This is a genomic window from Rhizobium sp. BR 362, from assembly GCF_036528765.1.
Taxonomy (GTDB): domain Bacteria; phylum Pseudomonadota; class Alphaproteobacteria; order Rhizobiales; family Rhizobiaceae; genus Rhizobium.
This window is the reverse complement of sequence record NZ_JARWGH010000009.1, coordinates 55,747-112,924: the sequence shown is the minus strand read 5'-3', so window position 1 is coordinate 112,924 and position 57,178 is coordinate 55,747. Positions and strand designations below refer to the sequence as shown.

Sequence of the window (57,178 nt, the reverse complement as noted above, 5' to 3'; positions counted from 1 at the left end):
GCTGCACCGACACAGGGCAATAAGGCGGCCGGGCCAGGAAATGGAGTGTGATCAGTGAAAGCGAACACGGCAATAGCGATCAGGACTATGCCGAGCGTGGCGAGCCCCTCCCGCACCAAGGGCCGTGCGGGCTTCGGTATCACATTGAAAGCCAGAAAGGCGCCGAGCAGCAATTCCCAGGCGCGGAACTGCAGCAGGTAGAATGCCACCGCAGGCTCACGAAAGACCGTCCAGGCACTCGCCGCGAAGGAGGCGATCAGCAGCGCCAGCAGAATATGCACCGTATGGCGCCGCGCAAACCGGGTGACCACCAATAGCAGCAGCGGAAACAGGATGTAGAACTGCTCTTCGACCGCGAGCGACCAGGTGTGCAGCAGCGGCTTCAACTGCGCGCCAATGTCGAAATAGCCGCTTTCCTTCTCGAATTGGATGTTCGAGGTGAACAATGCAGCCGCCTTCAGGCTGCGGGCGAAATATTCCAGCTCGACCGGCATCAGAAGCAACCAGGCCGCCACGGAGGAGGCCGCGAGAACGGCAAAGAGCGCCGGGAAAATGCGCCGTATTCGCCTCTCGTAAAAACGCAGGATGCTGAAATCGCCCCGCGCGATTTCCCCTGAGATCAGCGAGGCCATCAGGAACCCGGAGATGACGAAGAAAACATCGACGCCGACGAAACCGCCGCTGAATCCCGGAATGCCGGCGTGATAAAGCACGACCGGTAGGATCGCCAATGCGCGAAGTCCATCGATATCGGCGCGATATTTCAAATGGCCTGGAGTAGGCTGGCGCACGAACTCGGGAAGAGGAGAATCACGCAGTACTAAATTCAAACTTATTCTCCGAAGGCCGCGAGGGTTCTGGCGCTGACCGCCCAGGCGGTTATAGCGGTGAGCTGACGTTAAACTGAAAACTCACCGCAGCGACTTAGGTTCAGCCCTATTCGTCTTGTTCAGTCGCGTTGCTGAGGCTTGGCGGATTTCAGCGAGTTGCAAGGGAGACCTGATAGGTTTTTGATAAGCAGGTCGGCGAGGAGGGCGCAAATCGAGCATGACGGGCATTACCCTTCGCAACGTGGTCAAACGTGTGGCGCTCCTGAACCTCGGCTATTTCTGTGTCGAGTTTGTGGTCGCTCTGTCCATCGGTTCGGTATCGCTCTTTGCCGACAGCGTCGATTTGCTGGAAGACGCTTCGCTGAACCTGTTGATCCTGACGGCGCTTGGCTGGAGCGTCCGCAACCGCGCCCGCCTCGGCATGGCTCTTGCCGTGGTCCTGCTCGTTCCCGGACTGGCGACCATCTGGACCGCGTGGCAGAAATTCATGGCACCCGTTGCGCCGGAACCACTGCCGCTATCCCTGGCGGGGCTCGGCGCGCTTGCCGTCAATCTCTCCTGCGCCATGATGCTGGTGCGCTTTCGCGAGCATAGCGGCAGCCTCACCCGCGCCGCATTTCTCTCCGCCCGCAACGACGTGCTCGCCAATATAGCGATCATCGCGGCGGGTCTTGTTACCGCATTTCTCTGGACTTCTGCATGGCCGGACCTGATCGTCGGCATCGCCATCGCCGCAGTGAACGCCGACGCGGCGCACGAGGTCTGGACGGCGGCGAGAAGCGAGCATAGCGCGGCCGCTTGAGATTCTCGGCTTATGCCGCGCCGCTGGGATGCCGACTTTAGACGCCCAACGCGCGGACGATATTCGGCTGCGATGTCAATTGCGCGGCCAAGTCAGCGGTTCGATCCAGGACTGTCATCGCCCGCGAGATCAGGCGATCAAGGCCATCGGCACTTTCACAAGCCTCAACTATCAGCGGCGCGCTCAGGCATATCCTCAAGGCACTTGCGGGCAGATCGCCGAAGTCGGCGCAGCGCACGGGTTGGCCGAGACGCACCGGTACAAGGCCGCTCTGCTCGACGGCTAGGTTCTTGTAGACCGCGGCAGTCTCCGTTGCCGTCAGGACGCGGCCTTGATGAGGATTACGCAGATAAAATGCAAAGATAGACGGTATTTCATCCCAGCCAGCAGCGTCCGATCCATTCCACAGACGCTTCCGGTCTATCGCGCGACTGTCCAGCAATTCGAAGGCACTGTCCTGCTGCAGCCGCTCTCCGACTGCCTTTGCGAAAGCAGAAAGCACGGCGATCACCTTTTCCTCAAGCACGCCGACGAAGCGCTCGAGTTCGAATAGCGCCGCCTTCCATCGCAGCAGCAGGCCGAAATTGGCTTGGTCCGGTAACACGTCCCGGGCAATCCAGCCCTCCGGCCAATCGGCTTTCGCGCAATAATCGGCAAGCGCAGAAGGCAATGGCCGCTGCTTCAGGCGTTCCGACATTCCAGGCGGACAGAGCAGCGCCCCACTGAAAATCGGACCGGCCAGGAATTTGGAGCCGGTGACGGCCACCAGGAAATCATGGGCCAGATAGGCGCGGATCGTTGCCGCGGAGACACGAAACTGGCAGGCATCAATCATGATGTCGAGCATGGCGCCGAAGCGCTCTTTCAGGCGAAACACCGTTTCAAGCCCCGGTGCCACCAGGCTGGTCTTGGAAACATCCGTGACGACCAGAAGGCATCTGAGTTCAGCCGCACGGGCAAGTTCGATCAGCCCTTTCAATTCTAATTCGATCTCTTCGTCGCTCCGCAACGTGCCATCCGCATTGCGCACCGCGACCGTCGTATTTCGCGTCGCGTGTCCGGAGCTCAGTTCCTCGCCTTTCGCAACCGGGCGATGACCGCCGACGCGGGTCATGAAGTGGCGCCCGGACGCGGCGGTCATCACGCCGCTGCCGGTCTCATTGCCCATCAGCGTGATAGTCATCAAGGTCCGATCGTCCTGACGCGCCAGCAATGCCGCAGCGAAGAGATGGATGTCGGTGCCGGACGTCGCCATGATGGCATTTACCCGCGAAGGCTCTGATATCTGATCGAGCCCGAGCAGACGCAGCAATCTCGTGCGCATCCGCGCGATCTCCCGCGCGTAGATGTCGGCCGCAGGCCGTGTTTCCATTTCCTGCAAAAGCTCCGCATGATATGCGCCGACCGCTGCGAAAGCCTGTGCGGAAATGGTCGATGCGGTCGAGGAGCCGAAGGCCAAATCCTGCGGCCGGGGCGATGGCCCGTGCCCATACATGTTGACGCCGCTTCCCGGCTCGCATTCCAATCTCTCGTCTCCGCCGGAAATCAGGCAGTTGAGAAGTGCATCCTTGCCCTTGTCGGACGGCTTCGACGGCCCGCCTGCGATCTCAGCCATTTTGCCGCTCGGGGCAAGGCCGGGGGCGTAGTCGCCAAAAGTCTTCAGCATGCAAAAACATTCCTCTCACGGTCCTGAAATCGAGCACTTTAAGCGCCGCGATCTCCACTTTACCCGCAGATGGTTTCGGGCATGGAACATTAGGACAAACAAGATGGAGCGAAGCTGACTTGCCGATGAATGGCACCCGCAGTGCCGAGTTAGCATGCACAAAAGGTCCGTCTGGCGAGCGCAGCACTGGCGCTCCACCAGCGGGAACCCGCTGACATTTGACAATGGCGAGAATCGATCAGGCCGGCTCTTCTGGCCCTGCCTAAGCCCCAAACGAAAAAGCCTGCCGCGGGAGGAGGTGCGGCAGGCTTTCGTAAAGAACCGAACAGTAGCTGGGAGGAGGAATGCTACCGTTCCCGCAGACGACCTTGGGAGGAGGAGTAAGGACATCTGCATCACGAAGAGATGCGGGAGGAGGTGCATCGCTTCGATGGTTCCTATCATACCGTTGATTTGCTCAGTTCATAGGCATTTCTTTGCAGGGCAGGCATGCGTTATGCGAAAAGCAGGAAGCTGTGCCGGCATCCGTCGTCATTGGAATCCACGAAGAGGCTCATGGAAAGCATAAAACAAAAGCGCCCGCTCGCGAGGAAGCAGGCGCTGACAAAATGTCGAAGTCTGATGACGTCTTATGCCGTTAGCGAACGACCGCCCCACGGGCAATGTTGTGAATGTCGCCGCGGCCAATACCGAGGTCATTCAGTTCGCGCGTGGACATACGGCCCAGTTCGGCGACCGTTTGACGATACTTGCGCCAGTTGTTGAAAGAGCGTGCGATGTTCATGATGGTCCCCTTTCTTTGGGCATTCGAAGCTGAGCTGCCGTCCGTGGCGCTCCCTTCGCTTCGATGACTGCTATATAATATCGGACCTTCTGATATTGCAGCGCCAAGGCTACACTGCACCCATGCAAGAAGTGCATGGGTCGCTTAGCGGAACTTTAACTTCCTGGACTTCTCCGTCTCTGTTCATAGAGCCGCGACCGGCATAATCGACGAGCTCCAGCCGGTCCGATTTCTTAACTGCCTTTTTCCGCAGCCTGGCCCTTAGAAACATCTTTGGGGTTGACCTTCGTCAACGCATTACCATTCTTGGCCGCGAGCGAGCCGGGAATTGCAACTGTGCAGATTGTTCTCCGGCCGTCGGCGCGAAAATAATTCGCTGGACGTGTCGCATTCTCACGCAGCCGTTCGTCATACGAAAAAATCAAACGATTTATCGCCTTGGGCAATGCCGATTGCCCGTCTGAATCCAAAGTAAAGGCAGCAGCATGATGACCGATAACCAGACTTTTGCCGATGCGGAACAGGATGTACCCACCGTGGAAGACCATAGTGCCCGCAACAAACTCGTTATAGCCCTGCTGTTGGTGTCGGCTTTCGTCGTCATTCTCAACGAAACCATCATGGGTGTCGCGCTGCCCCATCTGATGGCTGATCTCGATATCACGGCAAGTGCGGCCCAGTGGCTGACCACGGCCTTCATGCTGACCATGGCCGTCGTCATCCCCGTCACTGGATATCTGCTGCAGCGCCTCAACACGCGTCCGGTCTTCATTCTTGCCATGTCGCTATTCAGCGCCGGCACGCTGATATCGGCGCTGGCGCCGGGGTTTGCCGTCATTGTCGTCGGCCGCATCGTGCAGGCTTCGGGGACAGCGATCATGATGCCGCTGCTGATGACGACGGTAATGACCTTGGTGCCTCCGGGATCCCGCGGCAGAACCATGGGCAATATCTCGGTCGTCATATCGGTAGCGCCAGCGATCGGGCCAACCATTTCCGGGCTCATTCTTTCCGCACTGGAATGGCGCTGGCTGTTCCTCCTGGTGCTGCCGATCGCCCTGTCTGCATTGGCGCTCGGCGCCTTGCGGATAAAGAACGTGACGGTTCCAACCACCGCGCCGATCGATATTCTTTCGATCTTCCTTTCCGCCATCGGCTTCGGCGGTTTCGTCTATGGTCTCAGCGGGCTCGGCGAAGCAGCACTTCACCCGCCGGTGATATCTCCCTGGATTCCGCTCCTGATCGGCGCTGTCGTCATCGCGGTTTTCATATTGCGCCAGTTGCAATTGCAAAAGCAGGAGAGAGCACTGCTCGATCTGCGCACCTTGACTACAAAGACATTCACGATCGCTGCGGCCATGATGGCCATTCTCATGATGTCGATGTTCGGCGTTTTCATTCTGCTGCCTATCTATTTGCAAAACGTGTTGGGATTATCGACGCTGCAAACTGGTCTATTGTTGCTGCCCGGCGGTCTGATCATGGGCCTTTGCGCGCCTACGGTCGGGCGCCTGTTCGACAAATACGGTCCGGCGCCATTGATCATTCCCGGAGCAATCATACTCAGCGTGGTGATGGGCGGACTGGTCTTCATTCAGCAGGATACGCCGTTTTGGATGCTGTTGATCGCCCATATCGTGCTCAGCATCGGTCTTGCGCTGATGTTTACACCGCTGTTCACCGTCAGCCTTGGATCGCTGCCGCCAAACCTCTATTCGCACGGCAGCGCCATGCTTGGCGCCACCCAACAGGTCGCTGGCGCCGCCGGCACCGCACTGTTCGTGGCGATCATGACCTTGCGGGCCACCAGCCTTTCGGCCGGCGGCGCCAACCTTCTTGTCGCAACGACCGGCGGCATCAAGGCGGCATTTCTCTGTGGGACGATCATCTCGCTCGGAGCGATCGTCGCTGCGCTGTTTATCAAGAAGCCTCAACACGGGCAGGATATGGGGCACCATCATTAGAACGATTTGCTAATGACAGGGCGGTCTTTCTCTGCGAAAAAGGCCCCGATGAGAGACAGGGGCGCCCGTCGCATGACGGGCTGAGAAGCACCCTTTGAACCTGAACCAGATAATGCTGGCGGAGGGAGTCGCTCGGGGTCTCGGCGTACTCTTATCGTCATCCCCCGCGTCTCGCCCCGCCCGAAAGGGGCGATATGCAAAACAAGACTCCTCCTGGCTCGCTGGCAGCCATGCGGACAAATCGGCCGCTGGTGCAATGCATCCCCAGCTTCGTCGCGATGGTACACGCCGAAGAGGAAGCCGGCGAATTCGCCGCCTGTATCAGAAGGGCGCTCCCATGATCCGAAACGTCCTCTCCATCGCGGGCTCCGATCCTTCCGGCGGCGCCGGTATTCAAGCCGACCTGAAGACATTTTCGGCACGCGGCGTCTATGGCATGGCGGCGCTGACCGCATTGACGGCCCAGAACACGCAGGGCGTTTCCGGCGTCCACCCCGTTCCCCCGCAATTCGTCGCCGAACAGATCAAGGCGATCTTTGCCGATGTTCGCGTCGACGCCATCAAAATCGGCATGATTGCCAATGCCGCAATTGCCGAAGCGGTTGCCGACGCGCTCGCTCCATATCGAAGCGTTCCGATCGTGCTCGACCCGGTGATGATTGCCAAGGGCGGTGCGGCGCTGCTTGCCGCGGATGCAGTCGACATCCTGACCGAGAGGCTTCTTCCTCTGGCCACGCTGCTGACGCCCAATCTGCCGGAGGCGGCCGCGCTTCTGCATGAGCCGGCTGCCGAAAATCGCGAGACGATGGCCCGGCAGGCGGAAGCACTTATCAAGCTTGGCCCGCGCGCCGTTCTGGTCAAGGGCGGACATCTTGCCGGCGATGAAAGCCCGGATGTGCTCGCAAGTCCGGAGGGTCTGACCTGGTTTGAGGCTGCCCGTGTTCCCACCATGAAAACGCATGGAACCGGCTGCACGCTATCCAGCGCTTTGGCAGCGGAGATCGCCAAGGGCTCGGCGCTGCCAGAAGCCGTCGCGATCGCCAAAGATTATCTCGCAGGCGCTGTTGCCTCAGCCGAAACGCTGTCGGTCGGAACCGGTCACGGACCGCTGCAACACTTTTATGCGCTATGGCCGGCATAGCCCATCAGTTTCGCGCGGCATTACGGCTTCAATTCCCGCTCGAATTCTTCGATCTGTCGGAGAACCCATGGATCATCGGCGGAATATTGAATGGTCTCCGGCTCCACCCACTTTCGGCGCCGATTTAGGATCCAGTCAATCAAAGCGAAAAGCAGCCGCATACGGATTATTCCTGCTCTTTGGGGACTTGAGAGCCCCGACCACCTGCCTCGTGAGCTGGATCGGTAGCCGAGCCTCGATCAACCGCAAGGCGTGCGGCGATTGTTTATTTGCATTTCGCTAAATGAACGGTAGCTGAACGAAGCGCAACTCACAGGCGAATAATTATACCGTCGCTGTTCGTTGGTCATGCCGCGCCTCTCGCTGTCGGATCTGGGTTCCACGCCCGATTTTTCTCCGAAACCTTATCTTACGACCGTCTTATTCTAACCCCGTTGATGGCTGCGCCGGCTTTGCTTTAGGTCGATGAACGTGTGCCAGAGAACCGTGGCAAGGATGATGGCGCCGCCGAAAAAGGTGGCGGCCGGCGGCCTTTCTGAAAAGAACAGCCAGACCCAGAAAGGCGTGAGCACGATCTCCATGGTCCCGATAAGAGCAGCTTCCGCGGGCGGCATGCGCTTCGCCCCGGCAAGAAACAGAACGAGCGCAAAGGAGAAATTGGTTGCCCCGAAGGCGGCAAGCACCAGCCAATTGTGCAGATCGAGCGAGCCGGGCGAGCCGAACGGCGCGAAGATGACAAGTGTCAGGAAGGCGCTGACGATGGTGGGCGGCAGGGTCGCCACGCTGCGGTCGATGCGCGGAATGACGATGATCAGGGCGAAAGATGCCGTCATGCCGAGCGCCAGGAGATCACCGAGGCCGGTGCCGCCCCCGATCGAGGCGGCAACGATGATCGCCACCCCGATCAGGCAGACGCCGCCGGCAACAAGCGTTCGCCTCGGTACGCGCTCCTTCAAGATGACCCAGCCGAGCAAGGCGGCGATGAAAGGCGCCGTCGCGTAGATCATGGTCACGTTCGCAACCGTGGTCATGTAGAGGGCGCCGAGGAAACAGGCTTGGCTGAAGGTCTGGCAGGCGATCATCGCGAGACCCGACGGGTGAAAGATCGAGCTCCACTGGCGGCGCGAGAATCCCCCTTCGAGAAAGAAGCTTGGGATCAGCAGGAACAATCCACCGAACAAAGATCGCCAAGCGATTGCCGTCCAAATGTCCGCGGTGAGCAGCCGCGTATAGATGCCGCTGGCGCTCCAGGCGAGCGTTGCCGCAACGACGAGAGCGACACCCTTTTCGTACTCATTGGCGGAGAAGAACCGGGCCGGGATCTGAATGGTCATGTGCGGTATCTCGGAACGATGCACCTGAACGGGTCATACCTGTGTGCGCCGATATTTGACATCAGACAAACGAATAGTAGAGATAAGTGCTATCGGAAATTTTTGTGGCTTCCCTATGCGTGAACCCATCGAAAGCGATTTGCTGCGGACGTTTCTCGTCATTAGCGAGACGTTGAATTTTTCCGTTGCCGCGCAACGCATCGGCCGCACGCAATCGGCCGTCAGCGCCCAGATCAAACGTCTGGAGGAAATTGTCGGCGAGGCGCTTTTCGAAAGAAGCGCACGCGGCGTCGTGCTGACCAGGTCCGGAAATCAGTTGCTTCCCTATGCTCGACGGATCATCGATCTGTTGAACGAGGCGGCCGCGACGATCCGCACCAAGCCGCTGAACGGGCCTGTCCGGATAGGAATTCCGGAAGAATACAGCCAGACCGTCCTGCCGGCCGCCCTTGCCGCCTTCGCTGTCCGGCACCCTGCCGTCGAAGTCACCGTTTCCTGCGACTACACGGCTCGAAATCTTGCCGCGCTGGAAAAGGACGAACTCGATCTTGCCGTGGTCTTCGACTGGAGCAAGCAGACCACGGGCGAGGTGCTCTGCATCGACCCGACAGTCTGGGTGACGTCTTTGGTGCACCGCCTGCACGACGCAACACCGCTACCCGTCGCGACATACCGGAATTCGACCTGGGCGCGTGATTTTGCACTGCGTTCCCTGGAGCAGCAGGCGCGGCCCTACCGCGTCGCCTTCATTGCCGATACCAGTTCCGGCCTGAAAAACGCCGTCTCAGCGGGCCTTGCCGTCACCACATTGTCCCGCAGCAACATCCCGCATGGTTGCCGGGAACTCACGAGCGATGACGGTTTTCCGCCGGTCGATTCCTCGCGCGTCGTGCTTCGCCGCAATCCCTATCATTCCAGCGAGGCGATCCAGGAGCTCGCGGAAATGGTGCGTGAAGCCTTCCAGCCTATGTCTGCTCTGCTGCAGCCATAGAGCGCCCGCGCAGCCGCCGCCGCGTGCCGGAAGGGCTTTCGGAAAAACTGGCGCGATAGCTGCGGGAAAATGCCGAAGCGGAGTTGAAACCGGTTGCTGCGGCAATCTCCGCGAAAGACTCCTTGGTCTCGATTACCTTGCGTCGCGCGGCGTTGAGCCGAAGAGCGAGATAATGCACATGCGGAGGCGCGCCGATGCTTTCCTGAAAGAGCGCCTGGAGATGACGGGCGCTGACGCCGATGCGTCGCGCAAGGCGCGTCAGCACCAGCGGTTGCTCGATGTTTTCTTCCATCAGCCGTATAGCCTGTGCAACACGCGGGTCGCGCATGCGCAAGCCGGCGGTGGACGGCGAAAGCTCTGCCACATTCTGCATATTGGCCGGCTCATAGATGAAAAGCCGGCTGACTTCGAGCGCAAGCGAATAGCCCTGCCGCCGCCTGATGATCTCCAGCATCAGGTCGACGGTGGGCAGTGAACCGGCTGTGGTAATGCGCTTGCCGTCGATCACGAAACGATCCTTGACGGCACGAACCTGCGGATAGGCCAGCTCGAAATCATCGAAATCCTCCCAATGGACAGCCGCCGAAACGTTGTCGAGAAGGCTCGCCTCGGCAAGCAGCCAACTGCCGGATTCGATGCCGGCGATCATCGAACGGTAGCGCGCGGTTTGCGACAGTTGCATTTTCAACGCCTGCGTCGCGCTGCGCCGCCAATTATAGCTGGCGAGCACGAAAAGCGGCGCCGTGTCCGAGCTCGGTCGAAAACTGCAGGATGCGGGTACGGGGATGTGGCTGGTCGTTTCGGCCGGTGAACCGTCCGGCGTGAAGAGGCGCCAGCGATAAAGCTCCGCTCCGGAAATGCGATTCGCCCCGCGCAGCGGTTCGATCACCGAAGCGATCAGGATGAGGTTCGTTTCCGGAAGCACCAGCAGATCGATGTCGAGCGGCGTGTCGGATGAAGTGAGCACAGGCATCCTCCAGTATTTCCGATAATGTATCGTCTATTTCCGATAATGCAAAGCATGAAGCCGCTGCTTGCCTCGTAATGTCCTCAATACGAGGGAGAACAAAAATGCCTCTTGCTATGAACCGCGATGTCTTCATCACCTGTGCCGTCACCGGCGCCGGCGATACGGTTTCGAAATCCAGCCACGTTCCGATCACTCCCAAGCAGATCGCTGAATCGGCGATCGATGCGGCCAAGGCTGGGGCGGCAGTAGTGCACTGCCATGTCCGCGATCCGGAAACCGGCGCCGCCAGCCGTCGCAACGATCTCTACAAGGAAGTCACGGATCGCATCCGTTCGGCCGATATCGACGTGGTGCTGAATTTGACCGCCGGCATGGGCGGCGACTTGATCTTCGGCGATGTTGAAAGGCCCCTGCCCCTCAACGAGCGGGGTACCGACATGGCCGGTGCGACGGAACGCGTCAGCCATGTCGCCGAATGCCTGCCGGAAATCTGCACGCTCGATTGCGGCACGATGAATTTCAGTCTCGGCGACTATGTGATGACCAATACGCCGGCCATGCTGCGGGCGATGGCGAAGAAGATGACCGACCTCGGCGTGCGTCCCGAGATCGAAGCCTTCGACACCGGCCATCTCTGGTTTGCCAAACAGCTTGCCGAGGAGGGTCTTATTGAGCATCCCGTCCTCATCCAGCTCTGCATGGGCATCCCCTGGGGGGCGCCCGACGACCTCAACACCTTCATGGCGATGGTCAACAACGTTCCCTCGAGCTGGAGCTTCTCTGCCTTTTCCATCGGCCGCAACGCCATGGCCTATCCGGCGGCAGCTGTCCTTGCCGGGGGCAATGTCCGCGTCGGCCTGGAGGACAATCTCTATGCCGGGAAGGGCATGCTCGCCACCAACGCCCAGCTCGTCGAAAAGGCGGTGCAGGTCGTCGAAGGCATGGGCGCGCGCATCATCGGCCCCGAGGATGTCCGCAAGAAATTGAAGCTGACGAAGCGCTGAGGCCCCGATGACCAGGATTAACAAGGCAGCCTGCATCGGCGGCGGCGTCATCGGCGGCGGATGGATCGCCCGTTTCCTGCTGGCCGGCATCGACGTCGATGTCTTCGACCCGCATCCGGAAGCCAGCCGCATCGTCGGCGAAGTGCTTGCGAACGCCGAAAAGGCCTATGCGATGCTGACCGGCGCACCGCTTCCGCCGCGCGGCAAGCTGACATTCAGGGACACGCTTGAAGCGGCCGTCGGCGATGCCGACTGGATCCAGGAAAGCGTGCCCGAACGGCTGGATCTCAAGCGTAAAGTCCTGACGCAGATCGATGCGGTGGCAAGGCCGGATGCCCTGATCGGCTCCTCCACTTCGGGGCTGCTGCCGACCGATCTGCAGCGCGATATGCATCACCCCGAACGCCTCTTCGTCGCCCATCCCTATAACCCCGTCTATCTGTTGCCGCTCGTCGAAATCGTCGGGGGCGAAAAGACCTCCAAGGCGATAATCGAGGCCGCCATGCAGCGGCTGCCGCCGATCGGCATGAAGGGCGTGCATATCGCCAAGGAAATCGAAGCTTTCGTCGGCGATCGCCTGCTGGAAGCTTTGTGGCGCGAGGCGCTCTGGCTGATCAAGGACGATATCTGCACCGTCGAGACGCTGGATGACGTCATTCGCTATTCCTTCGGCCTGCGCTGGGCGCAGATGGGCCTTTTCCAGACCTATCGCATTGCCGGCGGCGAAGCGGGCATGCGGCACTTCCTTGCGCAATTCGGCCCGGCCCTCAAATGGAACTGGACAAAGCTGATGGATGTCGTCGATCTCGATGATGCGCTTGTCGAAAAGATCGGCCAACAGTCGGACGAGCAGGCGGATGGCCTGTCGATCCGTGAGCTGGAGCGCATTCGCGACGAAAATCTCGTAGGCATCCTGCAGACGCTGAAGGGCAGCCATGGCGGCAAGGGCTGGGGTGCCGGCAAGCTGCTTAAAGATTTCGAGCAAGACCTCTGGGCGTCCGCCGGCAATGACAAGAAGCTGGCGGATATCGCACAGCCGCTGCGGCTGATCGAAACCAAGGTCAGCCCGGCATGGGTGGATTATAACGGCCATATGACCGAACACCGCTACCTGCAGGTGTTTGGCGACACATCCGACGCGCTGCTGCGCCTGATCGGCGTCGACTTCGCCTATGTCGAAGGCGGTCACAGCTATTACACCGTGGAGACGCATATTCGTCATCTCGGTGAAGCGAAGCTCGGCCAGGCCATCCATTCGACCGCGCAGATCCTCGGCTCCGACGAGAAGCGGCTGCATGTCTTCCACACGATCTACGACACGGCAAGCAGCGAAGCGATCGCCACCGCCGAACAGATGCTGCTGCATGTCGATGCCAAGGCCGGAAAAGCCGCTCCCGCACCGGAGGAGGTGCTGAGCAAGATAAGGCCGATTGCCGCGGCCCATGCGGAACTGCCGATGCCGGAAGGTGTCGGGCGTCATGTCGGACAAAAACGCTAGGAGGAAGCGGTCATGAATTTCGGGCTCGACGAAGAACAGGAGATGATCGTCAAGACGGTCCGCGATTTCGTCGAGACGGAGATCTATCCGCATGAGAACGAGGTCGAGCGCACCGGCATCGTGGCGCCGGAGCTTGGCCAAGAAATCCGGCGCAAATGCATCGACCTCGGCTTCTATGCCTGCAATTTTCCCGAGGAGATCGGCGGTGCCGGCCTCGACCACGTGACCTTCACGCTTGTCGAGCGTGAGCTCGGCCGCGGCTCGATGGGGCTCACCGTCTTCTTCGGCCGCCCTTCCGGAATTCTGATGGCCTGCGAAGGCGAGCAGCGCGAACGATATCTCCTGCCCGCGGTACGCGGCGAGAAGATCGATGCGCTCGCCATTACCGAACCCGATGCCGGCTCCGACATGCGCGGCATGAAATGCGCGGCGCGGCAGGATGGCGACGATTTCGTTCTGAACGGTACCAAGCATTTCATCTCCCATGCCGATATCGCCGATTTCGTCATCGTCTTTGCCGCGACCGGCGAAGAGGAAACGGCGAAGGGCACCAAGAAGAAGATCACGGCTTTTCTGGTCGATCGCGGCACGCCGGGGTTCGAAATCCTCAAAGGCTATGACTCGGTTTCCCATCGCGGTTATCACAACGTCATTCTGAGCTTCACGGATTGCCGTCTGCCCAAGTCCCAGGTGCTCGGCGAGGTGCATCGCGGCTTCGATATTGCCAATGAATGGCTCTACGGCACGCGTCTGACGGTCGCCGCGAGCTGTGTGGGGCGCGCTCGCCGCGTCTTCGACTTGGCCCTGCCCTATGCGGCGGAACGCAAGCAGTTTGGCCGGCCGATCGGCGCCAACCAGGGCGTGTCGTTCAAGCTCGCCGACATGATCACTGAGATCGACGCCGCCGATCTGCTGACCCTCTCCGCCGCCTGGCGGCTCGATGCCGGTCTTCCGGCCAATCGCGAAATCGCATCGGCCAAGCTCTACGCCTCGGAAATGCTTGCCCGCGTCACCGATGAGGCGATCCAGATTTTCGGCGGCATGGGATTGATGGACGATCTGCCGCTCGCCCGCTTCTGGCGCGATGCCCGCGTCGAACGCATCTGGGATGGAACCTCCGAAATCCAGCGGCACATCATCAGCCGCGATCTGCTGCGACCATTCGGAGCATGATCGGATGATGCAACGCCCGCTCGATCGCCTGATCAGACCGCAAACGATCGCCGTCTTCGGCGGCCGTGAGGCGCGCCGGGTCATCGAACAATGCGATCGCATGGGTTTTGCGGGAGATATCTGGCCCGTGCATCCGACGCTCGATACCGTGCTCGGGCGCCGCTGCTATCGATCGGTGGAAGACCTACCCTCAGCACCGGATGCCGCCTTCGTCGGCGTCAACCGGATGCTGACCATTGATATCGTGCGCGCACTCTCGGCCAGAGGCGCCGGCGGCGCCGTCTGCTACGCGTCCGGCTTCAGCGAAGCCGTCGCTGAACTGGCCGATGGCGTCGCGCTGCAGGAGGCTTTGGTCAATGCAGCCGGCGACATGCCGATCATCGGGCCGAATTGTTACGGGATAATCAACGGTTTGGATGGCGCCCTGCTCTGGCCAGACCAGCACGGCATGGTGCGGGTGGAACGTGGCGTTGCCATTCTCACCCAATCCTCCAACATCGCCATCAATCTTTCCATGCAAAGGCGCGGCCTGCCGATCAGCTATCTGATGACGGCAGGCAACCAGGCGCAGATCGGACTATCGGATCTCGCCCTCGCCGTCCTGGAAGATCCCCGCGTTACGGCAATCGGCCTGCATATCGAGGGGTTCGGCAATATTCAGACGCTGCAAAAGCTTGCGATGCGCGCGAGGGAACTGCGAAAACCCGTCGTTGCCCTGAAGGTCGGCAAATCCGAGCAGGCGCAGCGCGCCGCCGTTTCGCATACGGCATCCCTTTCCGGCAGCGACGCCGTTGCCGATGCGGTTCTCGCCCGTCTCGGTATCGGCCGGGTGGCGACGCTGCCGGAACTCATCGAAACGTTGAAACTACTGCACGTGACCGGCCCGCTTAAAAGCAATGCGATTTCTTCTATGAGCTGTTCCGGCGGCGAGGCTTCGCTGATGGCCGATGCCGCGATCGGTCGAGCGGTGGATTTCCGTGGCCTGAAAGCGGAGCAATTGCCCGCCTTGCGGCGCAGTCTCGGCGAAATGGTCACGCTCTCGAATCCTCTCGACTATCACACCTTCGTTTGGGGCGATCTTTCCCGCCAATCGGAGGCCTTCACCGCCATGTTCCAAGGCGACTACGCACTCAATCTGATCGTCCTCGATTTTCCCCGGGACGATCGGTGCGATGCGGCGGACTGGATGACGACGATTGCTGCGGTCGGAGCTGCGGCAAAGCTTACCGGCGCCCGTGCGGGCATCCTGGCGACGCTGTCTGAAAACATGCCGGAGGCGATTGCCTCGCAGCTCATCTCGGATGGCATCGTGCCGCTCTGCGGCATCAGCGAAACCATTGCCGCGGCGGAAGTTGCAAGCCGCATCGGTGCGGCCTGGCCTGCTCAGTCGCCACTGCCGTTGCTCGACATACCTGCGACCGCGGGCGAAATCGAAACCCTAAGCGAGGCGGTTGCTAAGGCGGAGTTGTCCGCGGCCGGTCTCACCGTTCCATTGGGGGCAACGGCATCCAGTCCGACCGACGCCGCCGAGCAGGCGCAACGCCTTGGCTTTCCCGTCGCGCTGAAGGCTTTGGGCGTCGAACACAAGTCCGAAGTTGGAGCCGTCGTACTCAACCTCTGGGATGTAGAGGCGGTACGAAACGCGGCGGAGCGGATGGCCTCCGCCGCCTCCGGATATTTGGTCGAACGCATGATCGAGCGCCCTGTCGCGGAGTTGATCGTGGGCGCCGTTCGCGATCCCGTCGTCGGATTGACATTGACGATCGGCGCGGGTGGAATTCTGGTGGAATTGCTTGAAGATTCTGTCATTTTACCTCTTCCGGCAACAAAGGAAGAGGTGCTGGAAGCCATTTCGCGGCTGAGAGTCAGGAAATTGATCGAAGGCTATCGCGGCGGAGCGAAGACCAGCCTCGAGACAGTTGCCGACCCCATCCTATCAGCGGCAGAATATGTCGTAAAAAATGCTGCGCGGCTTGAGGAACTGGACATTAATCCATTGATGGTTCTGCCTGAAAATCGTGGCGTCGTTGCCGCAGACGCCCTCATCCGGCTGAGGAGATAAGGGAAGTTGCAAAGCCCCATTCGCACCAGGCGTGATAACGGTATTTTGGAGGTCATCATCGACCGGCCGAAAGCAAACGCCATCGACCTTGCGACAAGCCGCGACATGGGCCTGATCTTCCGTAATTTCCGTGACGATCGCGATCTGCGCGTCGCGATCGTTTCAGGTGCCGGCGAGAAGTTTTTTTCGGCCGGTTGGGATTTGAAGGCGGCTGCCACCGGCGATGCGGTGGATGGCGACTATGGCGTCGGCGGTTTCGGCGGCCTGCAGGAACTTCGCGATCTCAACAAGCCGGTGATTTGTGCCGTCAACGGCATCTGTTGCGGCGGCGGCCTCGAGATTGCTCTTTCCGCCGATCTGATCATCGCCGCCGAGCATGCGACCTTCGCCCTTCCGGAGATCCGCTCTGGGACTGTCGCAGACGCCGCATCGATCAAATTGCCGAAGCGCATTCCCTATCATATTGCCATGGACATGCTCCTGACAGGCCGCTGGCTCGACGTCGCCGAGGCTCATCGTTGGGGTTTCGTCAATGAAGTCGTTGCTGCGGACCGATTGATGGACCGAGCATGGCAACTTGCCGAGCTTCTCGAAAGCGGCCCGCCGCTCGTCTACGCTGCCATCAAGGAAATTGTCCGCGAGGCAGAGGGGATGACGTTTCAAACTGCCATGAACAAGATCACCAAACGGCAGTTTGCGACCGTCGACGCCCTCTATTCGAGCGAGGATCAATTGGAAGGCGCAAGGGCATTTGCGGAGAAGCGAAGCCCAATCTGGAAAGGAAAGTGAGAAAGCGGCGACAACCGCATTATTTTCTTGCATGATTGCGGGCAAGCTTCCAGCGGAGAGGAAACCGCATCCGAAGCCTTGCCCAAAAGTTCTGTCAACGCACCAAGAAGAAGGAACAGGGGAATGAACGACTACACGAAGCATTTGGCAAGCCGTGTGACCTCGGGCGGTCTGAGCCGTCGCGAATTCATGGGACGCGCCATGGCGGCCGGCATGACATTGGCACTTGCCGACCAGCTTTTTACCGAAAGCGCGATGGCAGCGGAACCGAAACGCGGTGGGCATCTGAAACTCGGACTTGAAGGCGGTGCCGCCACCGACTCTAAGGACCCGGCAAAATTCCTGTCGCAGTTCATGTTCTGCGTCGGCCGTTGCTGGGGCGACATGCTAGTCGAATCCCATCCGCTGACCGGTGCTGCCGTGCCGGCGCTCGCCGAATCCTGGGAACCCTCGAAGGACGCCGTTACTTGGACCTTCAAGATCCGCAAAGGTGTCAAGTTCCACAACGGCAAGGATCTGACCATCGAAGACGTCGTTGCCACGCTAAAGCGGCACACGGACAGCAAGTCCGAATCTGGCGCGCTGGGCGTCATGAAATCGATCAAGGACATCAAGGCCGACGGCGACAACCTCATCTTGACCCTGACCGAAGGCAACGCCGACATGCCGTTGCTGCTCTCAGACTACCATCTCGTCATCCAGCCGAATGGCGGCAATGACGATCCCCTCGCCTCGATCGGTACCGGTCCCTATAAGCTCGTCAGTTTCGAGCCCGGCGTACGCGCGACGTTCGAGAAGAACAAGGACGATTGGCGTACCGATCGCGGTTACGTCGATACCGTCGAAATCATCGGCATGAACGATGCGACCGCGCGTATTGCTGCACTGTCGTCCGGCCAGGTGCACTATATCAACCGCGTCGACCCGAAGACCGTGGACCTGTTGAAGCGCGCACCCAATGTCGAAATCCTGTCGACCGCCGGCCGCGGGCACTACGTGTTCATCATGCATTGCGATAAGGCGCCGTTCGACAATAACGATCTTCGCCTGGCGCTGAAATATGCGATGGATCGTGAAACCATGGTGAAGAAGATCCTCGGCGGCTATGGCAAGGTCGGCAATGACTTCCCGATCAACAGCACCTATGCCCTCTTCCCCGAAGGCATCGAGCAGCGTACCTACGATCCCGACAAGGCTGCCTTCCACTACAAGAAGTCCGGCCATAGCGGCGCCGTACTGCTGCGCACCTCGGAAGTCGCCTTCCCCGGCGCCGTCGACGCCGCCGTTCTTTACCAGGAAAGCTGCAAGAAGGCCGGCATCAACATCGAGGTTAAGCGCGAGCCGGGCGACGGCTACTGGACCAACGTCTGGAATGTTCAGCCTTTCTCCACCTCCTACTGGGGCGGCCGGCCGACGCAGGATCAGATGTATTCCACCGCCTATCTCTCGACGGCCGATTGGAACGATACCCGCTTCAAGCGTCCGGACTTCGACAAGCTTCTCCTCGAAGCCCGCGCCGAACTCGACGAAGCCAAGCGCAAGGAGCTTTATCGCACCATGGCGATGATGGTCCGGGACGAGGGCGGTGTCATTCTCCCGATGTTCAACGACTTCGTGAACGCCTCCACCAAGCAGGTGAAGGGATATGTTCACGATATTGGCAACGACATGTCGAACGGCTACGTCGCGACCCGAGTCTGGCTGGAGAGCTGATGCCTGAAGCAGGGCGGAAACGCCCTCATCTCTAACGGAGCCGGGATCGCGGAAAATCTTCGCGGTCCTCCTGACGTTTCAGCGCGAGGCATCAGCCATGTCCAATATACAACCCAGCACAGTCCTGCCCGGATTGCGGTTCAAGCAGCGCTTTCCGCTGCTGTCCCTCATTATCGAGCGCTTCTTGCTCAGCCTCGTGCTGCTTTTCGCGGTCTCGGTCCTGATATTCGGCGGCCTCGAAGCCTTGCCGGGCGATTTCGCCACGACCTATCTCGGCCAGTCGGCAACACCGCAGGCCGTCGCCAATATCCGCACCGAACTCGGCCTCAATCGGCCTGTCACCACCCGTTACGTCGAATGGCTCGGCAACGCCGTTCGTGGGGATTTCGGTACATCCTGGGCCAGCAAAAATTCCGTCAGCGAGCAGATCGGCAAGCGTCTCGGTAACTCGCTTTTTCTTGCCGCCTGCGCCGCAGTGATCTCGGTGCCGCTCGCCGTCGGGCTCGGGATGCTAGCCGTGCATTTCCGAAACCGTCTGCCTGACAAGATCATCAACGTGATCTCGCTGGCGGCGATCTCGCTGCCGGAATTCTTCATCGGTTACCTGCTCATCCTGTTTTTCGCAGTGAAATTCGGGATCGCGACATTTCCAGCGACCGTCTATGACGGCATGGCCTTTGTCGACCGGCTGAAGGCCATCGCCCTGCCGACGGCAACGCTGGTGCTCGTCGTTCTAGCTCACATGATGCGCATGACGCGGGCCGCGATCCTGTCGGTAATGTCATCCGCCTATATGGAAACGGCGGAATTGAAGGGCCTTAGCGCCTTTCGCGCGATCGTCAAACATGCCGCCCCCAACGCGCTGGCGCCGATCATCAACGTCGTGGCGCTGAACCTCGCCTATCTTATCGTTGGCGTCGTCGTCGTCGAAGTGGTGTTCGTCTATCCCGGCATGGGCCAGTACATGGTCGACGCCGTTACCGTGCGCGACATGCCGGTGGTCCAAGCCTGCGGACTGATCTTCGCCGCCGTCTACATCCTGCTCAACATGGTTGCCGATATCCTGGCGATCGTCGCCAACCCGCGTCTGAGGCATCCGCGATGAGATTGAGAGACATCCCCATCACCGCCTGGGTCGGCATCATCGGCATATTGCTCGCCTTCGTCTGTGCGATCTTTGCGCCCCTGATCGCGCCCTACGGCGAAACCGACGTCGTCGGCAACGTCTGGCAGCCGGCCGACGCACAGTTCTTCTTCGGTCTCGACAATCTCGGCCGCGATATCCTTTCGCGGCTGATCTACGGCGCCCGCACCACGCTGTTCGTGGCGCTGGCGGCGACGATCATTTCGTTTTCGCTCGGCATCATCCTGAGCTTCACTGCCGCCGTCTCACGCGGATTGATCGACACGGCCTTCTCGCGCTTCAACGACCTGATGATGTCGATCCCGACCTTGATCTTCGCGCTCGTTGTATTGGCGGTGCTGCCACAGAATCTCGTCGTGCTCATCCTCGTCATGGCAATCCTTGATTCGACGCGCGTCTACCGCCTCGGCCGTGCCGTCGCGCTGGATGTGGCCGTCATGGAATTCGTGGAAGCCGCCAAACTGCGCGGCGAAGGCAAGGTCTGGATCATCTTCCGCGAAATCCTGCCGAACACGCTCTCGCCATTGCTGGCGGAGTTCGGCTTGCGTTTTGCCTTTTCGATCCTGTTTCTGTCGACGCTCTCCTTCCTCGGACTCGGCATCCAGCCGCCGTCCGCCGATTGGGGCGGCATGGTGAAGGACAATAAGGACGGCATCATCTTCGGCATTTCCGCCGCCCTCGTGCCGGGCTCCGCGATCGCGGCGCTCGCAGTCTGTGTCAATCTGGTGGTCGACTGGCTCTTGAAGCGCACCTCCAGCCTCAAGGGAGGACGTGGCGATGCCTGAGCTTCTTTCCGTTCGCGATCTCAAGATCGAAGCCACCAGCTATCCGCCCGGCGAGCCCCCGAAGCGGGTCACGATCGTCAACGGCGTGTCCTTCGATCTCAAAAAGGGCAAGGTGCTCGGCCTGATCGGCGAGTCCGGTGCCGGCAAGTCCACCATCGGTCTCTCGGCGCTGGCCTATGGCCGCGGCGGCGCGGAAATCACCGGCGGCACGGTGCTGCTCGATGGCGTCGATATTCTTCCGCTCGGAAAAGCCGGCATCCGCAGAATTCGCGGTGCGCGCGTCTGCTACGTCGCACAATCGGCTGCAGCGGCGTTCAATCCCGCCCATAAGCTCGGCGAGCAAGTGATCGAAGCTTCCGTCAAGCACGGCTTGATGACGAAGGACGAGGCGAAGAAGCGCGCGCTTTACCTCTTCCGGGTCCTTGGTCTGCCCAACCCCGAAACCTTCGGCGACCGCTTTCCGCACCAAGTCTCGGGCGGCCAGCTTCAGCGTGCGATGACGGCGATGGCGCTTTGCTCCAATCCTGAGCTGATCGTCTTCGACGAGCCGACCACCGCACTCGACGTGACGACGCAGATCGACGTCCTGGCGGCGATCAAGCATGCCATCGAGGAGACCCATACGGCAGCACTCTACATCACGCACGACCTTGCGGTCGTCGCGCAGATCTCCGACGACATCATGGTGCTGCGGCACGGCAAAAAGGTGGAATACGGCCCTGTGCAGCAGATCATCGAGGCGCCACGGGAAGACTATACCCGCGCGCTCGTCAATGTTCGCCAGACGGCACGGGAAGAAGCGGTGGATCAATCCAACACGCTTTTGAAAGTCGAGCACGTTAGCGCTGAATATTCGAATGGCTTCAAGGTCTTGCACGATGTTTCGCTACATGTTCCCAAAGGGCAGACTCTCGCGATCGTTGGCGAATCCGGCTCCGGCAAGTCGACGCTTGCGCGCGTCATCACCGGACTCTTGCCGCCCAGCGATGGCGGGATTTCTTTCGACAGCAAACCGCTGACCCCAGCACTTAGAAACCGCTCGCGCAACGAGCTGCGGCGCATTCAACTGATCTACCAGATGGCCGATACCGCCATGAACCCGCGCCAGACCGTGCGCGACATCATCGGCCGTCCTCTTACTTTCTATTACGGCCTGCGCGGGGCGGCAAAGACGACGCGGGTAAAAGAACTGCTCGAGCAAATCGAAATGGGCAATGGTTTCATCGACCGTTACCCGGCGGAGCTTTCCGGAGGCCAGAAGCAGCGTGTGGCGATTGCGCGTGCCCTTGCCGCCAAGCCGGAACTCATCCTCTGCGATGAGCCCACCTCGGCGCTCGATCCGCTCGTTGCGGAAGGCATTCTGAAACTGCTGATGCGGCTCCAGGAGGAATCTCAGCTCTCCTACATCTTCATCACGCATGATATCGCCATCGTGCGCGCCATCGCCGATAGCGTCGCGGTCATGCATCGCGGCAGGCTTGTGCGCTTCGGGCCGAAATCGAAGGTGCTTTCGCCGCCTTTCGACGACTACACGGACCTTCTGTTGAAATCAGTGCCGGAAATGGAGATCGGCTGGCTGGAGCGTGTGCTGACTACGAGAAAGATGGAGAGCGCCGGGAATTGAAGGCTCGAAATCTTCGGGTACTCATTTGGATCTGACGGCTTTGTCGCAAGATCGGTGCCGTCAATACTCTGCCGGCACCACGTACACTTCCGCGGATGGATCTGCGAGGAATGAGCGTACCGTCGGCGGCAGCTGGCGTGACGACAACGGCAACGGCCCGCAGCGCGAGAGAAGTTCACGCAAGTCGGGCTCGGCACCGACATGACGCCAGATCATCCGCGAAGCATAGGGAAGATTTTCCTTTCGCCACGAGACCCCCATTGTCGTGCCGCGCAAATAGACACGTTGATACTCGTCGAATGGTAGAAGGATCGTTTGCGACAACATTGAGCTCGGGCCGATGACGCGCTCGGTGATGAATACACGGTTCCGATAGAACGCCGCCAAACCCACATATTTTGAAAACTGCTGAATGCCATTTCCAGGGTCCCGCAGGCGCTCCATTGACTTGACGTGCACCAGCCCACCTTGCTCGACAAGGCGGCTGCAGGAGCATACGACCATTCCAGGCCAAGACGGCGAGCGATGGTAGGTCTGGTAATAGCCAATATGGCGTCTCAGGGCAGTCAGATTTCCCGGAAACGCCTTTAAAAGCTCCGAAGTTTCGCTGAAACCGAGGGTCGGTCGCCGAAGCCGTTCCCGAAAGAGCTTGGGGGTAAGAGCAAAGTCCGCGGCCTCAAGATCGAAATATTTGGCAATGCGCGCAAGGTTATGGGCCGACGGCCTCGTTTGACCGTTGATGTATCGATTGAATTGCTGCCGATTAATATCGATCGCGCGGCACAGATGCGAAATGGAACGCTGTGTGGCACAAGCAATCTTGAGGTTCTCGACCAGGTGAGTCATCGGTAGCTCCGTCTTGATGACGTTAGCGTAAACTCGCTTAAAGAAGCGTCAAGTCGCGAAATTGCGTGAGCCGGCCCGACCTCTAGGTTTCCCCCTTAGAGAACTGAAAAAAGGGAACTGCAATGACGCATCAAAAGGATCAATCTTCGCAGCTGAAAATCAGCCGCCGCCACTTCCTCGGCGGTGCCGTTGCCTTGGGCGCTTTGCCGAGCCTTACCGCGGGCTTCTTGATGCCGCGTGACGCCCGTGCTCAGGAAGCCAAACATGGCGGCCATTTGAAACTTGGCCTCAAGGGCGGCGCCACCAGCGATGCGCTCGATCCTGCAACATACAGCGCCTCCGTCCTGTTCGTCATTGGCCGCCTCTGGGGCGATACGCTTGTCGAATCCGACCCCAAGACGGGTGCTCCCTTACCGTCGCTGGCAACTTCCTGGACGCCATCAGCAGATGCATCCGTCTGGACCTTCAAGATCAGGAACGACGTGCAGTTTCACGACGGCGGCAAGATGACCGTCGCCGACATCGTCGCGACGCTGAAGCGACATGCTGACAAGAATTCGCAGTCCGGTGCTCTGGGGCTGATGGCCTCGGTCACCGGTATCGAAGACAAGGCGGGCGATCTTGTCCTGACGCTTTCGGAAGGCAATGCGGATTTGCCGCTCCTTCTCACCGACTACCACCTGATCATCCAACCGAAAGGTGGCGTCGAAAAGCCTGCGGCCGCCATCGGCACCGGCCCTTACATTCTGAAGAACTTTGAACCTGGCGTTCGTGCTTCCTTTGAGAAGAACCCCAGAGACTGGCGCGCCGATCGCGGCTTTGTCGACAGCGTGGAAATACTCGTCATGAACGACAACACCGCCCGCATCGCCGCCCTTGCCTCCGGTCAGGTCCATTTCGTCAACAATGTCGACCCCAAGACCGTCGCGATGCTGAAGCGCGCGCCGAATGTCGACATCGTCCGCAGTGCCGGCAAGGGCTTCTATAGTTTTCTGATGCATTGCGACACGGAACCTTTCGATAACAGCGACCTCCGGCTTGCGCTGAAATATGCCGTCGATCGCCAGTCGATCCTCGACAAGGTACTAGGCGGCTACGGAACGATCGGCAACGACTATCCGGTCAATTCCAATTACGCTCTCGCGCCAACCGATATCGAGCAGCGTCCATATGACCCCGATAAGGCCGCCTTCCATTTCAAGAAATCGGGTCTCGACCGTCCGATCCTGTTGCGTACATCCGACGCAGCCTTCCCGGGCGCCGTGGATGCGGCGATCCTGTTCCAGCAAAGCGCCCGCCAGGCCGGGATCACGATCGACGTCAAGCGCGAACCGGAAGATGGCTACTGGACCAATGTTTGGAACAAGCAGCCCTTCTGCGCCTCCTTCTGGGGCGGCCGCCCGACACAGGATTCGCGCTATTCCACCTCTTATCTGTCGACTGCCGAATGGAACGACACGCATTTCAAGCGGCCTGACTTCGACAAGATGGTGCTGCAGGCAAGGTCCGAGCTCGATGAGTCCAAGCGCAAGGAACTTTATCGCCATCTGGCCCTGATGGTGCGAGATGATGGTGGTCTCATCCTGCCCGTTTTCAACGACTATCTCATGGCCGCTTCGAAAACGTTGAAAGGATATGTCGACGACATCGGCAACGATATATCGAATGGCTACATCGGCAGCCGGGTGTGGTTCGATGCTTAGAAATCTTCGGGATATATGATCATGACCGACCGCAGCTTCACCACCATCGAAAACCACTGGATCACCCTTAAGGACGGCACGCGCCTTGCGGCGCGTATCTGGATGCCCGACGGCGCGGAAAGCAATCCGGTGCCGGCAGTATTCGAATTCCTGCCTTACCGCAAGCGCGACGGAACGAGCCCTCGCGATGAATCGACTTACCCGATATTTGCTGCCGCGGGCATCGCCGGTGTCCGTGTCGATATTCGTGGCTCGGGCGAGTCCGACGGCGTTATCGATGGCGAATATACCGAGCTTGAGCTTGCCAATGCCTGCGAGCTGACCGCCTGGATCGCGGCACAGCCTTGGTCGAACGGCTCCGTCGGCATGATGGGCATTTCCTGGGGCGGTTTCAACAGCTTGCAGGTCGCGGCGCTTCGCCCGCCCGCGCTTAAAGCGGTGATATCGATCGCTTCGACGGTCGACCGCTATAATGACGATATCCACTATAAGAATGGCTGCCATCTTTCGGCGCAGCTTTCCTGGGCCGCGACCATGCTCGGTTATCAATCCCGCTCGCCCGACCCAGAGATCGTCGGCGACCGCTGGCGGGACATGTGGCTGCAACGCCTGGAGAACGAACCCTTCTTCATGGAGGAATGGCTGCAGCATCAGCGCCGCGACGATTTCTGGCGGCATGGTTCGATCTGCGAAAATTTCGCCGATGTCGATATTCCCGCCCTTGTCATTGCTGGCTGGGCGGACGGCTATCGCAACACGCCGCTGATGGCTGTCGAAGGTCTCGGCGACAAGTCAAAAGCGCTGATCGGTCCGTGGGTTCACAAGTATCCGCATTTTGCCTGGCCGAAACCGCGCGCCGATTTTCACGGCGAGGCGATCGCCTGGTGGAACCGTTGGCTGCGCGGCGATAGGAACGCTGCAGAGAACTTACCGCAGGTGCGCGCCTATATTCTCGACGCAGTGCGGCCTGCGCCGCGCCGGGAATTCGATCCCGGCTTCTGGATCGCCAAGCAGGATTGGCAGAAGCCGGACATGCAGTGCTTCTATGTCGAGCAGTTCGGCACGCTAATGGAGGGCATGCCGATCCCGCACGCGCCGGAACACGCCGTACATCTACGCTCGCCCCTCGATACGGGTACGACCTCGGGCGAATATTTCACCTTGAAGCCCGATGCCGAAATGGCGATCGATCAGCGTCTCGACGATGCCGGTTCGCTGACCTTCCAGACCACACCACTATCAGCCGACCATGATTATCTCGGCCGTCCGGTCGTTACTCTCTGCCTGCGCTGCGATGCCGAAACGGCCAATCTTTGCGCCAGGCTTATCGATCTCCATCCCGACGGCACCGCGACGCGGGTCTCCTTCGGCGTGCTCAATCTCGCCCATCGTGAGGGCAATGCCGAGCCGAAGCCCCTGACGAAGGGCGAACGCACGACAATCAGGCTGACACTGGATGCCTGCGGCTATCGCTTCCGAAAAGGCCATCGTCTCGTTCTTTCGCTCTCGACGGCCTACTGGCCGATGATCCTGCCGCCGCCGGGAAATCCCGGGCTGACGATCGATATCGCCTCAATTGGCTTCGCTCTGCCGAAGCTCGGAACATATGAAACCATCGACATCAAGCAGCCGGACAATCCCGACCCGCTGCCGAAATATATCGAACACGCTCCGGCCGCGACCAAGCGTCAGGTCGTCCGCGATCTCTCCGCCAACAAGACCCATTATGAAATCCGCGAGGACACAGGCCTTTTTGAACATCCGGGTACCGGCCTTTCCACACGCCAGCTTCGCGAAGAAGTCTGGTCCATCGCGCCGGACGATCCGCTATCGATGAGTGGGACCTCTATCTGGACATGCGACATGCGGCGGCCGGGATGGTACGTCCGCACGGTGGCGATGGCGACGATTTCCTGCACGGCAACCGAATGGATCATCCGCGCGTCCGTCATCGCCTTCGAAGACAACACGCAAATTTTCGAAAAAATCTTCGAAGAGAAGCGTATCCCGCGCGATCTGATGTGATCAGTTCGATCCGGCAAAACGGCCGGCTGCTTCGCATATGGCGCGAAAACCAACGCGCGCGCCCTCGCTCATATGCCGCGCGCGCAACCAGGCATGCACCATCTGCGGCTCTTCGCGAAACCAGACCTCGACGCCCGCCTGGGCGAGCCTTGCCGCATAGTTGCGGCCGTCATCGCGCAGCGGATCGAAATGCGCGACAGTGATGAAGGCGGGCGGAAGGTTGGCAAACGATGATAAGGCAAGCGGTTCGGCGACGGGATCACCAGCCGGTGCTTGCAACATGGTGCGATAATAGCCGACGTCGGCGGTCGTCAGCCCCGGCGCATTCGCCATCTCCTCGTAGGAACCGGAAACAAGATCTCCGCCGAGCGTCGGATAGATCAGGACCTGCCCGGCAATGCCTGAAAGCCCTTCACCCTTTGCCCGAACGGCGAGCCCCGCCGCCAGATTGCCGCCGGCGCTGTCGCCGATGAGCACGACCGTCTTTCCTTCGGCCAACAAGGATTTCAGAACGCCATAGCAATCATCTGTCTGTGCAGGCCAGCGATGTTCGGGCACCAGGCGATAATCGACCGACACCAGCTCGGTCCCGACATGGTCGGCGATCTCAGCGCAGATCGCATGATGGCTCTCGAGCGAACCGACCACGAAGCCGCCGCCGTGGAGATAGAGCAGGCATGTCAAGGTTCGGATCGTCCGCGGCTGATAGCGCCTGACCGGAATTCTCCCCATCGCCATTTCATCCTGCGTGCGCATGCCGTCGGGCAGCGGGCGGTCGAAACGGCTGCAAAGTACGTCATACCATTGCCGCTGCTGCTCTATGGACGCTGACACGGCATCAGGCGGATAGAAGGAATCGCAGATCTCCATGAATTGCAGAATGCCCGGCTCGGTCGGTCGGGGTTGCTGGGAAAAATCCATGGGATACCCTCATGATAAGGCTCATCGTGCAACCATAACATCATCGGCGGAAACCGCTAATCCCAGGACGGCCTGCGACATTGCAATGACGACAGGAGGCGCCAAAGCTTCGGGTGTCAACGAGCCACCCGATGGCCGGGCGAAATCTCCACGTAACTCAGCGGCTGCATGATGTGGTGCGGAGGCCGGATCGGGCTTTTCAGCTCGTCGGCGGCAATGCCGTGCTTAAATTTCCGCCGTGCCGGATCCGGAACGGGCACTGCCGACATCAGCTTCTTGGTATAGGGGTGCTGCGGGTTTTCGAACACCGCCTGACGCGGCCCGATCTCGACGATTTCGCCGAGATACATCACCGCGACGCGGTGGCTGACCCGCTCGACGACGGCCATGTCATGCGAGATGAACAGAAAGGCGAGCTTCAGGCTTTGCTGCAGGTCGAGCAGCAGGTTGATGACCTGCGCCTTGATGGAAACGTCGAGGGCGGAGACGCTTTCGTCAGCGATGATCACCTTCGGATCGAGGGTCAGCGCCCGCGCGATGCAGATACGCTGACGCTGCCCACCGGAAAACTCGTGCGGATAGCGTGTCGCCATATCCGGCGAGAGGCCGACCTTCACCAGGAGGTCGGCAACCTTCTCGGGTGCTTGTTTTGCCGTTCCCATCTTGTGTTCGAGGTAGGGCTCCGCAACCGCAGCGCCGATCGTCATGCGCGGATTGAGGCTGGCGAAGGGATCCTGGAAGATCATCTGCACCTTGCGGCGCATATCGCGCAAACCCTTGCGATCGAGGAACAGCATCTCCTCGCCATCGACAAGCACCGAGCCGCTTTGCGGCTCGATCAGGCGCATGATGGCGCGGCCCGTCGTCGACTTGCCGCAACCGGATTCGCCGACCAGCGACAACGTCTCGCCGGCACTAAGATCGAAAGAGACGTTTTCGACCGCATGCACCCTGCCCTGCAGCCTGCCGAAAAGGCCGGAATGAATGTCGAACCGTTTGCAGAGGTTCCTAACCTGCAGCACGGGCCGCTGCGTGGCCGCAACGGTATCGGCAGCCTCGGTCAGCGGCTCCGCCTGACCGGTCTCGCTGTTGACGACTGGAAACCGCAGGGGCCGCTCACGCCCCTTCATCGACCCGAGGACAGGAACCGCCAAAAGCAGCGCCCGTGTATAGGGATGTTTGGCGCGGGAGAATATCTCGCTGGTCTTCCCCGTCTCCACCTGCTCGCCGCGATACATTACGATGGTGCGGTCGGCGATTTCAGCGACCACGCCCATGTCGTGGGTGATGAACAGCACGGATGTTCCCTGCTCTTCCTGCAGCATCTTGATGAGATCGAGGATCTGGCCCTGGATGGTGACGTCGAGCGCCGTGGTCGGCTCGTCGGCGATCAGCAGCTTCGGGCGCGAGGCGAGCGCCATGGCGATCATCACGCGCTGGCGCATGCCGCCGGAAAAACGATGCGGATATTCATCGAAGCGCGAGGCGGCCGAGGGAATGCGCACGCGCTCCAGAAGCCGGATCGTCTCTGCCTTCGCTTCGGCTCTCGATATCTCGCCGTGGCAGAGCAGCGCCTCGGAAATCTGGTCGCCGATGGTGAAGAGCGGATTGAGGCTGGTCATCGGCTCCTGGAAGATCATCGCGACGTCCTTGCCGCGGACCCTGCGCATTTCGCTTTCCGGCAGCGACAGAATATCTCGCCCGCCGAGCATGATCCGGCCGGTGATCCGGCTCATGTCCTGCTGCAAAAGCCGCATGATCGACAGCGAGGTGACGCTCTTGCCGGAACCGGATTCGCCGACGATCGCCACGGTCTCACCCGGCACTACGGTGAAAGAGACGTCACGCACCACCGGCTTCCAGGCTCCCTCCACCAGAAAGGAGGTCGTCATTCCCTCCACCGAAAGCACGGGCTCCTTGAGCTTTGAAGTCTGGTTTCTGCTGGCCATCGTCATTCCCTTGTTCACCGCCTCAGTCCGGCCAACGCAACAGACCGTCGAAGCGGCGACGGCTGCGATCTTCCAGGGACGTCGCAATGATCTCGTTCGAAGCTTGCGCCTTGTCGAGCTCTTCGCCGATCCGGGCTGCCACGACTGCCTCCTCGCCGGGATGTAGGTTGCAGGGATCGAGATAGAAGTAATTGTGCTCCACCTCGTGGTCGCGCACAATAATCGGCGGATTTCCGCGTGCCAAAGCATCGGCCAGATCCCAGGCTGTAATGTGGGCCTCGCGCGGATCGATGGTGAGACGCAGCCGATCGAGCGGATTGTTGGTCGGATCCGGTTCGATCACCGCCTTGACGCCGGGACGGCCGTCGAAGTGGTCGCGCCAGAGATGGAGATAGCCGGTCTCGCGCTCCCGGATGCCGGCATGGTCGCGCGTCTCCCAGGCTTGGAGCGCCGCCATCACGCCGAAGATGCTTTCCTTGCCGACTTTCATGCCGCGGCCGATGCCCAGATTTTGCAGGAAGGTATTGCGAACCATGTCCTTGCGCCCTGCAACGATGCCCGAGGTCGGGCCGCCGAGGAATTTGTGACCGGAGTAGAGAACGAGATCCGCCCCCTGTGCCAGGAAGATGCGCAGATCATATTCGGAAGCTGCATCGACAATGACGGGCACGCCCTTGGCATGGGCGATCTCGCAAAATTCCTTGAGGCTCAGCATGCCGTAATTCACGACATGATGCGAAACGACATAGAGTGCGGCGGCCGTATTTTCGGTGATCGCGCCTTCGAGATGATGCCGGTATGTCGAGGTGGCCTGGCCGATCAGCACGACCTTGCCACCTGCAAGGCGCACGGCCTGGTCGACCGGTGCGCCGTAGCTCACCACATGCCCCATCTGAACGATGACTTCGTTTTTATCGCCGCGCACCTCGGGAAGACGTTCGATCGCGGCAAGGTCGTTGCCGGTAATGGCGGCGGCAACTGCCAGGCTGATGCCGGCCGAGCAGGAAGCAGTGACGAAACCCGCTTCGCCGCCGGTCAGCCGCGCGATGACCGCACTTGCCTTGCGCTGCAGGTCGTTGATCTCGATGAATTGCGGCAGGATGGAGCCCATTGCCGCAATGGCCTGCGGAACGACGATCGATGCACCAAGGCTCGTCATCGTGCCCGAGACATTGATGACGGGGCGAAGTCCGACGGACGGACGAATGTTTTCATTCGGCATGGGATCTCCAGATTTTTTTGCTGCGGGCCAGTGCTTGCAGTACCGAGCCATCGACAGCTATGCCATAATTATGTAATAAACCACCGATTTGAACGGGAGTTCGGTTTTTGGACGCAAAGACATCACGCATCGGCTACTCCGAGAACGAGGCGGCCAATGAAAATGACGGCAATGTCGTCAAAGGATCGCGGCGCTCGCGCGTCAGCGGCATCGATCGGGCAATGCAGGTCATCGATTATCTCTACGAAACCGGCGCGCCCTGTGGTGTCTATGCCGTTGCCAAGGCAATCGGCGCACCGCTCTCGACCGTCTACGTCATTGTCGACGACCTCGTTGAGAAGAACCTTCTCAGCCGCAATGCCGATGGCACGATTTGGCTCGGCGCCCGTCTTTACCACTACGGGCTCGCCTATGCCCGATCGCTCGATTTCATGAGCGTCGCCACCCACGAAATGCATGATCTCTGCCGGCAAACCGGGGAAACCGTTCAGGTTTGTGGCCGCGACGGCGACCACATGCTCGTTCTCGCCATGGCGGACGGCCCAAGCCATTTCCAGGTCGCCTCGCGCGTCGGCACGCGGGTGCCGCTCAACTGGACGGCGTCCGGCCGCCTGCTGGTCGGCCACCTGCCGGAAGAAGAACGCATCGCGCTTTTCCGGCATTGCGCGCGTACCTCTCCGACCGGCCGCGCCGATGTCGATCCGGTGACGCTGTCGACGGCGGCGGCAAAAGCGCTGGAATCGCGCCTCTCGATCCAGGCAGGCGAGTCCGATTATGCCGTCGCCTGCATTGCTTCGCCCGTGTGCGACCGCGATGGCCAATGCGTTGCCACCATCTCCATCGTTCTGCCGGAGCAGAAAGCCTTTTCCGACAAAGGCCATTACGTCGCTCAGGTTCAAAGCTCGGCGGAAAAGATCGAGAGGTTGATGGGCTGGCGCGGCCATTGACGTCCTTCTCTTCTCTCAGCCGTGCAACGCTACGATCGCTTCGATCTCGACCGTGATATTGCCCGGCAACGAGCCGAAGCCGACGGCGGAGCGGGCATGTTGGCCGGCCGCCCCGAAGACTTCGATGAACAGGTCGGAGCAGCCATTGATCACGCTCGGATGATCGGCGAAATCGGGTGTGGCATTGACCATGCCCAAAAGCTTGACCACCCGCTTGACGCGCTTCAGATCGCCGAGCGCATCCTGCATGACGGCGAGCAGATTGATGCCCGTCAGCCGCGCATGGCCGTAAGCCTGTTCGATGCCGACCTCTGCGCCGACCTTGCCGAAGTGCATCGTGCCGTCGGCCTCCCGCGGACCTTGGCCGGACAAATAAAGCATGTTGCCTTCGAGAACATGCGTCACGAAATTGGCGATCGGCGGCGGCGCTGGCGGCAGCGCGATGCCGAGGGTGGAGAGGCGCTCATAGGGCGAACCCGACGCGCTCTCGGCTGTGGCTGAAGACTGGTTCACACAAACTCCTGTCGTACAATCATAAAATTCGATGCTCGGCTAATGGCCATGACCATGGGTCGTCAGTTTTCGCGCCCGCGGGATGTAACGGCTCGCAACGAAGGCTTCAGCGCCGATGACCGCGTAACGCGGTTCGAAAAGCTGCTTCAGCACGGCGGCATCGCCCATCGAATCCACCGCCTCGATATCGGACTCCACAAGATCGAAGATCGTGAATTCGGCCTGCTCGCCGACCGCAAGCCGGTTGATGAGCGGCAGCTTGATGGCCGAGGCCGGCGCATGCGTGACCGCTTCGACCACCTTCTCGAAGGGCATGCCGACAGACAGCAACTTCGACATCGTCGTTGCCAGATCCCAGACCGGGACATTCAACGACCGGTTATGCAGATCGGTGGAGATGGAGAATGGCAAGAGCCCGCGCTTGATGGCCGCCTCGGCGACACGGAAGGAGAAGGACGCGCCGCCATGGCCGATATCCAGACGGATGCCTTCGCCCGCGCAGCGCTCTGCGAGATCGAAGAGGTCCTCATCCTCCATGAGGCTGCTGCCGGGCTTGCCGTTGAAGCAGTGCGTCACGATATCGCCGGGTCCGAGAACCTCGAGCACTTCCTCATAAAGCGCCGGCGGTTCGCCGACATGCACCATCATCGGAATCTTCAATATTTTGGCTATCTTCTTGCCGAGCTTGACGGGCGTAATTCCCCAGGAGCCGGTGATGACATGGCTCGCGCGCACCTTGATGCCGACAATATGCTCGCTGTTGTCGGCATAGACCTGAAGCATGCGGTCGAAATCGATCGAGCGAATGTCGATCAATTCGCTGACGCGATTGCAGGCAACAAGACCGATCGAGCCGAGATTGAGAAACGCCTTGATGCGTTCGCGCGCCGGCTCGATGATATATTCGCGGAAACCATGGAAATTCGCTTCGCCGGCCGAGCCGGCATCGACCAGCGTCGTCACGCCGCGTTCGACGCCGCATTCGGATGGGCGCAGGGAAATATCGGTTCCGCCATGCCAGATATGGACGTGCAGGTCGATCCAGCCCGGCGATATCCAAGCGCCCTTGCCATCGATCCTTTCGACGTCGGCCGATACTGCAAGCGACGGTCCGACCTCGGCAATACGCCCGTCCGCGCCGACCAGCACGTCGACAACGCTGCCGGGGGTCACCTGCTCGAAAGCCATCGGCTTGACGTTGGCAATCAGCAACGGCCGTTTCGGTGCATATGCGGAAGACATGAGCTACAAGTCCTTTCGAAGTCTGGGATCGAGAATGTCGCGCAATCCGTCGCCGACCATCTGCAGCGACAGCACGGATAGGATGATGGCGAAGCCTGGGAAGAGCGTCATCCAATTGGCCTGATCGAGATATTGCCGGCCGGCGGCAATCATCGTTCCCCAGGTCGGAATATCCGGGCTCACGCCAAGGCCGAGAAAGGAAAGGCCGGCTTCTGCGAGCATGGCGTTGGCAAACAGGAAGGTGCCCTGCACCAGGATCGGCGACAGCAGGTTTCTGAGCACATGCCGCGTCATGATGTGCAGCGTCGAAACGCCAAGCGCGCGCGCCGCCTCCACATAGGGTAACTCACGGATGACCAGGGTCGAAGCGCGAACGATACGCGCGAGCCGCGGCGCGTAGACGATGCTGAGGGCGACGATGACCGTCGCCAAGGACGGCCCAAGGGCTGCGACCAGCGCGATCGCCAACAGGATGTCGGGAAATGCCATCATCGCATCGACCAGCCGGGCAATCGGCGTATCCAATTGCTTGAAGAAGCCGGCGAGCAGGCCGAGCGTGACGCCGATGACAGCCGCCAGCGCGACGACCGCTCCGCCGACCAGCAACGACAGGCGGCCGGCATAGATGGTGCGGGTAAAGACGTCGCGGCCGAATTCATCGGTGCCGAAGAGATGAACGAAGCTCGGCGGCTTCAGCCTGTTGACGATGGATAGCTTGGCCGGCGCGTAGGGCGCAATCAGCGGCGCAAAAACGGCGAGCAGCACGAAAATCGTCAGCACGGCAACGCCGAGGACCACCGTCTTGCGCTTGAAGAGACGCCTTGCAAATTTGCGGCGCTCGGCGCCGGCGGTGTCCAATGTCGCAGCCATCAGTAGCGCACCCTCGGATCGACCAGCAGATAAAGCATATCGATCGCAAAATTGATCAGCACGTAGAGCCCGGCAATGACGAGCAGCGCACCCTGAATTACCGGATAGTCGCGCCTGAGCACGGCGGACACAACGAGATTGCCGATGCCGGGTAGGCTGAAGATGGTCTCGGTCACCACCGCACCGGAGATCAGCACCGCGGCGGTCAGTCCGATGACGGTGAGGATCGGGATCAGCGCGTTTTTCAGCGCATGCTTCAAAATGACCTTGCGTTCGACGAGACCTTTTGCCCGCGCGGTGCGGATATAATCGTCGCCAAGCACATCCAGCATCGAGGCGCGCGTGAAGCGCAGGATCAGCGCCGAGGAGACGACGCCGAGCACGATCGAAGGCAGCGCCAGGTGATACATCCGATCCGCAAATGCCGAACCAGGCCCGCCATATCCGGAGACGGGAAAGATGCCGTGGCGGACGGCGAAGAACTGAATGAGGATAAGGCCGAGCCAGAAACTCGGGATGCTGGCCGCAAGCATGGCAAGCGCCGTCGCCGCCTGATCAAACAATGAGCCGCGACGATAGGCGGAATAGATGCCGATCGGCAGGGCTATGATGCTGGCGATGATCAGCGAAAATACGGTCAGGAAGAAAGTCGGCTCGGCGCGCTCGACCAGCGCCGAAGTCACCGGCTCATTGAGAAAGATCGACTGACCGAGATCGCCGCGCAAGAGCTGACCGAAGTAATAAAGATATTGCAGGGCAAGCGGCTGATCGAGGCCGAGCCGGGCTCTGAGGCTGGCAATGTCCTGCGCAGTCGCATCGGGGCCGAGCATGACTGCGGCCGGATCGCCAGGGGTCACGCGTACGATCACGAAGACGATCGTCACCACCAGGAACATCACGACGATCATGCCGAAGAGGCGCTGAAGAATATAGCGTATCATGTCTTGTCCGATCCGCCGGCCGCTTTCATCGCGGCCGGAATGACGAGCCTAATGGCTGCTACTTCTTGATCGACGCGTTCCAGAAATACGGCCAGGGCGCGGCCTCGACCCCTTCGAGCTTGTTCGATTTGGCAGCCAGCGCATTGAAGTCGCCAATCTTGATCAGCGGCACCTCGTCGTAGATCACCTTCTGGACATCAGCCCACGCCGCCTGGCGCTTGTCGGGATCAACGGCAGAATTGAAAGCATCGACTGCGGCCTTTCGGGCGGGCGTGTCCCACCAGCCCGGCGAACTTGTCGACATTTGCCCGATCAAAGCCGGCTCCGGCAGGAAGGGGCTGTGAGTGATGTAGATGTCCCACAGCTTCGGATCGGCACGGCGCTGCGTGAGTGTTGCCCAATCGACCACCTGCATGTCGACATTGAAGCCGGCTTGCTTCAGATATTCGGCGGCAACCTGCGCCATCTTGTAGTGGAACTCATATTGGCGGCTGGTGAGGATACGCAGCGGTTCGCCGTTATAACCCGCCTTCTTCAGCAGCGCCCCGGCGGCCTCAGGATCGGCGACATTATAGGCGCCATTCGTGCCGGCATCCGTATTCCAGACATAAGTCTTGGGATAGAGGGCGGCATCGAGCGAATAAAAATCAGTGCTGCCAAAGGCGGCGGCAAGCATATCCTCCATGCTAAGCGCGGTGCGCACCGCCTTGCGGATATCGACATTCTTGGTGACGCCGTTTGCGGTGTTGAAGACAAACACCGGAAAACCGAAGGGCTTCAGCATGACCGGCTGGGACGCCGTCGAGCCTTTCAAGCGGTCGAAGGATTCGACCGGCAGCGAGTCGACATAATCATATTGACCGGCAACCGCAGCTTCGACGCGGGTGTTGGCGTCGGGAACGGGCACGAAACGAATTTCATCGAGATATTGATGCCGAGCGCCGCCATAACCATCGGCCTCGCCGCCGCGGGACTTATACCCATCGAAGCGCACCAGCTGAATATATTGGTCGGCCTTGCGCTCCTTCAGCATATAGGGACCCGTGCCGACAAAGGCGGTCATCGGGTCTTCCTGATGCTTGGCTGGAATGACGATCGCAGCCGAATTGTTGAAGGCGAGTAGCGAGAGAAGCGGCGCATAGGGTTGCTTCAGCACGATCTTGACCGTCGAGGGATCGACCGCCGAGATGCTGTCGATCATGGCCGCCGTCTGCTTGCCGCGCGAGGCGATTTTGGTCCAGCGATTGAGCGAGGCAACGACATCTTCCGAGGTCATATCGCTATTGTCGTGGAACTTGACGCCGGTGCGAAGCTTGATCGTATAGGTTTTGCCGTCGGCGCTGATGTCGGGCATGCTTTCAGCCAGAAGCGGCGTCACCTTCCAGTTCTTGTCGAAGGTAAAAAGCGTCTCGAAAATATGCTGCGAGACGATGCCGACCAAGTCGGCCGTCGACGCCATCGGATCCAAGGTCGGCGGCTCGCCGATCGTTGCGACATTGATCACGCCGCCCTTTTCCTGCGCCAAAAGCGCCGACGGCATGATGAGAAGAGCTGCTCCCAGAAGAAAGGCAAATTTGTTTCGCACGATATCATCCCCTTATTTATTCCGTTATTACGGAACATTAAATGTTATAATGGAATGATAGCCGCGAGGTGAGCGATGTCAATACGGCTGGGATTATCAAGAGAACATGCCCTGATGTCAGCGGCGAGTACGCCGGTTAGGGAGGCGACCATGATCGCGGCGGCCTCGGAAGCATTATTTGTATTGTAAAAAGCCGGCGCGCTGCGTTGAGGCAAAAAGTCGACATGCGGCAAGTATGAGCCGTCAGTCGCAATCAGCGGAGTTCGCAAATCATCAGAATGCATAACCGCCAAAATGCTCGCCAATAATTGGGCGAACAAATGTCGGCTGGTCGGCTCTTGCTGGAAACAAGGCCGACCAGACTTTCTTATCGGCTAAAGCGTCAGGAATGCTGACGGCGGGAGCTGAAGAGCAGCAGCGATCCGCCTCAACTTGGCTGGATCAATATCCGCGCCACTTTCGATATCGATGAGCTCTTCATTGGCGAGACCGCACGTCACCGCCAGATCCTCGATACTGTAGCCCACGGTTTCACGGGCTGCCTTTACACGCGCCGCCACATCGTCCGCCTGCACGGGTTCCGTTTGAACCTCATTGAAATTATTGAGTGAAATGGACATATCGTCTCCTTCTCTGTATAGATTCTTGCGAAGTCTTTTGTGAGTTTCGGGACAGGCGCCCGTTAAGGTGCCGATAACCTTTTATTTCAGCATTGTAATATGAACAAGCGCAAATCGTCGGATTGCGCCCGCGCGCGCCTATGGACGCGCGGAGATGCTGCTCATGGATGCCATCATTGGCACCATACGAAGGATCATCAAACGACGGATAGTTAACGGATTTTTGCCCACCCATGGAGCGCGTTGTCACGGCAACAAAGAGGCCAGCGCTCGGCCTGCCTCCTTATGAAATATCTGTGAATATGGAGGGACGAGAAGATGAATTGATACGATTAGATGTCGGGATGGCTTGCCTTTTCAAACAAAATCCACCGTCGATTCGCTCGACAGGACATTTGCTCGTCACCGCCAAACAGCCTTGACTTCCCCTTCGAAAGTGTGGGGCGCAAAAGCAATTGAAGGCCTAGCCCTTGGACTTTGAGGAGCGATTTGGCCGGCGAACGGCTCTGACCTTGCCGCTGCCTCCGCCGCCACAAAAGAACTGATCGCCGCCATCGGACTCCAGCCCCGACACGCCCATTCCAGGCGGCATGTCGAGCCGCTCCAGTACCTTTCCCGTTTCAGGATCGATCCGCCTCACATCGCTCTCGTCGCCTTCCCAGGTGCCGTGCCAGAGTTCGCCGTCGACCCAGGTGACTCCGGTAACGACGCGATTGGACTCGATCGTGCGGAGAATAGCCCCTGTTTGCGGATCGATCTGATGGATCTTCCGGCCCCGATGCTGCCCCACCCAGAGCGTGCCTTCGGCCCATGCGAGCCCCGAGTCCCCGCCATTGCCTGGCGCCGGGATCGTGGCGAGCACCTTACCGGTCTTCGGATCGATTTTGTGGATGCGATCCTCCGCGATCTGAAACAGGTGCTGACCGTCGAAGGCCGTTCCCGCATGCGAGGCGACTTCGATCGAGCGCAGTACCTCCTCCCCCTTGGTCGGATCAAAGGCGTTCAGCCTGTCTCCCGAGGCAAACCAGACGCTCTGGCCGTCGAAAGTGACGCCATTCACGCGGTCCGCACCAGGAAAGGGTCCATATTCACGAAGAATTTCGGCTTGAGATCGTTTCATGCTGTCATCCTATTCATTCGGCAGCGGACCGGGGAGTAACAAGATTGTCGGGAATCCGAGCACCGGCGGGGTCATCCAGCGGCGCGCCCTTCCAAGACCCAACGACTGTACCTTGCCTGCTTCGGCAAGCTGTTCGAGCGCGCGCTGCACCGTGCGCGGGCTCGCTCCAAGCGCAATCGCCAGCGCCGAGCTCGACCAGGCCTCTCCGTCGGCGAGAAAGGCGAGCAGCGCCGCATGCTGCTCTTCGACCGGCGGTGCCAGTACTGCGACCTCGCGCGAGCGGCGCGGCACCAGCGCAAAGCCCCGCTTTGTTGCCCTGACATCCGCCAACGAGCGTAACTCCGCGCGAAGCCGTCCCATTTCGACGCGCAGCCGCGCGCGATGCGATTCATCGGCGTGCTTTGCCCGGAAGGCACGAGCAAGGAGGGTACTCCTCGGCACGTCCCCCGGCCAGGCTTCACCCAGTACGCGTGCAAGCGTAAACAGGACCGGGCGCGTCGCGAGCGAAACGATTGTTCCTGCGTTCCGAACGACATTCCGGCACGCGTCCACCACGAGCGTCCCCGACTCCAGCAGCGTTTCCACCTCTTCGAGCAGGAGCGGGCGCTCCTCGCCACGCAGGATTACGCGCGCCGCCGCTGTGTGCAGAACGAGTGAAGCGCTTTCGACCTCCGCCGTCAGCGCAGGAATATTCGCTGCCCGCGCGGCATGTGCTGCCCGCGTGAGCGCCGCACGCGCTGCCTTCGTCTGCAGGCGGCGAATAGCTATTCCGGCAACCACCAGCTCGTGAGCGGCCTTCGACGCGGGCGGGAGCGGTGACGGGTCGAGCTCGGCGAGCACACGCTCGGCCTCATCGAGGTGGCCGATCAGCAGCAGGCGCCGGACTTCGAGATTGCGTGCATGCGCGGCATTCACACCGTCGCCATGCGCTTCCAGCGTTACCCGTGCCGCAGCAAGAGCCTTGGCAGGCCAGGTAAGGTCGCGCGAGACGAGCGCGATCTCGGCTTCGGCGACGACACATCGGGCGCGGGCCATGGCCTCCCTCGGCCCGAAGGCGCGTGCAGCACTCTTGAGGAGCATCTTTGCGCGGCCGAGCTCGCCGAGTTGTGCCATCGCGATGCCCCTGAGCGCCAGCGCGGGGGCATCATCGCGCAGGGCAACCCGCTTCAACGCGCCAAGAGGATCGCCGCCTGCCAGCGCATGCGCCGCAGCGGTGATCATCGAGTCCATCGAAATCCCGTCAAACTTGTAACTCCCATCATTTCGATATCCGGGCGTAGCTTACTTGCGACCACCAAACAGCACGTCGCATCTTGAATGATACGACGGCAGATAGCCAAGGGAGAAAAATGATGACTGCACATGTGATTGCGACACGCAAGGAATGGCTGGCTGCAAGGCTCGACCTCCTCGCGGATGAGAAGGCGCTGACGCGGCAGAGCGACGAATTGGCACTGCGCCGGCAAGCCCTCCCCTGGGTGCGGATCGACAAGGACTATCGCTTCGAGACGGAGAAAGGCAGCGCCTCGCTCATCGATCTCTTCAAGGGACGCTCGCAGCTCCTCGTCTACCACTTCATGTTCGGCCCCGACTATACGGCCGGCTGCCCGTCCTGCTCCTCGATTGCGGACGGCTTCAATGGCTTCGTCGTCCATCTCGAGAACCACGATGTCGCCTTCTCGGCGGTATCGCGGGCGCCGCTTGCAAAACTGCAGGCATTCAAGCAGCGCATGGGGTGGACCTTCCCCTGGGCGTCTTCGTTCGGCAGCGATTTCAATACCGATTTCGGCGTCTGGTTCAGCGAGGAACAGCAGCGGGAAGGCGGCATCGAGTATAATTTCCGCCGCGAGATGCCTTCACCTCAGCCTGTCGCAAACAAGGCTGCTCAGGGATGCGAGGCCTGCAGCAGCGAGGAACCCGTAACGCAGATAGCAGCCATGACCGGAACCGACGCCGCTACATTTACACGCGACAGGCCGGGCCTCAGCGCATTCGTGCTCGATGACGGTGTCGTTTATCACACCTATTCCAGCTATGCGCGCGGGCTCGATGGCCTCTGGGGCATGTACCAGTGGCTCGACCGCGCTCCCAAGGGGCGCAACGAGAACGGTATCTGGTGGCGTCACCATGATCAGTATGGCCGGAGCTGACGTTTCGATGTCTACTCAACCCAGCCCTTTTCCCGCCGGCAGCGGATCTGCCGGCGACGCTGCCGCCATCGGCCTCTCTCATTGGTTGTCCCTCGCCGCGGCCCCGACATTCGCGATCATGGCGCTGCTGACGGCCACGATCGGCGATGCCGATATGATCTGCTCCGCTATGCAGGGGGCTTCACCACTCAGCGGAATGGTCCCGATGTACCTGCTCATGAGCGTCTTTCATGTCGCGCCTTGGTTGAAACTTCTGTCCCGCCAACGAAACGCTGCGCGCCGGTCCTGATCCGGCGCTCACCGGGCCGAACAGGAACCTTTCGATCCATCCCCGACGCAAACCCCCGACTGCCGAATCGTAAAGATTGCATTCAATCTTTTTTGGTAATTTTCCATTAGCAATTCATGTCGGTGGTTTTCCGAAGACTTGGATGCTGCCGTCGACTGTTGTTTTGCGTGCGGGTTCATATGCGTCTAGCGGCTGTGTTAGCAATCTTTCTTACTTCGTTGATCTTGTCGGCATGCGCTGCCAGTTCCGGTCCGGAAGACGTGCTGGTCGCACCACCGTCGCAGGAAACGACCAATTCCATCACCCGATCGAACGGGCCTGTACCATCCGCCGAGGTTGGCAACGCTACCCTGCAGGTCGCCCAGCAGCAGCAAGCGTTGACATGGACAGAGCCGGACCCGCGGCCGCAGGCCTTCTTGCCGACCGCCAAGACCGACAGCGTCCCAATTCCCTCCGAAAAACCGGTTGCTCTGCTCATGCCGACCAACCCGGCGATCAGCGCAGCACCGCAAACGCGGATGCAGATCCACAGCCGTCGTTTCCGCGACGCCAAGCCCATCAATTTCGGCAGTTCCTCGCCAAGAAAGCTCGCCGTGCATGGCGTCGACGTTTCCCGTTGGCAAGGCGAAATCGATTGGGAGAAGTTGCAGGCGCAGGGCGCCAATTTCGTCTATTTGAAAGCGACCGACGGCGGCGATCACCTCGACCCCATGTTCAAGAAGAATTGGCGCAGGGCCAAGGAGGCGGGGCTAAAACGGGGTGCCTATCACTTCTTCTACTGGTGCCGGACGGCAGGCGAACAGGCCGATTGGTTCATCCGCAACGTTCCGAGAGAGGCCGGCGCCCTTCCGCCGGTGATAGACGTCGAATGGAATGGGGAATCGAGCTGCAAGAGACGGCCCTCGCGCGAGCACGTCCTCGAAAAAATGCAGGTCTTTATGGACAGGCTGGAGAGATATTACGGCCAGCGCCCGATCATCTACACCGCCCCGGATTTCTATCGCGACAACTTGCAGGGCGAATTCACCAATTATCCCTTCTGGCTGCGCTCGGTGGCCGCACATCCCTCCAAGGTTTATCCGGGACGGAAATGGCTCTTCTGGCAATATTCCGGTTCCGGGCTCACCCATGGCGTCGAGGGTCGGATCGACCTCAACGCTTTCCATGGCAGCGAGGAAGAATGGCACAACTGGGTGGCGGCGCGTTCGAATTGAGCCGACACGCGAGTCGCACTTGGCCGTTTTTCCGACCAGAACGAATATCGAGAACGAGGGCTGCCTGTCTTCCAAGACCGTGTGCCGGCACCGCGCCTCTATGCGGACGCGCGCTATAGCACTACTATTTCGGACATCTAAGCCATTGTCGCAGCGGCGGCATTCCTAAATCCCAAAGAATCGTCTGTTGTCACCACGGAAGCTGTCGCCATCGGCGACGAACTTGCCGCACACATATTGCCACACTCTCCTGCCGCTACATCTAGAAAGCGAAATAATCAGCCTGCTCATCCTCGGGTGCTCAGGATATGCAATGAAGGAGAACCGGCCATGGTCGACGAAAAGCAGCTCATCTCGAAAATCACCTGGCGCCTGATGCCCTTTTTGGGGCTCTTGTATCTGGTCGCCTATATCGATCGTCAGAATGTCAGCTTCGCCAAGCTGCAGATGGTCGATGCGCTCGGGATGAGCGAATATGCCTATGGCCTTGGCGCATCTCTCTTTTTCATCGGTTATTTCATCTTCGAAGTGCCGAGCAATCTGATGCTGGATAGGTTTGGCGCCAGCAGATGGTTCGCCAGGATCCTGATATCCTGGGGCATCGTGACGACGCTGCTTGCCTATACGCAGAATGCGACGATGTTCTATATCCTGCGCTTCCTTCTCGGCGCGTGCGAGGCAGGCTTCTTCCCCGGCGTTCTCTATCTTCTCACGCTCTGGTTCCCGTCGATCTATCGCGGCAAAATGGTTGGGCTGTTCATGATCTTCAGCGCATTCGCCAATGCCGTCGGTGCGCCGCTCGGCGGTACGCTGCTCGATCTCAACGGGCTCTACAATATTGCCGGCTGGCAATGGGTGTTCATCGCGACGGGCGTTCCGGCCATTATTCTGGGCGTGGTGACGATATTCTATCTGTCCGATCATCCGGCGCAGGCGCATTTTCTGACCGATGAGGAAAAGCGCTGGCTGCAGGACAGGCTCGCCTCCGAAAATGCCGGCATGGACAAGAACGCCGATAGTGGTTTCAAAGCGCTCGTCGATCCCCGCGTGCTGCTGATGGCGCTCTGCTATATCGCCTTTCCGCTCGCGGCCTACGGCCTCAGCTACTGGCTACCGACGATCGTCAAGAGCTTCGGCGTCGGCAATACCGAGAACGGTTTCCTGAACATCATTCCGTGGCTCCTGGTCGCGGTCAGCCTCTATGTCGTTCCCGCCATGGCGGCAAAGGCGAAATCGAAGACGTCCTATATCGTCATCCCGGCTTTTGTCGGAGCGGTATCGCTCCTGCTTTCCGCGTTGATCCCGGATCACAGGCTGCAGTTCGCGTTCCTGTCCGTCGCCGCCGCAGGCATCTTTGCCGGTCAGCCGGTCTTCTGGAGCCTGCCCTCGCGGTTCCTGAGGGGCGCCGGTGCTGCGGCAGGCCTCGCAGCCATCAACTCCGTCGGCAATCTCGGCGGCTTTATTGCCCAGAACGTCGTGCCATGGATCAAGGACGTCACGGGAAGCACGATTGCCCCGATGTTCTTCCTGGCCGGATGCCTGGCCATCGGCGGCCTGCTCGTATTCGTCGTGGAACAGCAGATATCCCGGAGGGAGCGGATTACCAGAGAAAGAGAGATCGGGGCCGCAGCAGCCTCCCCGAAAATCTGATCGGCCGGCACTTAAGCGGCATGAACAACCGATCGTCTCGGGCATGGAGCCGAAGGCTTTGTCTGAGGGTGGCGCTGAACCGCCGCCGGCATCGGGCGGCTCAGCAGACCGTGCCAACCTGGAATGGTTTGCATCTTACCCTTTGACGGCGCGCGCCATATATTTATGCACATGAATGCTTGGCGAACGATGGTTCAATGTTTGAAGCTTTGGCGACGAATGCCGCCAATCCTCGCCTTGATGCTGGCTCTGGCATCAACTTTCGGCCTCGCCTCCTCGCCGACAGTTGGTGCGGAGCGCGTGGCTATGGTCCTGAAGGTGAACGGCGCTATAGGCCCGGCAACATCGGATTATATACGGCGTGGCCTTGAGCGCGCCAGCGCAGATGGCGCCACTCTGGTCATCCTGCAGATCGATACGCCTGGTGGTCTCGACACATCGATGCGAGAGATCATTCGTTTGATCCTCGCCTCGTCCGTGCCTGTGGCGGGATTTGTGGCGCCAAGCGGCGCCCGCGCCGCCAGTGCCGGCACCTATATTCTCTATGCAAGCCACATCTCGGCGATGGCGCCGGGTACTAATATCGGCGCGGCCACACCGATCTCAATCGGCGGCAACCCGTTCGGCAGCGGTTCCGAACCGGACAAGGGAAAATCCGGCGAACCAGGCAATACACAGGGACAGCCCTCTCGCGACGCCAGCGAAGCGAAAGCCGTCAACGATGCCGTCGCCTATATTCGCGGGCTTGCCGAACTGCGCAATCGCAACGCCGATTGGGCGGAACGGGCCGTGCGGGAAGCCGCGAGCCTTTCTGCGACCGCAGCCGCGCACGAGCATGTCGTCGACTTCACAGCCAACACCATCCAAGATCTCTTGACCCAGGCGCAGGGCCGGACGGTTCGGGTCGGCCAGACTGATGTTCGTCTCGATACCGCCGGCCTTGCCGTTCGGGAATTCGAACCGGACTGGCGGACGCGTCTGCTTTCCGTGATTACCGATCCCAACATAGCGCTCATCCTGATGATGGTCGGCATCTACGGCATCATCTTCGAATTTCTCACCCCCGGAACATTTGTCCCTGGCACGATCGGCGGCATATGCTTGCTGCTTGGTCTCTACGCTCTGGCATTGCTGCCGGTAAGTTACGCCGGCGTCGGATTGATCATCCTCGGCGTTGGGCTAACCGTCGCCGAAGCGCATTCACCATCCTTCGGCGCCCTTGGCATGGGCGGCGGCATTGCGCTCGTGCTCGGCGCTGCCATTCTGTTCGAGACGGATGTCCCGGGCTTTGAAGTGTCCTGGTCCGTGCTGGGCGGCATCGCCATCGCGGCCCTTGCCTTCAGCCTCATCGTCGCCCGGGTGGCGATTCTCTCGCGCTGGCGCAAAGTTACAACCGGCACGGAACAGATGATCGGCATATCAGGCAAAGTCGACAGTTGGACGGGCGCTGCAGGCTACGTCATCGCGCATGGCGAACGCTGGAAGGCAGTTTCCTCGGAGCCGCTTGCCACCGGTGACGCCGTCAAAGTGACCGGTCGCAATGGTCTGACGCTTGAGGTGACCCGCAGCACTTAAGAGGCTGGCGGAGCAGGAGAAAAAGTCATGGGCATGTTCGCAGATCTCGCCTTCTATCTTGTGGTTATCCTTATCCTGCTGCTCGTCCTCGCGTCGGCAATCAAAATCCTGCGGGAATATGAGCGCGGGGTGGTGTTCACGCTCGGCCGCTTCACCGGCGTCAAGGGACCCGGCCTGTTTCTGCTCATCCCCTATGTCCAGCAGATGATGCGGGTCGACCTGCGCACCAGGGTGCTCGACGTGCCCGGCCAGGATGTCATCTCGCATGATAACGTCTCTGTTCGCGTAAGCGCCGTGATCTATTTCAGGGTCATCGATCCAGAGAGATCGACGATCCAGGTCGAGGACTTCATGGCGGCGACGAGCCAGCTTGCCCAAACGACGCTGCGTTCGGTGCTTGGCAAGCACGATCTCGACGAAATGCTGTCGGAACGCGACAAGCTCAACAACGACATTCAGGAAATTCTCGATGCGCAGACGGATGCCTGGGGCATCAAGGTGGCCAATGTCGAGATCAAACATGTCGACATCAACGAGTCGATGATCCGCGCGATCGCCCGCCAGGCCGAGGCCGAACGCGAGCGGCGCGCCAAGATCATCAATGCCGAAGGCGAGCAGCAGGCGGCGGCGAAGCTGCTCGAAGCAGCCGAAATCCTGGCCAGGCAACCCGAAGCCATGCAGCTTCGCTACCTCAGCACGCTGAACGTCATTGCCGGCGAAAAGACGTCGACGATCCTGTTTCCCTTCCCGATGGAATTCGCCAATCTGCTCCCGCCGAAGACGGACAAACCGCCGCAGTAGCTCGCGCTTCGATCTGCTTCCGCAATACTCAAGCGAAAGCCGGCATCTTTCTCATCGCAAGGAAATTCTCCATCGCCTTGAAGGAGAAGGCCGAAGTCGGCAGGCCGGTGCCGCCCTCCAGCGCGAGATCGGCAAGAATTTCGCCGACGACGCTGGTGAATTTGAAGCCATGGCCGGAACAGGGTGAGGCGACGACGACATGCGGCTCGCCCGGCATGTGATCGATCAGGAAATCCTCGCTTGGCAGCATTGTGTAGCGGCAGGTGACGGCATTGACACGAACACCTGCAGCGGCAGGAAGGCGCTTGGCAATAAAATTGTCCAAGAGTGCCTTATCCCTGTCGTTGACGGGTGGATTGGCCCGGTTTGGATCGATCGGTTCCATGAAATGCGCGTGGCGGCCGACCTTGACGCCGTCGACGCCGATCGCCGGGAAGCCGAAATAGGAGCCCTCCTTGCCCTCATCACGAAGGAAGGCGGGCATGCGATGCGGCTGGGTCACAAAGCCGTCGCGCGGCTGATACCAGGCGACCACCTGGCGGATCGGATTGGCATGCTCCCGCAACTGCGGTACCAACTCAGCGATCCACGAACCGGTCGAAACGATCACCTTCCTGGCGCGATAACGGCCGACAGCAGACGAAATCGTCACGCCGGCATCGTCGGGCGCGATTGCCGTCACCTTCTCACCGAAATGCAGGACCGCCCCATCTTCCGCCGCCAGCTTCAGATAGCCCATGACGGCCGTTTCCGGACGGAGATAGCCACCTTGCGGATCGAGCACAGCCATCTCGCCTTCTTCCAACGCAAAGACTGGAAAACGCGTTGCCATCGCCTTCCGATCCAGCTCCTCGTAAGGCAAATGGTGCAGTTTGCAGGATGCCAGCGTGCCGCTGACGATCTTGCTCTCTGGCTTGCCGATCTGCAGTACGCCGGTGATCGTCAGGACATCGGCGCGCAGCCGCGCTTCCAGCGCCCGCCAGTTCTCATAGGCGCGCTGCAGCAACGGCACATAGGACGGGTCCTCGAAATAGCCGAGGCGGATCAGCCGGCTGTCGCCGTGCGAGGAACTTAAGGCATGAGCGGGAAAATGGGCATCAATGCCGATCGTCTTGACACCACGCGCCGAGAGAAAGGAAAGTGCCGCACTTCCCATGGCCCCAAGGCCGATGACGGCAACATCGAACTCCGCAGTCATAAACTATCCTATTCGCTGATATCCGGCGGCAGCGTCCCGCGAATGAGGTTTCGCAGGGCTTCCATGTCGACGCTCAAGGGACGGTCGTCGCCATAATGCGGGATGCGGGCGCGCACCATCTTGTAAATCGCGTCGGTGCCCTCGGCGCGCGTTCCCGCGGCACTCAGGAAATCATGCGCCTGCGCCGCCGCCATCAGTTCGATCGCCAGGATATATTCGGCATTGTCGATCACCGCGAGCAGCTTGTTTGCCGCGGCTGTCGGATGCGCGAGGAAATCTTCCTGCAGGCCAGAGGTCAGGCCGCCGTCGGTGCTGGCGGGTGCCGCCAACCGGCGGTTCTCGTTGGCAAGAGCTGCGGCCGTATATTGCGCGATCATGAAGCCGGAATTGCTGCCGGCATCGCTTGCGAGGAAGGGCGGCAGGCCGCTGACAAGCGGATTGACCAGCCGGTCCATGCGCCGCTCGCTCATCGCCGCGATCTGGGCAAGCGCAGTCGCAAGGCTGTCGGCGGCTTGCCCGAGCGCCGGAGCAACCGCATGCGCTTCCGACGAAACTATCGGGTTCTCCGGTGTGCCGGAAACGGCCGGATTGTCCGTTACGGAAGCAAGTTCCTCATCGACGACACCAGCGGAATTGTCGAAGACGTCGCGCGCCGCACCGTGGGCATGCGGAACAGCGCGCAGGCTGAGAGCATCCTGCGTGCGCCGGCCCAACGCCACGGCGATGAGGCCGCTGCCCTGCAATCGGGCGCGCAACGATGCGCCGACTGCGGCAATGCCTTTGGAGGGGCGCAGTGCCAGCACGGCTTCGTCGAATGCCGCCATCTGACAACCGGCCGCCTCCAGCGTCAGCGCCGCGGCGGCATCGGCCCAGGCAAGCAGGCGTTCGGCACGAGCCAGCGCCACGCTGGCAAGGCCGGTCGCGCAGGCGGTGCCGTTGACGAGGCTCAAGCCCTCCTTCGCGCCGAGCACGAGCGGCTCAAGGCCGATCGCAACCAGGGCTTCACGTCCGCTCATCGCCTTGCCGGCAAGCCTGGCACTGCCCTCGCCGATCAGCACCAGCGCGATATGGGCATTATGCGTCAGATAGCCGGCCGAACCTTTCGAGGGCACGTCGGGGATGCAGTCCTTTTCGAGAAAGGCCGCAAGATAATTGACTATGTCCGGCCCCACGCCGGAATGGCCATGGGCAAAATTGGCGATCTGAGCAGTGATGATGGCACGCACCTCACGCGGCGCCAGCAGCTCCCCGACACCGCAGGCGTGGCTGAGAATGATATTGCGCGAAAGGCGGCTCTGGGATTGACGGTCGACCACCGTATCCGACAGCGCGCCGACGCCGGTGTTGACGCCGTAGGCACGCATGCCAGTCTCGACGATGCGTTCGACGATCCGGCTCGCATAGGCGATGCGTTCCCGCACGGCCGGTGCAAGTGATAGAGGCGCACCGGCCGCCACGCTGGCGACATCCCGCCAGCTCAGCACCGTTCGAAGCATGACATTCATGTCGGCGCTCCAAAATGCCCGATGAACTGGCGGAAGGCTGGGGAGGCGCCGCTGCCGAACATTTCCTGCGGCGGGCCGCTGCTTTCGATCAGGCCCTCGCGCATGAAGACGACGCGGTTGGAGACGTTGCGGGCAAAGCTCATCTCGTGGGTGACGACGAGCATGGTCATGCCCTCTTCCGCCAGCGAGCGCATGACGCGTAGCACTTCGCCGACAAGCTCGGGATCGAGGGCCGAGGTCGGCTCGTCGAAAAGCATGACCTTCGGTTTCATGGCAAGCGAGCGGGCGATCGCCGCGCGCTGCTGCTGACCGCCTGACAGGAGCGCCGGATAGGCATGCCGCTTGTCGGCGATGCCGACCTTTTCGAGCAGTGCCTCGGCTTCGGCGATGCATTCGGCCCGTGGCCGCTTCAGTACATGCACCGGCCCCTCGATGACGTTCTGCAGGATTGTCATGTGGGACCAGAGATTGAAGGACTGGAACACCATGCCGAGTTCGGAGCGGATATGATCCACCTGCTTCTGGCTCGCCGGCCTGCTTGTGCCGCCCTTATGCACCATGCGGATCTGTTCGCCATCGACCCAGATCTCGCCGTCAGTCGCGGTCTCCAAAAGATTGATGCAGCGCAGGAAGGTGGATTTGCCCGAGCCGGAGGCGCCAAGCAGCGAAATGACGTCGCCATCCTGTGCATCCAGGGAAATGCCGCGCAGAACCTCGTGCGTGCCGAAGCTTTTGCGAATATTGCGGACCGAAAGTCGGGTGACGCCGGGCATGATCGCTCCAATCCAGATCTAGGCCAGTTTCCTTACGCCTTCAGCGCCGCCGGAACGGCGCGACGATGGCGGGACAGACGATATTCCAGCAGGCCGAGCGCCTGCAGGATGATGAAATTCAAGATGAGATAGATGGCGGCGGCGCAGAGGAAGACCTCCATCGTGCGGTAGGTATGCGAGATCAGCCGCTGGGCGACGCCGGTCACTTCCCAGACGGTGACGAGACTTGCGAGCGCCGTCGACTTCATCATCAGTACGATTTCGGTCGAATAGGCAGGCAAAGCGTGGCGGAAGGCGATCGGCGCCAGAACGCGCCGCACCAGCAGGAAACCGGACATGCCGATCGAACGCGCCGCCTCGATTTCACGCGGGGAGACGGCGCGAATGCCGCCACGGAAGATCTCCGCAGTATAACCGCCGGTGCAGAGCGCCAGCGACAGCACGGCACAGACGAAGGGCTCGCGCAGCAGGGGCCACAAAGGCCCATAGCGGATGAATCCGAACTGGGCGAGCCCGTAAAAGATGAGGAACATCTGGATCAGCAGCGGCGAGCCGCGGAAGACGAAGATGTAGCCCTTGGCAATGGCGGTAAAGACCGGATTGCCGCCGACCCGCATCCAGACGATCAGAATCGCGAGCAGGCCGCCGATCGCAATCGACAGGAAAAACAGCGCCAGCGTCGTCGGCAGAGCTTCGAGCAGCGTGAGCATGGTCTGTCCGAGAAAAGCGAAATCCATGATCGATCCTCAGGCCTGGCCCATTGCGGAGGGCATGCTGCGGTTGGCGCGCCGTTCGGCGCCGTTGAAGACGCGGTCAGACAGGCTTGTCAGGATGAGGTAGAGCGCGCCGCCCACGATGAAGAACAAGAAATATTGCCGCGTCGAACCGGCGGCGACCTGGCTGGTCCGCATCAGTTCGGCGAGGCCGGTGACCGAGATCAGCGCGGAATCCTTGAGGCTCAACTGCCAGACATTGCCCATGCCGGGAATGGCGTAGCGCAGCACCTGCGGCATGATGATGCGCCGGAATCTCATGCCTCTATGCATTCCGATCGCCGATGCGGCTTCAAGCTCGCCCCTGGAAATGGCGAGATAGGCGCCGCGGAACACTTCCGCTTGATAGGCGCCAGAGATGATGCCGACGGCAAGCGCACCCGCCGCAAAGGACGGCATGCCCAGAAACCCTTCATAGCCGAAGGACTTGCCGATGCTGGTGATCGCGCTCGATCCGCCGAAATAGATGAGATAGATGATGAGCAGTTCCGGGACGCCGCGGAAAACGGTCGTATATACGTTTCCGAGCGTTTTTAGGATGAGATTGCCGGAAAGCTTCGCCGCCGCGATGATGGCGCCGAAGACGGCGCCGATCGCCAATGCGACCGCGGTGACGCACAGCGTCATCAGCGCCCCGAGCAGAAGCAGCGCGCCCCAGCCGGTCGAGCCGAAACCGATCAATTGCAATATCGCCATCTCGTTCGTTCCCCGTCCCGAGCGGTCCGTCTTCTTGATTAGTCAAACATAACATGCGGGAATCGGCACTGAGGCCGAAGGCCGGCGCTTCTCTTGGAAGCGCCGGCCAACGATCATTCCTGCGGCGAGACGTCCGTCTTGAACCACTTCATGGAAAGGTTCTTCACCGTGCCGTCGGCCAGTGCCGACTTGATCGCCGCGCTGAACATGTCGCGCAGATCCGTGTCGGACTTGCGCACGCCAAGGCCCTCGCCGACGCCCCAGATCGGGCCGGCGATTTGCGGGCCAGTGAAAGCGAGCGCGCCATTGGCGGCGTCGAAAGCTGTCTGGAAATAAACGGCGTCGTCGAAGCCGAGATCGATACGGCCGTTCTGCAGATCGAGGTCACGGTCGGCGCCGGTCTTGTACTCGCGGATAGTCGCGACGTCACCAAAGTTATCGTAGATGAACTTCGCGTAGACGGTGGCGGCCTGAATGCCGATGGTCTTGCCCTTGAAGGCTGCCTTCAGCGCGTCGATCTCCTTAACGCCGGTCTGACCGGGCGTCATCTTGATGGTTGCGCCGGTGCCGGCGGCGTTGACCAGCGGGCTGTCCTTAGCGGTCGCGAAGGCGGCCGGCGTTGCGGCGTAGGGAACGGTGAAGTCGATGACCTGCTTGCGCTCGTCGGTGATCGACAGCGCATCCATGATCACGTCGAACTTGCCGGCGTTCAAAGCCGGGATCATGCCGTCCCAATCGGACGCCACGAGCTTGCAGTCGACCTTGGCCCGCTCGCACAGCACCTTGGCGAGCTCCGGTTCGAAGCCGCCGAGCGTGCCATCGGAGTTGGTCAGGTTCCACGGCGCATAGGCGCCTTCAAGCGTGATGGTAACGGTTTTCCAGTCCTTCGCCTGGGCCGCGGGGCCGGCGAGAACAGCGAGCGCAAGAGCGCTGGAAAGAAGGGCATGTCTAATCTTCATCGATGTTCTCCTCTTGAGATCGAAATAGCCAATTTCTGTTTACGCCAGTCTTCGCCGGCTTGCCGATCGCCACCCGCATTTGCTGGTCACATTGATCAGATAGTTGTATAGGGTACCATATGTGATATTTTGTGTTATGCAAGTGCCAAGTCGATTTACATGCGAAATTCGCGACTGCACAAGGATTAGGCAATGAAACGCGCTATCGACCGGAAACGTGAGCTCGCCGAAAATGACTCTGGCCCACTTTACGCCGGCGTCAAGCAGATGATCCTGGATCGCATTCACAGCGGCGAATGGCCGCCGAAGCATCGCGTCCCCTCAGAAAACGAGCTGGTCCTGGAGCTTGGCGTCAGCAAGATGACCGCCAACCGCGCGCTGCGAGAGCTAGCCAATGAAGGCGAACTCGTTCGCATCCAGGGGGTGGGTTCCTTCGTTGCGGAGCGGAAGGGGTATTCGGCGCTATTCGAAGTGCGCAACATCGCCGACGAGATCGCCGAACGCGGCCATGTTCATGAGGCTTCCGTCGTCGTTTTGGCCCGCGAAACAGCCTCCCCCGAGGTTGCCGACGCGCTGGAGCTGGAGATCGGGGCCGCTGTTTTCCACTCGCTGATCGTCCACAGCGAAAACGGCGTTCCGGTGCAGATCGAGGACCGTTTCGTCCACCCCGAAGCAGCCCCCGAATACCTGGAGCAGGATTTCACGACGCTGACACCGAATGCTTATCTGACGGCAGCCGCCCCGCTCAGCGGCTCGGAACACATTGTCGAGGCAGCGATGCCGCAGTCCTGGGAGTGCAAGCTCCTCACCGTCCTGAAGACCGAGCCCTGCCTTGCGATCCGCCGGCGCACCTGGTCGGCGCGGCAGGTCGTCTCTATCGCCCGCCTCGTCTATCCCGGCCACCGGTACCGGCTTGAAGCGCGCACGGGCAAGATGTTCGAGGAATGAAAACATCGATCAGCTTGTATATGGAAGATCGTACGCTTGAGCGGTGAGTGCCTTCACGGGGGCCGCACTCAGCCGCCGTCTCGCCGTTTCCTGTTTTTCATCGCCGGGTCGGGCAGCACCGTGCCAAACAGGTGATCCCAGAAAAGCGATGAAACACCATAATTTCCCTCGTCCGTCGAAGCATGATGCTGCGCGTGCCAGCGCTTGGCACGATAGAGATAGGTGCCGTGCGGAATCCGCCAGTGATGCATGGCGTGGTGCATCGTTCCGTAAGTGAGGTAGCCAAGCGCCATGCCGGCCGTGAACCCCGACCCCGCGCCGAAACCGAAGATCCACCACGAGGGCAGCAATACGCACGCGACCATGAAGAACAGGCTGAGCCAGATCGGCGTATCGATCAGTTCGGTCGGCGCGTGATGATGTTGAACATGCATATCGCGTATAAAGACGACATGATGCAGCACGAAGCGGTGGATGAGGTATTCCACCAGAGTCCATGCGGCTGCACCGATCACGATCGCTGCGAGCCATATCAAAGGCCGGCCATCATAGCCCCAAACAAAATAGGCAGCGACCAGTGCGACCGTGACGATCGGGTAGACGACGAAATTGGTATAATAAGCGACCGCATTTGGTTTTCGCGAAAGTGAGCGCCTCATGAGGCTTGCTCGCTGCATTGACTGTGAAGATTCGTCATAAGATTCTTCTTCATTCTTTACAGGCAGAAACGATTCATATGCCTCTGTCGGCGTTCGTTGGAGAACGCGCAAAGAAGCGAAAGCATTTCAATATTGGCACATAAGCGGTAAATCGACGGGGATTCACCACGGCCTACTCTATTCCGCTCGCAAGATGCCGGCGCAAAACCGGCCAATCACGAAGCAGCTTAGAAGCATGCCGAAACAAGATGTCTCTTAAAAAAATGACAGGCACGTGACGCGCCACCGAGGTGGGGCAATATCGGCTACGTCAGACAAAAAAAGAGCGACCAACACGATTGGCGTGTTGGTCGCTCCGCGAAGCGGCGGGTGAATTTGGTTGGGGGGCCTTTCGCACCCGCCGCAGTGCTCGATCAATCAGCGGTGTCGGTCGTATCGTCGGATGGCGCCGCAGTCGATCTTTCCAGCGCATCACGAACCTGGTCTATCTTTCCAACCGCCGGGCCGACGCCCAGGATGTCCTTGGCCTCCGCCAGCGTTTTGTCGGTCACGACGCCGGTCTTGGATTCCTGAGCCAGAGCCGAGCGCAGTGCATCGTCGCTCAGGGCAGGATCCGTCGGAATAGCATTGGTTCCATTCTTGAGTTCGAATTCAGCATAATCCATAACATAGGCTCTGATAGCCGCCATCTTCGGATCCTTGGAATTCATGTAGGCATGATAGTTCCTGTTGAGGGACTTGAGGCTGCCAAGCGCCGCTGCCTGCGTTTTGGTCTTGGCCACGCCGTGCTTCTCAAGCTTCTCATCAGCAGCCGCGGACTTCGAGAGGTGAGTCGCGTGCTTGCCGTGGCCCACATCTGCATCTGCATCTGCGCTTGCATCGGCATCCACATCCGTGTCGCTCGAATCTGAGTCATCGGACTTAGCGTGGCTCGAATTGGCGCTGCCGTGGCTCGCGCTATTGCTGTTGCCATTGCTATGGCCATTTCCATTGCTGTTGCCGTTTCCATTGCCACCGCCGGCACCACCATTGCCGTTTCCATTACCGCCCTTGGCATAGGCAAGACCTGTCAGACCCACAGCGGCGCCGCCGGCCGGAGCGACGGCTAGTACCAGCGCGACCATGGTCGTTCCGAAAACTGATCGGAGTTTCATGTGCTTCTTCCTTTCATTTCAGACGTGCGCCCTTCCGATGCCATGCGACCGCGGCGGGGACGAGCAATGTTGCTGCTCGCCACAATATTGCTCAAAAAGAAAGTTTCTACCGAGGTCAGACCAATGCCACCGGCGATCGGACCTTAGCCCGACGGCGGATGGCCGAAAGTCTCATTGATGTCGAAAGAAGCTTAGGTTGGGGAAAGCCCGAGACTTCCAGGGGAGATGAACCAGTCGCCATTTGACGCGCTGTCCAGCTACAATAGGTATGCCCTATTGGGTGGTCATCGGTGAAAGTAACCAGACATGCTGACGAAGCTCAAATCAATGCTGTCGCCGGTTCGTTTACTCGCCGGTTGGAATTCTCAATCGCTGGCGAAACAATTCCTGCTGATCGGCGGTTTTGTTTCCGCCTGCGCGATGCTTCTCGTGGGCGCCTTCGTCACCAGTCTCATCGAGGATGCCGTCACGCGCAACTCCGCCGCCAGCACCGCTCTTTATGTCGACAGCGTCATCGCCCCGCTGCTTCCGGATATGCAGAAGACGGAGCTTCTGGACGATACGGTGACGCACGCACTCGACGAAACACTCGGTGAGGGCGCGCTTGGCAGCCGCCTCATGTCCTTTCGCCTCTGGCGTAGCGATGGAACCATTCTTTATTCCAACGACAAAAACCTGATGGGCAAACAGTTCCCGCTCAGCCATGACCTGAAGACGGCGTTTGCCGGCACGATGGTGGCGCAGTTCAATCAGCTCGACGACGACGTCGAAAGCGTTGCAGAGCGCAACAGCGGCAAGCCGCTTCTGGAGATCTACAATCCGGTCCTCCAACCCTGGTCGGGCAAGGTCGTGGCCGTTTCCGAATTTTATGAGGTGGCATACGACTTCGAGCGCAGCCTGAACCAGGCGCGTATGAGAAGCTGGCTAGCCGTCGCCTTGTTCACCCTGACGTTCTTTCTCGTTCTATCCATTATCGTTCTACGCGGAAGCCGAACGATCGAGAGCCAGCGTAGCGCATTGAAAGCGCGTATCGGCGAGCTATCCTCGCTTCTGCAGCAGAACGAGATTTTGCATGCCCGCGTGCAAAGAGCTTCACAACGTGCCGCCGCTCTCAATGAAAGCTATCTCAGGCGCATCGGCGCCGATTTACACGACGGACCCGCCCAGCTCGTCGCCTATGCATCGCTGAGGCTGGATAGCGCCGCCCTGGTCAATCCGGCCACGCCGGCGCAAGAGCGAGAGCAGTCGCTTGCGGCAATCAAGTCAAGCTTGGACGATGCGATGGCAGACATCAGAAGCATCTGCAGCGGGCTGGTGCTGCCGCATATCGAGTCGGCAAACCTGACGGAACTATTGCAACGCGCCGTCCGCGCCCACGAGCAACGAACCGGCGTCACGGTCGGCCTATCCCTTTCCGATACCGCGCCGGAACTTTCGACTTCCGCGAAGATATGCATATACCGCTTCGTTCAAGAAGCGCTGAACAACGGCTATCGTCACGGTGAAGGCGCAGCACAGCAAGTGAAACAAGCCATCGACGGCGGGCAGATCACAATCGCAGTATCGGACGAGGGACCCGGCTTCGATCCGGCCTATATACCGCCAAGCAGCATCGGTTTGGCTGGCCTAAGAGAGCGGGTGGAAAGTCTCGGCGGCATTTTCGAATTAAAATCTTCCGAAAGCGGCACCGTGGTTCAAATGTCGCTGAACGCAATGGAAATGGAGCAAATATGACGACGGCAATCAGTCTAGCGGTGATCGATGATCATCCACTGTTCCGGGAAGGGGTCATTCGCAGCCTTGCCGAGATCGACGGTTTTACGATTGTTGGCGAAGGCAGTACGAAGGAGGATGCGGTTCGAATAGTCGAGGATAAGCATCCAGACGTCTTGTTGTTGGATATTTCCATGCCTGGTGGAGGCCTGGAGGCGCTTTCGCTGATCATGGAGCGGATGCCCGATCAGAAGATCGTGATGCTGACGGTCTCCGAAGCCAGTGACGATGTGACGACGGCTCTCAAAAACGGAGCGAAGGGATATGTGCTGAAAGGCGTCGG

The 57,178-nt window shown here is 60.1% G+C and carries 51 protein-coding genes, 1 pseudogene and 1 riboswitch (2 of these 53 running past the window's edge); of the genes and pseudogenes, 26 read left to right on the top strand and 26 right to left on the bottom strand.

Going from position 1 to position 57,178, the window contains the following annotated elements; translation table 11 throughout:
- Positions 1-830, bottom strand: the start of a protein-coding gene (locus tag QDY28_RS15105) for an acyltransferase family protein (protein WP_442967523.1). It extends 1,243 nt beyond the left edge of the window; 830 of the gene's 2,073 nt are visible here — the first part of the coding sequence; it begins with the start codon at positions 828-830; the stop codon falls past the left edge of the window.
- Positions 831-1,047: 217 nt separating this feature from the next.
- Between QDY28_RS15105 and QDY28_RS15100 the strand changes: the two genes are divergently transcribed.
- Positions 1,048-1,632 carry a cation transporter gene (locus QDY28_RS15100; RefSeq protein ID WP_331382499.1) on the top strand — a complete coding sequence of 195 codons (585 nt, stop codon included), beginning with the start codon at positions 1,048-1,050 and terminating at the stop codon, positions 1,630-1,632.
- Positions 1,633-1,669: 37 nt separating this feature from the next.
- Here QDY28_RS15100 and QDY28_RS15095 read toward each other — a convergent pair whose 3' ends face one another.
- The 3 genes from QDY28_RS15095 to QDY28_RS15085 form a co-directional block, all read right to left on the bottom strand.
- Entirely contained in the window at positions 1,670-3,298 is a 1,629-nt protein-coding gene (locus tag QDY28_RS15095; protein WP_331382498.1) for a hypothetical protein, read from the bottom strand.
- A gap of 637 nt (positions 3,299-3,935) precedes the next feature.
- A complete protein-coding gene (locus tag QDY28_RS15090; protein ID WP_065091425.1) occupies positions 3,936-4,082 on the bottom strand; it encodes a DUF1127 domain-containing protein in 147 nt (48 codons plus the stop codon).
- 233 nt (positions 4,083-4,315) lie between these two features.
- Positions 4,316-4,630, bottom strand: coding sequence for a hypothetical protein (locus tag QDY28_RS15085; RefSeq protein WP_331382497.1), 315 nt, complete (start codon positions 4,628-4,630; stop codon positions 4,316-4,318).
- Here QDY28_RS15085 and QDY28_RS15080 point away from each other — a divergent pair.
- The 3 genes and pseudogenes from QDY28_RS15080 to thiD all read left to right on the top strand — a co-directional run bounded on the left by QDY28_RS15080 (position 4,619) and on the right by thiD (position 7,187).
- Positions 4,619-6,046, top strand: a complete 1,428-nt coding sequence (locus QDY28_RS15080; RefSeq protein WP_331382496.1) for a DHA2 family efflux MFS transporter permease subunit — start codon at positions 4,619-4,621, stop codon at positions 6,044-6,046. The two genes, QDY28_RS15085 and QDY28_RS15080, sit on opposite strands and share 12 nt — an antisense overlap.
- 47 nt (positions 6,047-6,093) lie before the next feature.
- A riboswitch (TPP riboswitch) is annotated at positions 6,094-6,190 on the top strand.
- Between the two features lie 50 nt (positions 6,191-6,240).
- A pseudogene (locus QDY28_RS31000) lies at positions 6,241-6,360 on the top strand (hydroxyethylthiazole kinase); the annotation flags it as partial.
- 23 nt (positions 6,361-6,383) lie between these two features.
- Positions 6,384-7,187, top strand: a complete 804-nt coding sequence (gene thiD, locus QDY28_RS15075) for a bifunctional hydroxymethylpyrimidine kinase/phosphomethylpyrimidine kinase (RefSeq protein WP_331382495.1) — start codon at positions 6,384-6,386, stop codon at positions 7,185-7,187.
- Between the two features lie 425 nt (positions 7,188-7,612).
- Here the strand turns inward: thiD and QDY28_RS15070 are convergent, their stop codons facing one another.
- On the bottom strand, positions 7,613-8,521 hold the full coding sequence (locus tag QDY28_RS15070; protein ID WP_331382494.1) for a DMT family transporter: 909 nt from the start codon (positions 8,519-8,521) through the stop codon (positions 7,613-7,615).
- A gap of 115 nt (positions 8,522-8,636) precedes the next feature.
- Here QDY28_RS15070 and QDY28_RS15065 point away from each other — a divergent pair, with 115 nt between their 5' ends.
- Positions 8,637-9,512 carry a LysR substrate-binding domain-containing protein gene (locus QDY28_RS15065; RefSeq protein ID WP_331382493.1) on the top strand — a complete coding sequence of 292 codons (876 nt, stop codon included), beginning with the start codon at positions 8,637-8,639 and terminating at the stop codon, positions 9,510-9,512.
- On the opposite strand, the gene QDY28_RS15060 is transcribed toward QDY28_RS15065, so the two are convergent.
- The gene (locus QDY28_RS15060; RefSeq protein ID WP_331382492.1) at positions 9,487-10,485 is read right to left on the bottom strand and encodes a GlxA family transcriptional regulator; all 999 of its coding nucleotides are present in this window, start codon (positions 10,483-10,485) and stop codon (positions 9,487-9,489) included. The two genes, QDY28_RS15065 and QDY28_RS15060, sit on opposite strands and share 26 nt — an antisense overlap.
- Before the next feature lie 98 nt (positions 10,486-10,583).
- Here QDY28_RS15060 and QDY28_RS15055 point away from each other — a divergent pair, with 98 nt between their 5' ends.
- From QDY28_RS15055 to QDY28_RS15015, 9 genes are all read left to right on the top strand, one after another.
- Positions 10,584-11,486 carry a 3-keto-5-aminohexanoate cleavage protein gene (locus tag QDY28_RS15055; RefSeq protein WP_331382491.1) on the top strand — a complete coding sequence of 301 codons (903 nt, stop codon included), beginning with the start codon at positions 10,584-10,586 and terminating at the stop codon, positions 11,484-11,486.
- A 7-nt stretch (positions 11,487-11,493) separates the two neighbouring features.
- Complete coding sequence (locus QDY28_RS15050; protein WP_331382490.1) at positions 11,494-12,984, top strand: carnitine 3-dehydrogenase; 1,491 nt, start codon at positions 11,494-11,496, stop codon at positions 12,982-12,984.
- Between the two features lie 12 nt (positions 12,985-12,996).
- The gene (locus tag QDY28_RS15045; protein WP_331382489.1) at positions 12,997-14,157 is read left to right on the top strand and encodes an acyl-CoA dehydrogenase family protein; all 1,161 of its coding nucleotides are present in this window, start codon (positions 12,997-12,999) and stop codon (positions 14,155-14,157) included.
- Between the two features lie 4 nt (positions 14,158-14,161).
- Complete coding sequence (locus tag QDY28_RS15040; RefSeq protein ID WP_331382488.1) at positions 14,162-16,219, top strand: acetate--CoA ligase family protein; 2,058 nt, start codon at positions 14,162-14,164, stop codon at positions 16,217-16,219.
- Between the two features lie 6 nt (positions 16,220-16,225).
- Positions 16,226-17,008, top strand: a complete 783-nt coding sequence (locus tag QDY28_RS15035; RefSeq protein ID WP_331382487.1) for a carnitinyl-CoA dehydratase — start codon at positions 16,226-16,228, stop codon at positions 17,006-17,008.
- 123 nt (positions 17,009-17,131) lie between these two features.
- Positions 17,132-18,721, top strand: a complete 1,590-nt coding sequence (locus QDY28_RS15030) for an ABC transporter substrate-binding protein (protein WP_331382486.1) — start codon at positions 17,132-17,134, stop codon at positions 18,719-18,721.
- Between the two features lie 97 nt (positions 18,722-18,818).
- Positions 18,819-19,826, top strand: a complete 1,008-nt coding sequence (locus QDY28_RS15025; protein ID WP_331382485.1) for an ABC transporter permease — start codon at positions 18,819-18,821, stop codon at positions 19,824-19,826.
- Positions 19,823-20,650 carry an ABC transporter permease gene (locus tag QDY28_RS15020; RefSeq protein ID WP_331382484.1) on the top strand — a complete coding sequence of 276 codons (828 nt, stop codon included), beginning with the start codon at positions 19,823-19,825 and terminating at the stop codon, positions 20,648-20,650. The genes QDY28_RS15025 and QDY28_RS15020 overlap by 4 nt, the downstream gene beginning before the upstream one ends.
- The gene (locus QDY28_RS15015) at positions 20,643-22,274 is read left to right on the top strand and encodes an ABC transporter ATP-binding protein (RefSeq protein WP_331382483.1); all 1,632 of its coding nucleotides are present in this window, start codon (positions 20,643-20,645) and stop codon (positions 22,272-22,274) included. Before QDY28_RS15020 ends, QDY28_RS15015 begins: the two co-directional genes overlap by 8 nt.
- 60 nt (positions 22,275-22,334) lie before the next feature.
- On the opposite strand, the gene QDY28_RS15010 is transcribed toward QDY28_RS15015, so the two are convergent.
- Complete coding sequence (locus tag QDY28_RS15010; protein WP_331382482.1) at positions 22,335-23,120, bottom strand: helix-turn-helix domain-containing protein; 786 nt, start codon at positions 23,118-23,120, stop codon at positions 22,335-22,337.
- 122 nt (positions 23,121-23,242) lie between these two features.
- Between QDY28_RS15010 and QDY28_RS15005 the strand changes: the two genes are divergently transcribed.
- Positions 23,243-24,823 carry an ABC transporter substrate-binding protein gene (locus QDY28_RS15005; RefSeq protein WP_331382481.1) on the top strand — a complete coding sequence of 527 codons (1,581 nt, stop codon included), beginning with the start codon at positions 23,243-23,245 and terminating at the stop codon, positions 24,821-24,823.
- 21 nt (positions 24,824-24,844) lie between these two features.
- Positions 24,845-26,848 (top strand): CocE/NonD family hydrolase, encoded by a 2,004-nt coding sequence (locus tag QDY28_RS15000; RefSeq protein WP_331382480.1) that lies wholly within the window; start codon positions 24,845-24,847, stop codon positions 26,846-26,848.
- Here QDY28_RS15000 and QDY28_RS14995 read toward each other — a convergent pair whose 3' ends face one another.
- From QDY28_RS14995 to QDY28_RS14985, 3 genes are all read right to left on the bottom strand, one after another.
- The gene (locus QDY28_RS14995) at positions 26,849-27,769 is read right to left on the bottom strand and encodes an alpha/beta hydrolase (RefSeq protein WP_331382479.1); all 921 of its coding nucleotides are present in this window, start codon (positions 27,767-27,769) and stop codon (positions 26,849-26,851) included.
- 116 nt (positions 27,770-27,885) lie between these two features.
- On the bottom strand, positions 27,886-29,718 hold the full coding sequence (locus QDY28_RS14990) for an ABC transporter ATP-binding protein (protein WP_331382478.1): 1,833 nt from the start codon (positions 29,716-29,718) through the stop codon (positions 27,886-27,888).
- Positions 29,719-29,740: 22 nt separating this feature from the next.
- Positions 29,741-30,940, bottom strand: a complete 1,200-nt coding sequence (locus tag QDY28_RS14985) for an aminotransferase class V-fold PLP-dependent enzyme (RefSeq protein ID WP_331382477.1) — start codon at positions 30,938-30,940, stop codon at positions 29,741-29,743.
- A 107-nt stretch (positions 30,941-31,047) separates the two neighbouring features.
- Between QDY28_RS14985 and QDY28_RS14980 the strand changes: the two genes are divergently transcribed.
- A complete protein-coding gene (locus QDY28_RS14980) occupies positions 31,048-31,887 on the top strand; it encodes an IclR family transcriptional regulator (RefSeq protein WP_331382476.1) in 840 nt (279 codons plus the stop codon).
- 15 nt (positions 31,888-31,902) lie between these two features.
- Here QDY28_RS14980 and QDY28_RS14975 read toward each other — a convergent pair whose 3' ends face one another.
- From QDY28_RS14975 to QDY28_RS14940, 8 genes are all read right to left on the bottom strand, one after another.
- Positions 31,903-32,400: a RidA family protein gene (locus QDY28_RS14975; RefSeq protein ID WP_331382475.1), complete on the bottom strand. Its 498-nt coding sequence runs from the start codon at positions 32,398-32,400 to the stop codon at positions 31,903-31,905.
- A gap of 39 nt (positions 32,401-32,439) precedes the next feature.
- Positions 32,440-33,642: an amidohydrolase/deacetylase family metallohydrolase gene (locus tag QDY28_RS14970; RefSeq protein ID WP_331382474.1), complete on the bottom strand. Its 1,203-nt coding sequence runs from the start codon at positions 33,640-33,642 to the stop codon at positions 32,440-32,442.
- 3 nt (positions 33,643-33,645) lie between these two features.
- On the bottom strand, positions 33,646-34,512 hold the full coding sequence (locus QDY28_RS14965; RefSeq protein ID WP_331382473.1) for an ABC transporter permease: 867 nt from the start codon (positions 34,510-34,512) through the stop codon (positions 33,646-33,648).
- On the bottom strand, positions 34,512-35,453 hold the full coding sequence (locus tag QDY28_RS14960) for an ABC transporter permease (protein ID WP_331382472.1): 942 nt from the start codon (positions 35,451-35,453) through the stop codon (positions 34,512-34,514). The genes QDY28_RS14965 and QDY28_RS14960 overlap by 1 nt, the downstream gene beginning before the upstream one ends.
- Before the next feature lie 58 nt (positions 35,454-35,511).
- Positions 35,512-36,993 carry an ABC transporter substrate-binding protein gene (locus QDY28_RS14955; protein ID WP_442967526.1) on the bottom strand — a complete coding sequence of 494 codons (1,482 nt, stop codon included), beginning with the start codon at positions 36,991-36,993 and terminating at the stop codon, positions 35,512-35,514.
- 419 nt (positions 36,994-37,412) lie between these two features.
- Positions 37,413-37,658, bottom strand: coding sequence for a helix-turn-helix domain-containing protein (locus tag QDY28_RS14950; protein WP_331382470.1), 246 nt, complete (start codon positions 37,656-37,658; stop codon positions 37,413-37,415).
- A gap of 463 nt (positions 37,659-38,121) precedes the next feature.
- The gene (locus QDY28_RS14945; RefSeq protein ID WP_331382469.1) at positions 38,122-38,778 is read right to left on the bottom strand and encodes a Vgb family protein; all 657 of its coding nucleotides are present in this window, start codon (positions 38,776-38,778) and stop codon (positions 38,122-38,124) included.
- A 9-nt stretch (positions 38,779-38,787) separates the two neighbouring features.
- On the bottom strand, positions 38,788-40,008 hold the full coding sequence (locus QDY28_RS14940; RefSeq protein WP_331382467.1) for a helix-turn-helix domain-containing protein: 1,221 nt from the start codon (positions 40,006-40,008) through the stop codon (positions 38,788-38,790).
- Between the two features lie 122 nt (positions 40,009-40,130).
- Here QDY28_RS14940 and QDY28_RS14935 point away from each other — a divergent pair, with 122 nt between their 5' ends.
- The 6 genes from QDY28_RS14935 to QDY28_RS14910 all read left to right on the top strand — a co-directional run bounded on the left by QDY28_RS14935 (position 40,131) and on the right by QDY28_RS14910 (position 46,457).
- Positions 40,131-40,928 carry a DUF899 domain-containing protein gene (locus QDY28_RS14935; protein ID WP_331382466.1) on the top strand — a complete coding sequence of 266 codons (798 nt, stop codon included), beginning with the start codon at positions 40,131-40,133 and terminating at the stop codon, positions 40,926-40,928.
- Between the two features lie 7 nt (positions 40,929-40,935).
- Entirely contained in the window at positions 40,936-41,217 is a 282-nt protein-coding gene (locus tag QDY28_RS14930) for a hypothetical protein (RefSeq protein ID WP_331382465.1), read from the top strand.
- Between the two features lie 179 nt (positions 41,218-41,396).
- Positions 41,397-42,431: a glycoside hydrolase family 25 protein gene (locus tag QDY28_RS14925; RefSeq protein WP_331382464.1), complete on the top strand. Its 1,035-nt coding sequence runs from the start codon at positions 41,397-41,399 to the stop codon at positions 42,429-42,431.
- Positions 42,432-42,761: 330 nt separating this feature from the next.
- Complete coding sequence (locus tag QDY28_RS14920) at positions 42,762-44,081, top strand: MFS transporter (RefSeq protein WP_331382463.1); 1,320 nt, start codon at positions 42,762-42,764, stop codon at positions 44,079-44,081.
- A gap of 219 nt (positions 44,082-44,300) precedes the next feature.
- Positions 44,301-45,656 carry an NfeD family protein gene (locus tag QDY28_RS14915; protein WP_331382462.1) on the top strand — a complete coding sequence of 452 codons (1,356 nt, stop codon included), beginning with the start codon at positions 44,301-44,303 and terminating at the stop codon, positions 45,654-45,656.
- A 27-nt stretch (positions 45,657-45,683) separates the two neighbouring features.
- Positions 45,684-46,457 carry a slipin family protein gene (locus QDY28_RS14910; protein ID WP_331382461.1) on the top strand — a complete coding sequence of 258 codons (774 nt, stop codon included), beginning with the start codon at positions 45,684-45,686 and terminating at the stop codon, positions 46,455-46,457.
- A 28-nt stretch (positions 46,458-46,485) separates the two neighbouring features.
- Here QDY28_RS14910 and solA read toward each other — a convergent pair whose 3' ends face one another.
- The 6 genes from solA to QDY28_RS14880 all read right to left on the bottom strand — a co-directional run bounded on the left by solA (position 46,486) and on the right by QDY28_RS14880 (position 52,361).
- Complete coding sequence (gene solA, locus QDY28_RS14905) at positions 46,486-47,655, bottom strand: N-methyl-L-tryptophan oxidase (RefSeq protein ID WP_331382460.1); 1,170 nt, start codon at positions 47,653-47,655, stop codon at positions 46,486-46,488.
- An 8-nt stretch (positions 47,656-47,663) separates the two neighbouring features.
- Complete coding sequence (locus tag QDY28_RS14900) at positions 47,664-49,160, bottom strand: HAL/PAL/TAL family ammonia-lyase (RefSeq protein WP_331382459.1); 1,497 nt, start codon at positions 49,158-49,160, stop codon at positions 47,664-47,666.
- Positions 49,157-49,933 (bottom strand): ABC transporter ATP-binding protein, encoded by a 777-nt coding sequence (locus QDY28_RS14895; RefSeq protein WP_331382458.1) that lies wholly within the window; start codon positions 49,931-49,933, stop codon positions 49,157-49,159. Before QDY28_RS14895 ends, QDY28_RS14900 begins: the two co-directional genes overlap by 4 nt.
- Before the next feature lie 32 nt (positions 49,934-49,965).
- The gene (locus QDY28_RS14890) at positions 49,966-50,670 is read right to left on the bottom strand and encodes an ABC transporter permease (protein ID WP_331382457.1); all 705 of its coding nucleotides are present in this window, start codon (positions 50,668-50,670) and stop codon (positions 49,966-49,968) included.
- A 9-nt stretch (positions 50,671-50,679) separates the two neighbouring features.
- Positions 50,680-51,402 (bottom strand): ABC transporter permease, encoded by a 723-nt coding sequence (locus tag QDY28_RS14885; protein WP_331382456.1) that lies wholly within the window; start codon positions 51,400-51,402, stop codon positions 50,680-50,682.
- 113 nt (positions 51,403-51,515) lie between these two features.
- The gene (locus tag QDY28_RS14880) at positions 51,516-52,361 is read right to left on the bottom strand and encodes a transporter substrate-binding domain-containing protein (protein WP_331382455.1); all 846 of its coding nucleotides are present in this window, start codon (positions 52,359-52,361) and stop codon (positions 51,516-51,518) included.
- Positions 52,362-52,553: 192 nt separating this feature from the next.
- Here QDY28_RS14880 and hutC point away from each other — a divergent pair, with 192 nt between their 5' ends.
- On the top strand, positions 52,554-53,309 hold the full coding sequence (gene hutC, locus QDY28_RS14875; RefSeq protein ID WP_331382454.1) for a histidine utilization repressor: 756 nt from the start codon (positions 52,554-52,556) through the stop codon (positions 53,307-53,309).
- A 68-nt stretch (positions 53,310-53,377) separates the two neighbouring features.
- Here hutC and QDY28_RS14870 read toward each other — a convergent pair whose 3' ends face one another.
- Together QDY28_RS14870 and QDY28_RS14865 are read right to left on the bottom strand one after the other, a co-directional pair.
- Entirely contained in the window at positions 53,378-53,968 is a 591-nt protein-coding gene (locus QDY28_RS14870) for a sterol desaturase family protein (RefSeq protein ID WP_331382453.1), read from the bottom strand.
- Between the two features lie 413 nt (positions 53,969-54,381).
- Positions 54,382-55,122, bottom strand: coding sequence for a hypothetical protein (locus QDY28_RS14865; protein WP_331382452.1), 741 nt, complete (start codon positions 55,120-55,122; stop codon positions 54,382-54,384).
- Positions 55,123-55,428: 306 nt separating this feature from the next.
- Here QDY28_RS14865 and QDY28_RS14860 point away from each other — a divergent pair, with 306 nt between their 5' ends.
- Together QDY28_RS14860 and QDY28_RS14855 are read left to right on the top strand one after the other, a co-directional pair.
- A complete protein-coding gene (locus QDY28_RS14860; RefSeq protein ID WP_331382451.1) occupies positions 55,429-56,856 on the top strand; it encodes a sensor histidine kinase in 1,428 nt (475 codons plus the stop codon).
- A protein-coding gene (locus QDY28_RS14855; RefSeq protein ID WP_331382450.1) for a response regulator transcription factor crosses the window boundary here: on the top strand, positions 56,853-57,178 show its 5' portion. Its footprint extends 322 nt past the window's final position; 326 of the gene's 648 nt are visible here — the first part of the coding sequence; it begins with the start codon at positions 56,853-56,855; its stop codon lies beyond the right edge, outside the window. The genes QDY28_RS14860 and QDY28_RS14855 overlap by 4 nt, the downstream gene beginning before the upstream one ends.

What these genes read in the sequence shown, in the direction of transcription:
- QDY28_RS15100 (WP_331382499.1), top strand. Translation starts at nt 1,048, where the DNA reads ATGACGGGCATTACCCTTCGCAACGTGGTCAAACGTGTGGCGCTCCTG.
- QDY28_RS15095 (WP_331382498.1), bottom strand. Translation starts at nt 3,298, where the DNA reads ATGCTGAAGACTTTTGGCGACTACGCCCCCGGCCTTGCCCCGAGCGGC.
- QDY28_RS15090 (WP_065091425.1), bottom strand. Translation starts at nt 4,082, where the DNA reads ATGAACATCGCACGCTCTTTCAACAACTGGCGCAAGTATCGTCAAACG.
- QDY28_RS15085 (WP_331382497.1), bottom strand. Translation starts at nt 4,630, where the DNA reads ATGGTCTTCCACGGTGGGTACATCCTGTTCCGCATCGGCAAAAGTCTG.
- thiD (WP_331382495.1), top strand. Translation starts at nt 6,384, where the DNA reads ATGATCCGAAACGTCCTCTCCATCGCGGGCTCCGATCCTTCCGGCGGC.
- QDY28_RS15070 (WP_331382494.1), bottom strand. Translation starts at nt 8,521, where the DNA reads ATGACCATTCAGATCCCGGCCCGGTTCTTCTCCGCCAATGAGTACGAA.
- QDY28_RS15065 (WP_331382493.1), top strand. Translation starts at nt 8,637, where the DNA reads ATGCGTGAACCCATCGAAAGCGATTTGCTGCGGACGTTTCTCGTCATT.
- QDY28_RS15060 (WP_331382492.1), bottom strand. Translation starts at nt 10,485, where the DNA reads ATGCCTGTGCTCACTTCATCCGACACGCCGCTCGACATCGATCTGCTG.
- QDY28_RS15055 (WP_331382491.1), top strand. Translation starts at nt 10,584, where the DNA reads ATGCCTCTTGCTATGAACCGCGATGTCTTCATCACCTGTGCCGTCACC.
- QDY28_RS15050 (WP_331382490.1), top strand. Translation starts at nt 11,494, where the DNA reads ATGACCAGGATTAACAAGGCAGCCTGCATCGGCGGCGGCGTCATCGGC.
- QDY28_RS15045 (WP_331382489.1), top strand. Translation starts at nt 12,997, where the DNA reads ATGAATTTCGGGCTCGACGAAGAACAGGAGATGATCGTCAAGACGGTC.
- QDY28_RS15040 (WP_331382488.1), top strand. Translation starts at nt 14,162, where the DNA reads ATGATGCAACGCCCGCTCGATCGCCTGATCAGACCGCAAACGATCGCC.
- QDY28_RS15030 (WP_331382486.1), top strand. Translation starts at nt 17,132, where the DNA reads ATGAACGACTACACGAAGCATTTGGCAAGCCGTGTGACCTCGGGCGGT.
- QDY28_RS15025 (WP_331382485.1), top strand. Translation starts at nt 18,819, where the DNA reads ATGTCCAATATACAACCCAGCACAGTCCTGCCCGGATTGCGGTTCAAG.
- QDY28_RS15020 (WP_331382484.1), top strand. Translation starts at nt 19,823, where the DNA reads ATGAGATTGAGAGACATCCCCATCACCGCCTGGGTCGGCATCATCGGC.
- QDY28_RS15015 (WP_331382483.1), top strand. Translation starts at nt 20,643, where the DNA reads ATGCCTGAGCTTCTTTCCGTTCGCGATCTCAAGATCGAAGCCACCAGC.
- QDY28_RS15010 (WP_331382482.1), bottom strand. Translation starts at nt 23,120, where the DNA reads ATGACTCACCTGGTCGAGAACCTCAAGATTGCTTGTGCCACACAGCGT.
- QDY28_RS15005 (WP_331382481.1), top strand. Translation starts at nt 23,243, where the DNA reads ATGACGCATCAAAAGGATCAATCTTCGCAGCTGAAAATCAGCCGCCGC.
- QDY28_RS15000 (WP_331382480.1), top strand. Translation starts at nt 24,845, where the DNA reads ATGACCGACCGCAGCTTCACCACCATCGAAAACCACTGGATCACCCTT.
- QDY28_RS14995 (WP_331382479.1), bottom strand. Translation starts at nt 27,769, where the DNA reads ATGGATTTTTCCCAGCAACCCCGACCGACCGAGCCGGGCATTCTGCAA.
- QDY28_RS14990 (WP_331382478.1), bottom strand. Translation starts at nt 29,718, where the DNA reads ATGGCCAGCAGAAACCAGACTTCAAAGCTCAAGGAGCCCGTGCTTTCG.
- QDY28_RS14985 (WP_331382477.1), bottom strand. Translation starts at nt 30,940, where the DNA reads ATGCCGAATGAAAACATTCGTCCGTCCGTCGGACTTCGCCCCGTCATC.
- QDY28_RS14970 (WP_331382474.1), bottom strand. Translation starts at nt 33,642, where the DNA reads ATGTCTTCCGCATATGCACCGAAACGGCCGTTGCTGATTGCCAACGTC.
- QDY28_RS14965 (WP_331382473.1), bottom strand. Translation starts at nt 34,512, where the DNA reads ATGGCTGCGACATTGGACACCGCCGGCGCCGAGCGCCGCAAATTTGCA.
- QDY28_RS14960 (WP_331382472.1), bottom strand. Translation starts at nt 35,453, where the DNA reads ATGATACGCTATATTCTTCAGCGCCTCTTCGGCATGATCGTCGTGATG.
- QDY28_RS14955 (WP_442967526.1), bottom strand. Translation starts at nt 36,993, where the DNA reads ATGCCGTCGGCGCTTTTGGCGCAGGAAAAGGGCGGCGTGATCAATGTC.
- QDY28_RS14950 (WP_331382470.1), bottom strand. Translation starts at nt 37,658, where the DNA reads ATGTCCATTTCACTCAATAATTTCAATGAGGTTCAAACGGAACCCGTG.
- QDY28_RS14945 (WP_331382469.1), bottom strand. Translation starts at nt 38,778, where the DNA reads ATGAAACGATCTCAAGCCGAAATTCTTCGTGAATATGGACCCTTTCCT.
- QDY28_RS14940 (WP_331382467.1), bottom strand. Translation starts at nt 40,008, where the DNA reads ATGGACTCGATGATCACCGCTGCGGCGCATGCGCTGGCAGGCGGCGAT.
- QDY28_RS14935 (WP_331382466.1), top strand. Translation starts at nt 40,131, where the DNA reads ATGACTGCACATGTGATTGCGACACGCAAGGAATGGCTGGCTGCAAGG.
- QDY28_RS14930 (WP_331382465.1), top strand. Translation starts at nt 40,936, where the DNA reads ATGTCTACTCAACCCAGCCCTTTTCCCGCCGGCAGCGGATCTGCCGGC.
- QDY28_RS14925 (WP_331382464.1), top strand. Translation starts at nt 41,397, where the DNA reads ATGCGTCTAGCGGCTGTGTTAGCAATCTTTCTTACTTCGTTGATCTTG.
- QDY28_RS14920 (WP_331382463.1), top strand. Translation starts at nt 42,762, where the DNA reads ATGGTCGACGAAAAGCAGCTCATCTCGAAAATCACCTGGCGCCTGATG.
- QDY28_RS14915 (WP_331382462.1), top strand. Translation starts at nt 44,301, where the DNA reads ATGCCGCCAATCCTCGCCTTGATGCTGGCTCTGGCATCAACTTTCGGC.
- QDY28_RS14910 (WP_331382461.1), top strand. Translation starts at nt 45,684, where the DNA reads ATGGGCATGTTCGCAGATCTCGCCTTCTATCTTGTGGTTATCCTTATC.
- solA (WP_331382460.1), bottom strand. Translation starts at nt 47,655, where the DNA reads ATGACTGCGGAGTTCGATGTTGCCGTCATCGGCCTTGGGGCCATGGGA.
- QDY28_RS14900 (WP_331382459.1), bottom strand. Translation starts at nt 49,160, where the DNA reads ATGAATGTCATGCTTCGAACGGTGCTGAGCTGGCGGGATGTCGCCAGC.
- QDY28_RS14895 (WP_331382458.1), bottom strand. Translation starts at nt 49,933, where the DNA reads ATGCCCGGCGTCACCCGACTTTCGGTCCGCAATATTCGCAAAAGCTTC.
- QDY28_RS14890 (WP_331382457.1), bottom strand. Translation starts at nt 50,670, where the DNA reads ATGGATTTCGCTTTTCTCGGACAGACCATGCTCACGCTGCTCGAAGCT.
- QDY28_RS14885 (WP_331382456.1), bottom strand. Translation starts at nt 51,402, where the DNA reads ATGGCGATATTGCAATTGATCGGTTTCGGCTCGACCGGCTGGGGCGCG.
- QDY28_RS14880 (WP_331382455.1), bottom strand. Translation starts at nt 52,361, where the DNA reads ATGAAGATTAGACATGCCCTTCTTTCCAGCGCTCTTGCGCTCGCTGTT.
- hutC (WP_331382454.1), top strand. Translation starts at nt 52,554, where the DNA reads ATGAAACGCGCTATCGACCGGAAACGTGAGCTCGCCGAAAATGACTCT.
- QDY28_RS14870 (WP_331382453.1), bottom strand. Translation starts at nt 53,968, where the DNA reads ATGAGGCGCTCACTTTCGCGAAAACCAAATGCGGTCGCTTATTATACC.
- QDY28_RS14865 (WP_331382452.1), bottom strand. Translation starts at nt 55,122, where the DNA reads ATGAAACTCCGATCAGTTTTCGGAACGACCATGGTCGCGCTGGTACTA.
- QDY28_RS14860 (WP_331382451.1), top strand. Translation starts at nt 55,429, where the DNA reads ATGCTGACGAAGCTCAAATCAATGCTGTCGCCGGTTCGTTTACTCGCC.